At 67.1% G+C, this 57,111-nt stretch carries 53 protein-coding genes (2 of these 53 running past the window's edge); 31 read left to right on the top strand and 22 right to left on the bottom strand.

The window, feature by feature from the left end; translation table 11 throughout:
* The 10 genes from AC56LU_RS18895 to AC56LU_RS18850 all read left to right on the top strand — a co-directional run.
* Positions 1-1,178, top strand: partial view of a TonB-dependent receptor gene (locus tag AC56LU_RS18895; protein ID WP_497177154.1) — the 3' portion only. Its footprint begins 1,111 nt before the window's first position; only the last 1,178 of its 2,289 coding nucleotides appear in the window; the start codon falls outside the window, past its left edge; its stop codon occupies positions 1,176-1,178.
* Positions 1,179-1,295: 117 nt separating this feature from the next.
* Positions 1,296-2,180, top strand: coding sequence for an alpha/beta fold hydrolase (locus AC56LU_RS18890; protein WP_497177153.1), 885 nt, complete (start codon positions 1,296-1,298; stop codon positions 2,178-2,180).
* A 21-nt stretch (positions 2,181-2,201) separates the two neighbouring features.
* Complete coding sequence (locus AC56LU_RS18885) at positions 2,202-3,404, top strand: substrate-binding domain-containing protein (protein ID WP_497177152.1); 1,203 nt, start codon at positions 2,202-2,204, stop codon at positions 3,402-3,404.
* A 1-nt stretch (position 3,405) separates the two neighbouring features.
* Positions 3,406-4,215 (top strand): ABC transporter ATP-binding protein, encoded by an 810-nt coding sequence (locus AC56LU_RS18880; RefSeq protein ID WP_497177151.1) that lies wholly within the window; start codon positions 3,406-3,408, stop codon positions 4,213-4,215.
* Positions 4,208-4,933 carry an ABC transporter ATP-binding protein gene (locus AC56LU_RS18875; protein ID WP_497177150.1) on the top strand — a complete coding sequence of 242 codons (726 nt, stop codon included), beginning with the start codon at positions 4,208-4,210 and terminating at the stop codon, positions 4,931-4,933. Before AC56LU_RS18880 ends, AC56LU_RS18875 begins: the two co-directional genes overlap by 8 nt.
* A gap of 13 nt (positions 4,934-4,946) precedes the next feature.
* Positions 4,947-5,987: a branched-chain amino acid ABC transporter permease gene (locus AC56LU_RS18870; RefSeq protein ID WP_497177149.1), complete on the top strand. Its 1,041-nt coding sequence runs from the start codon at positions 4,947-4,949 to the stop codon at positions 5,985-5,987.
* A 6-nt stretch (positions 5,988-5,993) separates the two neighbouring features.
* Entirely contained in the window at positions 5,994-7,073 is a 1,080-nt protein-coding gene (locus AC56LU_RS18865) for a branched-chain amino acid ABC transporter permease (RefSeq protein WP_497177148.1), read from the top strand.
* Positions 7,074-7,309: 236 nt separating this feature from the next.
* Positions 7,310-7,993, top strand: coding sequence for a choice-of-anchor J domain-containing protein (locus AC56LU_RS18860; protein WP_497177147.1), 684 nt, complete (start codon positions 7,310-7,312; stop codon positions 7,991-7,993).
* Positions 7,994-8,009: 16 nt separating this feature from the next.
* Positions 8,010-8,468, top strand: a complete 459-nt coding sequence (locus AC56LU_RS18855) for a post-PEP-CTERM-1 domain-containing protein (protein ID WP_497177146.1) — start codon at positions 8,010-8,012, stop codon at positions 8,466-8,468.
* The gene (locus AC56LU_RS18850; protein ID WP_497177145.1) at positions 8,455-9,918 is read left to right on the top strand and encodes a PA domain-containing protein; all 1,464 of its coding nucleotides are present in this window, start codon (positions 8,455-8,457) and stop codon (positions 9,916-9,918) included. The genes AC56LU_RS18855 and AC56LU_RS18850 overlap by 14 nt, the downstream gene beginning before the upstream one ends.
* A 92-nt stretch (positions 9,919-10,010) precedes the next feature.
* Here the strand turns inward: AC56LU_RS18850 and ppa are convergent, their stop codons facing one another.
* From ppa to hemC, 5 genes are all read right to left on the bottom strand, one after another.
* On the bottom strand, positions 10,011-10,550 hold the full coding sequence (ppa, locus tag AC56LU_RS18845; RefSeq protein WP_497177144.1) for an inorganic diphosphatase: 540 nt from the start codon (positions 10,548-10,550) through the stop codon (positions 10,011-10,013).
* Between the two features lie 273 nt (positions 10,551-10,823).
* The gene (locus AC56LU_RS18840; RefSeq protein ID WP_497177143.1) at positions 10,824-12,020 is read right to left on the bottom strand and encodes a heme biosynthesis HemY N-terminal domain-containing protein; all 1,197 of its coding nucleotides are present in this window, start codon (positions 12,018-12,020) and stop codon (positions 10,824-10,826) included.
* A 1-nt stretch (position 12,021) separates the two neighbouring features.
* Positions 12,022-13,134, bottom strand: a complete 1,113-nt coding sequence (locus AC56LU_RS18835) for a uroporphyrinogen-III C-methyltransferase (protein ID WP_497177142.1) — start codon at positions 13,132-13,134, stop codon at positions 12,022-12,024.
* Positions 13,135-13,136: 2 nt separating this feature from the next.
* Positions 13,137-13,904, bottom strand: a complete 768-nt coding sequence (locus tag AC56LU_RS18830) for a uroporphyrinogen-III synthase (RefSeq protein WP_497177141.1) — start codon at positions 13,902-13,904, stop codon at positions 13,137-13,139.
* Positions 13,897-14,880 carry a hydroxymethylbilane synthase gene (gene hemC / locus AC56LU_RS18825; protein WP_497177217.1) on the bottom strand — a complete coding sequence of 328 codons (984 nt, stop codon included), beginning with the start codon at positions 14,878-14,880 and terminating at the stop codon, positions 13,897-13,899. Before hemC ends, AC56LU_RS18830 begins: the two co-directional genes overlap by 8 nt.
* 177 nt (positions 14,881-15,057) lie before the next feature.
* Here hemC and ppc point away from each other — a divergent pair, with 177 nt between their 5' ends.
* A complete protein-coding gene (ppc, locus tag AC56LU_RS18820) occupies positions 15,058-17,901 on the top strand; it encodes a phosphoenolpyruvate carboxylase (protein WP_497177140.1) in 2,844 nt (947 codons plus the stop codon).
* Between the two features lie 149 nt (positions 17,902-18,050).
* Here ppc and AC56LU_RS18815 read toward each other — a convergent pair whose 3' ends face one another.
* A complete protein-coding gene (locus AC56LU_RS18815) occupies positions 18,051-20,249 on the bottom strand; it encodes a glycoside hydrolase family 10-like protein (RefSeq protein ID WP_497177139.1) in 2,199 nt (732 codons plus the stop codon).
* 230 nt (positions 20,250-20,479) lie between these two features.
* Complete coding sequence (gene rpoD / locus AC56LU_RS18810; protein ID WP_497177138.1) at positions 20,480-23,206, bottom strand: RNA polymerase sigma factor RpoD; 2,727 nt, start codon at positions 23,204-23,206, stop codon at positions 20,480-20,482.
* Between the two features lie 578 nt (positions 23,207-23,784).
* On the opposite strand from rpoD, the gene AC56LU_RS18805 reads away from it, so the two are divergent.
* The 5 genes from AC56LU_RS18805 (at position 23,785) to AC56LU_RS18785 (ending at position 28,620) form a co-directional block, all read left to right on the top strand.
* Complete coding sequence (locus AC56LU_RS18805; RefSeq protein ID WP_497177137.1) at positions 23,785-24,387, top strand: ProQ/FINO family protein; 603 nt, start codon at positions 23,785-23,787, stop codon at positions 24,385-24,387.
* On the top strand, positions 24,387-25,031 hold the full coding sequence (locus AC56LU_RS18800; RefSeq protein ID WP_497177136.1) for a 3'-5' exonuclease: 645 nt from the start codon (positions 24,387-24,389) through the stop codon (positions 25,029-25,031). Before AC56LU_RS18805 ends, AC56LU_RS18800 begins: the two co-directional genes overlap by 1 nt.
* A gap of 93 nt (positions 25,032-25,124) precedes the next feature.
* Entirely contained in the window at positions 25,125-25,853 is a 729-nt protein-coding gene (locus tag AC56LU_RS18795) for a c-type cytochrome (RefSeq protein WP_497177135.1), read from the top strand.
* Positions 25,850-27,118 (top strand): c-type cytochrome, encoded by a 1,269-nt coding sequence (locus tag AC56LU_RS18790; RefSeq protein WP_497177134.1) that lies wholly within the window; start codon positions 25,850-25,852, stop codon positions 27,116-27,118. Before AC56LU_RS18795 ends, AC56LU_RS18790 begins: the two co-directional genes overlap by 4 nt.
* A gap of 137 nt (positions 27,119-27,255) precedes the next feature.
* Complete coding sequence (locus AC56LU_RS18785; RefSeq protein WP_497177133.1) at positions 27,256-28,620, top strand: serine hydrolase domain-containing protein; 1,365 nt, start codon at positions 27,256-27,258, stop codon at positions 28,618-28,620.
* 4 nt (positions 28,621-28,624) lie between these two features.
* Here the strand turns inward: AC56LU_RS18785 and AC56LU_RS18780 are convergent, their stop codons facing one another.
* Together AC56LU_RS18780 and AC56LU_RS18775 are read right to left on the bottom strand one after the other, a co-directional pair.
* On the bottom strand, positions 28,625-29,746 hold the full coding sequence (locus tag AC56LU_RS18780; protein WP_497177132.1) for a type IV pilus twitching motility protein PilT: 1,122 nt from the start codon (positions 29,744-29,746) through the stop codon (positions 28,625-28,627).
* 86 nt (positions 29,747-29,832) lie between these two features.
* Positions 29,833-30,306, bottom strand: coding sequence for a DMT family transporter (locus AC56LU_RS18775; RefSeq protein WP_497177131.1), 474 nt, complete (start codon positions 30,304-30,306; stop codon positions 29,833-29,835).
* A 193-nt stretch (positions 30,307-30,499) separates the two neighbouring features.
* Between AC56LU_RS18775 and AC56LU_RS18770 the strand changes: the two genes are divergently transcribed.
* Entirely contained in the window at positions 30,500-31,279 is a 780-nt protein-coding gene (locus tag AC56LU_RS18770) for a head GIN domain-containing protein (RefSeq protein WP_497177130.1), read from the top strand.
* A 153-nt stretch (positions 31,280-31,432) separates the two neighbouring features.
* Here the strand turns inward: AC56LU_RS18770 and AC56LU_RS18765 are convergent, their stop codons facing one another.
* Positions 31,433-31,888, bottom strand: a complete 456-nt coding sequence (locus tag AC56LU_RS18765) for a copper chaperone PCu(A)C (protein WP_497177129.1) — start codon at positions 31,886-31,888, stop codon at positions 31,433-31,435.
* Between the two features lie 38 nt (positions 31,889-31,926).
* On the bottom strand, positions 31,927-32,469 hold the full coding sequence (locus AC56LU_RS18760; RefSeq protein ID WP_497177128.1) for a YaeQ family protein: 543 nt from the start codon (positions 32,467-32,469) through the stop codon (positions 31,927-31,929).
* Positions 32,470-32,592: 123 nt separating this feature from the next.
* On the opposite strand from AC56LU_RS18760, the gene AC56LU_RS18755 reads away from it, so the two are divergent.
* A complete protein-coding gene (locus AC56LU_RS18755) occupies positions 32,593-33,624 on the top strand; it encodes an NADP-dependent oxidoreductase (protein WP_497177127.1) in 1,032 nt (343 codons plus the stop codon).
* 50 nt (positions 33,625-33,674) lie between these two features.
* Here AC56LU_RS18755 and AC56LU_RS18750 read toward each other — a convergent pair whose 3' ends face one another.
* Positions 33,675-34,643, bottom strand: a complete 969-nt coding sequence (locus tag AC56LU_RS18750) for an IS1595 family transposase (protein WP_497177126.1) — start codon at positions 34,641-34,643, stop codon at positions 33,675-33,677.
* A gap of 158 nt (positions 34,644-34,801) precedes the next feature.
* Between AC56LU_RS18750 and AC56LU_RS18745 the strand changes: the two genes are divergently transcribed.
* The 6 genes from AC56LU_RS18745 (at position 34,802) to AC56LU_RS18720 (ending at position 42,472) form a co-directional block, all read left to right on the top strand.
* Positions 34,802-35,371, top strand: a complete 570-nt coding sequence (locus AC56LU_RS18745) for a hemerythrin domain-containing protein (RefSeq protein ID WP_497177125.1) — start codon at positions 34,802-34,804, stop codon at positions 35,369-35,371.
* 117 nt (positions 35,372-35,488) lie between these two features.
* Positions 35,489-35,827 carry a KGG domain-containing protein gene (locus AC56LU_RS18740; RefSeq protein WP_497177124.1) on the top strand — a complete coding sequence of 113 codons (339 nt, stop codon included), beginning with the start codon at positions 35,489-35,491 and terminating at the stop codon, positions 35,825-35,827.
* Between the two features lie 92 nt (positions 35,828-35,919).
* Complete coding sequence (locus AC56LU_RS18735) at positions 35,920-36,477, top strand: YgjP-like metallopeptidase domain-containing protein (RefSeq protein WP_497177123.1); 558 nt, start codon at positions 35,920-35,922, stop codon at positions 36,475-36,477.
* A 197-nt stretch (positions 36,478-36,674) separates the two neighbouring features.
* Positions 36,675-39,386 carry a bifunctional diguanylate cyclase/phosphodiesterase gene (locus AC56LU_RS18730; protein WP_497177122.1) on the top strand — a complete coding sequence of 904 codons (2,712 nt, stop codon included), beginning with the start codon at positions 36,675-36,677 and terminating at the stop codon, positions 39,384-39,386.
* Positions 39,383-40,492, top strand: coding sequence for a GGDEF domain-containing protein (locus AC56LU_RS18725; RefSeq protein WP_497177121.1), 1,110 nt, complete (start codon positions 39,383-39,385; stop codon positions 40,490-40,492). The genes AC56LU_RS18730 and AC56LU_RS18725 overlap by 4 nt, the downstream gene beginning before the upstream one ends.
* A 108-nt stretch (positions 40,493-40,600) precedes the next feature.
* Positions 40,601-42,472, top strand: coding sequence for a glycoside hydrolase family 13 protein (locus AC56LU_RS18720; RefSeq protein WP_497177120.1), 1,872 nt, complete (start codon positions 40,601-40,603; stop codon positions 42,470-42,472).
* A gap of 15 nt (positions 42,473-42,487) precedes the next feature.
* On the opposite strand, the gene AC56LU_RS18715 is transcribed toward AC56LU_RS18720, so the two are convergent.
* From AC56LU_RS18715 to AC56LU_RS18675, 9 genes are all read right to left on the bottom strand, one after another.
* Positions 42,488-43,642 carry a DUF1501 domain-containing protein gene (locus tag AC56LU_RS18715; RefSeq protein ID WP_497177119.1) on the bottom strand — a complete coding sequence of 385 codons (1,155 nt, stop codon included), beginning with the start codon at positions 43,640-43,642 and terminating at the stop codon, positions 42,488-42,490.
* Between the two features lie 2 nt (positions 43,643-43,644).
* A complete protein-coding gene (locus AC56LU_RS18710; protein WP_497177118.1) occupies positions 43,645-45,018 on the bottom strand; it encodes a DUF1800 domain-containing protein in 1,374 nt (457 codons plus the stop codon).
* A gap of 126 nt (positions 45,019-45,144) precedes the next feature.
* Positions 45,145-45,699 carry an LOG family protein gene (locus AC56LU_RS18705; RefSeq protein ID WP_497177117.1) on the bottom strand — a complete coding sequence of 185 codons (555 nt, stop codon included), beginning with the start codon at positions 45,697-45,699 and terminating at the stop codon, positions 45,145-45,147.
* Between the two features lie 21 nt (positions 45,700-45,720).
* Positions 45,721-46,416 (bottom strand): TetR/AcrR family transcriptional regulator, encoded by a 696-nt coding sequence (locus tag AC56LU_RS18700; protein WP_436106743.1) that lies wholly within the window; start codon positions 46,414-46,416, stop codon positions 45,721-45,723.
* A gap of 75 nt (positions 46,417-46,491) precedes the next feature.
* Positions 46,492-46,965 (bottom strand): phasin family protein, encoded by a 474-nt coding sequence (locus AC56LU_RS18695; RefSeq protein ID WP_497177116.1) that lies wholly within the window; start codon positions 46,963-46,965, stop codon positions 46,492-46,494.
* A gap of 59 nt (positions 46,966-47,024) precedes the next feature.
* Entirely contained in the window at positions 47,025-47,792 is a 768-nt protein-coding gene (locus AC56LU_RS18690) for a response regulator (RefSeq protein WP_497177115.1), read from the bottom strand.
* 66 nt (positions 47,793-47,858) lie between these two features.
* Positions 47,859-48,818 (bottom strand): alpha/beta hydrolase, encoded by a 960-nt coding sequence (locus AC56LU_RS18685; protein WP_497177114.1) that lies wholly within the window; start codon positions 48,816-48,818, stop codon positions 47,859-47,861.
* A gap of 113 nt (positions 48,819-48,931) precedes the next feature.
* Positions 48,932-49,483: a class I SAM-dependent methyltransferase gene (locus AC56LU_RS18680; RefSeq protein ID WP_497177113.1), complete on the bottom strand. Its 552-nt coding sequence runs from the start codon at positions 49,481-49,483 to the stop codon at positions 48,932-48,934.
* 342 nt (positions 49,484-49,825) lie between these two features.
* Positions 49,826-50,587: an RNA methyltransferase gene (locus AC56LU_RS18675; protein WP_497177112.1), complete on the bottom strand. Its 762-nt coding sequence runs from the start codon at positions 50,585-50,587 to the stop codon at positions 49,826-49,828.
* Positions 50,588-50,762: 175 nt separating this feature from the next.
* Here AC56LU_RS18675 and AC56LU_RS18670 point away from each other — a divergent pair, with 175 nt between their 5' ends.
* The 7 genes from AC56LU_RS18670 (at position 50,763) to AC56LU_RS18640 (ending at position 56,802) form a co-directional block, all read left to right on the top strand.
* Positions 50,763-51,542, top strand: a complete 780-nt coding sequence (locus tag AC56LU_RS18670) for an inositol monophosphatase family protein (protein ID WP_497177216.1) — start codon at positions 50,763-50,765, stop codon at positions 51,540-51,542.
* A gap of 269 nt (positions 51,543-51,811) precedes the next feature.
* Positions 51,812-53,230 carry a DEAD/DEAH box helicase gene (locus AC56LU_RS18665; protein WP_497177111.1) on the top strand — a complete coding sequence of 473 codons (1,419 nt, stop codon included), beginning with the start codon at positions 51,812-51,814 and terminating at the stop codon, positions 53,228-53,230.
* Positions 53,231-53,435: 205 nt separating this feature from the next.
* Complete coding sequence (locus tag AC56LU_RS18660) at positions 53,436-53,906, top strand: MarR family winged helix-turn-helix transcriptional regulator (protein ID WP_497177110.1); 471 nt, start codon at positions 53,436-53,438, stop codon at positions 53,904-53,906.
* A 65-nt stretch (positions 53,907-53,971) separates the two neighbouring features.
* Positions 53,972-54,778, top strand: coding sequence for a hydroxypyruvate isomerase (gene hyi, locus AC56LU_RS18655; RefSeq protein WP_497177109.1), 807 nt, complete (start codon positions 53,972-53,974; stop codon positions 54,776-54,778).
* A 42-nt stretch (positions 54,779-54,820) separates the two neighbouring features.
* The gene (locus tag AC56LU_RS18650) at positions 54,821-55,186 is read left to right on the top strand and encodes a VOC family protein (protein ID WP_497177108.1); all 366 of its coding nucleotides are present in this window, start codon (positions 54,821-54,823) and stop codon (positions 55,184-55,186) included.
* A gap of 114 nt (positions 55,187-55,300) precedes the next feature.
* Positions 55,301-56,170, top strand: a complete 870-nt coding sequence (locus tag AC56LU_RS18645; RefSeq protein ID WP_497177107.1) for a hypothetical protein — start codon at positions 55,301-55,303, stop codon at positions 56,168-56,170.
* 11 nt (positions 56,171-56,181) lie between these two features.
* Positions 56,182-56,802 (top strand): hypothetical protein, encoded by a 621-nt coding sequence (locus AC56LU_RS18640; protein WP_497177106.1) that lies wholly within the window; start codon positions 56,182-56,184, stop codon positions 56,800-56,802.
* Positions 56,803-56,828: 26 nt separating this feature from the next.
* On the opposite strand, the gene phbB is transcribed toward AC56LU_RS18640, so the two are convergent.
* Positions 56,829-57,111, bottom strand: partial view of an acetoacetyl-CoA reductase gene (gene phbB, locus AC56LU_RS18635; RefSeq protein ID WP_497177105.1) — the end only. It continues 461 nt past the right edge of the window; only the last 283 of its 744 coding nucleotides appear in the window; its start codon lies beyond the right edge, outside the window; its stop codon occupies positions 56,829-56,831.

Here is a 57,111-nt window from a genome sequence, read left to right as displayed (position 1 = left end):
CCGGCGAGAAGCTGGCGGGCGTGGCCGGCATCTACTACATCGACGCCAACGCCTTCAATCACTTCGACACCATCCTGGCCGGCGCCGTCCCGACCTCGACCTACACGATGGGCGACATCGACACCAAGGCCTGGGCGATCTATGCCGACGGCAGCTACAACGTCACCGACGCCTTCAGCATCTCGCTGGGCGGCCGCTACACCGTCGACAAGCGTGAAGCCGAAGTGCTGCGCCAGATTTATTTCGGCGCGAACGGCACCCCTGCCCTGGGCAATAGCAGCGCCATCCTGTTCCGCACGGACACCGACCTGCGTGGCGGCGTGCTCAAGCGCGAAGACAAGAAGTTCACCCCGCGCGTGGCCGTGAACTACAAGCTCAGCCAGGACCACAACGTCTACGCGTCCTACTCCGAGGGCTTCAAGGGCGGCGGCTTCGAACCGCGCCTGAACGTGGTCGGCACCCGCATCCCGATCGCGGTGGCGCAACGCGGCTACGAGCCGGAAACCATCGAGACCTACGAGCTGGGCCTGAAGTCGGCCTTCAACGGCGGCCGCATCACCACCAATGCCGCGCTGTTCTACAGCGACTACCAGGACGTGCAGATTCCCGGTTCGGTGGCGATCGACACCAACGGCGACGGCAAGGACGACAGCTTCGCCGGCGTGACCACCAACGCCGGCAAGGCCAAGATCAAGGGCGCCGAACTGGAAGCCATCGCCAACATCACCCCGAACTTCATGGTCGCGGGCATGTACAGCTACATCGACGCCGAGTACAAGGAATACATCGCGGCGGGCGTCAACGTGGCAAGCCAGCGTACCTTCCAGAACACCCCGAGGAACTCGGCCAACCTGCGCGTGAACTACGACATCCCGATGCCGATCATGGGCCATGGCGGCAAGCTGTCGCTGATCGGCAGCGCCTCCTACAAGGGCGACACCGCCCAGTTCGAGACCGCTTCGCTGCTGGACCAGGAATCGTACAAGCTGTACGACGCGAGCATCGTCTGGACCCGCCTTGACGGCAAGGTTCGCGTCGGGCTGCACGGCAAGAACCTGAGCGACAAGCACTACAAGACCGGCGGCTACCTGTTCCCGACCCTGGGCAACGAGGGCACCCTGACCGCGTTCTACGGCAACCCGCGCCAGGTCTCGGCAACGCTCGAGTACCGCTTCTAAGCTTCTCAGTACCCCGGCAGCATCTCCAGGCTGGCGCCCTCCCGGCGTCGGCCGGGAGGGGTGTTGCCAACGACCCGGCTCCGGCTGGCCAGAACGACTCACAGGATACAAGCCAGCGTGTCTATCTTCACACCAATCAGCTACACCAGCAGCGACGGGCTGGCGCTGTACGCGCGCGATTATCCCGCCAGCAGCGCGCATGCCGACGTGAGCGCGCGGCTGCCGGTTATCTGCATCCACGGCCTGACACGCAACTCCGCCGACTTCGACGAACTCGCGCCCGAGCTGGCCGCCATGGGCCGGCGCGTGATCGCGGTCGACGTGCGTGGACGCGGCCACTCTGCGCGTGACCCGAATCCGGACAACTACAACCCCACCGTCTACGCCGATGACATCGTCAGGCTGATGGACCATCTTGGCCTGACCCGCGCCATCTTCGTGGGCACCTCGATGGGCGGCCTGATTACCATGACGCTCGCGGCGCGCCGGCTCGACCTGATCGCCGCCGCCGTCCTCAACGACGTCGGGCCGGTGCTGTCGATACGCGGCCTGCAGCGCATCGCCGGTTACGCGGGCCGCTGCAACGCGGTCGGCTCCTGGAACGAGGCCGCAGCCTACCTGCGCGACATCAACACCTGCGCCTTCCCCGCCAATTCGAGCGAAGACTGGGACAAATGGGCGCGGCGCGCCTTTGAACAGAAGGATGACGGACAGCTGGCACTGCGTTACGATCCAAACATCGCCAACGCGCTCCAGACTGGTAAGCTGCGTCCCACCTCGCTGGCCGCACGCATGGCCTTCCGCAGGCTGGCGCGGCGCCGTCCTACCCTGTTGGTGCGCGGTGCGCTGTCCGATCTGGTCGAGGCCAGGCAGGCCGACTGGATGCGCAAGGCGGCCCCCGAATTGCAGTACGCGGAAGTGCCGGATATCGGCCATGCGCCCATGCTCACCGAGCCGGTAGCGCTGGACGCGATCGGCGCTTTCCTCGCCAAGCTACCGTAAGAGAATCACAAGGAGACTGACATGAACCACCTGATCAAACCCCTTTCCATCGCCATCGTGGCCGCCTTCGCGGCGAGCGCCGCACCTGCGGTATACGCCCAGGGCAAGGATCTCAAGATCGCCCTCATCGCCGGCAAGACCGGCCCGCTCGAGGCCTACGCCAAGGAGACCGAGACCGGCTTCATGATGGGCCTCGAGTACCTTACCAAGGGCACCATGCAGATCAATGGCCGCAAGATCAAGGTCATCGTCAAGGACGACCAGTCCAATCCGTCGCTCGGCCGCACCCTGCTGGCCGAGGCCTACGGCGACGACAAGGTCGACATCGCGGTCGGCACCACCTCCTCCGGCTCGGCGATCGCCATGCTGCCGGTCGCGAAGGAATACAAGAAGGTGCTGATCGTCGAGCCGGCCGTGGCCGACGCCATCACCCAGGAAAAGTGGAACAAGTACATCTTCCGCACCGCCCGCAGCTCGATGCAGGACGCGCTTGCCGCAGCCAGCACCTTCAGGAGTGGCAGCGTCGGTTTCCTGGCGCAGGACTACGCATTCGGGCGCGACGCCATCGAGGCGGCCAAGGAAGCCCTGAAAACCAGCGGCAGCAAGGGGGTGGTGGTGCACGAGGAATACGCGCCTGCCACCGCCACCGACTTCACCGCGCCGGCCCAGCGCCTGTTCGACAAGCTGAAGGACAAACCGCAGCCGCGCGTGCTGCAGATCGTCTGGGCCGGCCCCAATCCGATGAACAAACTCGCCGACATGAAGCCGGAGCGCTTCGGCATCACACTGGCCCCGGGCGGCAACATCCTGCCGGTGATGAAGACCTGGAAGAGTTTCGCCGGCACCCAGGGCACCATCTACTACTACTACGATTTCCCGAAGAACAAGATGAACGACTGGCTGGTGGCGGAGCACACCAAGCGCTACAAGATGCCGCCCGATATGTTCACCGCCGGCGGCATGGCGGCGGCCGGCGCGGTGCATGCGGCCCTGTCGAAGGCGCCCAATGCGAAGAACGGCGACGACATGGTGGCGGCGATGGAAGGCCTCAGCTTCCAGACCCCAAAAGGTCAAATGAGCTTCCGCAAGGAAGACCACCAGGCGATCCAGCCGATGTACCATTTCCGCATCAAGAAGGACCAGAAACACGAGTGGGACCTGCTGGAACTGGTGCGCGAGATTCCTGCCTCCGAATTGCCGCTGCCGGTGCGGAACAAGCGCTGACATGAGCCCGCAAGCATCCCAGCCTGCAGTCCAGCCATCGCTCTCGACCCGCGACCTGACCATCCGCTTCGGCGGCCATGTCGCGGTGAACGCGGTGACGGCAGACTTCTATCCCGGCACCCTGACCGTCATCGTCGGGCCAAACGGGGCCGGCAAGACCACCTACTTCAACCTGGTGTCGGGCCAGTTGCCTGCCACCTCGGGCAGCGTGTTGGTCAAGGGCCAGGACATCACCCGTGCCGGCGCCGCGAAACGCACCCGCCTGGGTATCGGCCGGGCGTTCCAGCTGACCAACCTGTTCCCGAATCTCACCGTGGCGGAGAACGTGCGCCTGGCGGTGCAGAGCCGCGCCGGCCTGGGCCTGAACTTCCTGTCGATCTGGTCGAGCCACCGCGAACTGATCGCGCGCGCCGAGCATTACCTGGAGCGCGTGGGCCTGGTCAAGCGCCGCGACGCTTATGTCGCGACGCTGTCGCACGGCGACCAGCGCAAACTGGAAGTGGCGATCATGCTGGCGCTGGAACCGGACATCATGATGTTCGACGAGCCGACCGCCGGCATGAGCGTGGACGAAGTGCCGGTGGTGCTCGACCTGATCCATGCGGTCAAGTCGGAGCGCAACAAGACCGTGCTGCTGGTCGAGCACAAGATGGACGTGGTGCGCGCGCTGGCCGACCGCATCGTCGTGCTGCACAACGGCACCCTGGTCGCGGACGGCAAGCCCGCGGAAGTCATGCAATCGAAGATCGTACAGGAAGCCTATCTTGGAACACCCGAACCAGCCCACGCAGCCGACGCCGCCCATGTCTGAGCCTCTGCTGACGCTCAAGGGCGTGCACACCCACATCGGCCAGTACCACATCCTGCAGGGCGTGGACCTGAGCGTGCCGCGCGGCGGACTGTCGGTCCTGCTGGGCCGTAACGGCGCCGGCAAGACCACCACGCTGCGCACCATCATGGGCCTGTGGAAGGCCAGCGCCGGCAGCATCGTATTCGACGGGCGCGACATCACCAGGATGGCCACGCCGGACATCGCCCGCCTGGGCATCGCCTATGTCCCGGAAAGCATGGCTGTTTTCTCTGACCTGACCGTGCGCGAGAACCTCTACCTCGCCGCCCGCAACGGTCCGCTGGACCAGGCCCGGGTCGACTGGATCTGCGGCTTCTTCCCGGCCCTGAAAAAATTCTGGAATTACCCGGCCGGGAATCTGTCGGGCGGCCAGAAGCAGATGGTGGCGATCGCCCGCGCGATCGTCGAGCCGCGCAAGCTGCTGCTGGTGGACGAGCCGACCAAGGGCCTGGCCCCGGCCATCATCCAGAGCCTGATGGCGGCCTTCCGCGAGCTGAAGGACACCAGCACCAGCATCCTGCTGGTCGAGCAGAATTTCAACTTCGTCCGCTCGCTGGGCGACACGGTGGGCGTGATGGACGACGGACGCGTCGTCCACGCCGGGTCGATGGCGCAACTGGCGAACGACGACGAACTGCAGCAGCGCCTGCTCGGCCTGTCGCTGGACTCTCACCAATAAGAACGGGATCGATATGAGCGCAACACTCCCCCTCCCGGCCAAGGACACGCCGCTGCCGGACAACACGCCCTTGCCGAAGGCACCGCGCGACATCGCGCCGCTGCTGCTGGTGCCGGTGCTGATGCTGGCCATGCTGCCCCTGGTCGGCAGCTTCCCTACCTGGGTCACCTTGACCGTCGCCGGCCTGGCGATGGGCATGATGATCTTCATCATGGCCAGCGGGCTGACCCTCGTGTTCGGCCTGATGAGCGTACTGAACTTCGGCCACGGCGCCTTCGTTTCGGTCGGCGCCTTTTCCGCGACCATGGTGCTGCTGCCGATGCAGGGCTGGCTCGAGATGGACTCGCTGCTGATCAACCTGGGCGTGCTGGCCCTCGCCATCACGGTGGCGATGCTGGTCACTGCCCTGATGGGCTGGGCTTTCGAGCGCGTGATCATCATGCCGGTCTACGGACAGCACCTGAAGCAGATCCTGATCACGATGGGCGGCATGATCGTGGCCGAGCAGCTGATCCACGTTATCTGGGGCGCCGAGACCATCGCGCTGCCGCTGCCGACCGCGCTGCGCGGCGCGATATTCCTGGGTGACGCGGCGGTGGAAAAGTATCGCCTGGTGGCGGTGGTGGTCGGGCTGGCGGTCTTCGTGGGCATGTTCCTGACGCTGAACCGCACCAAGATCGGCCTGCTGATCCGCGCAGGCGTCGAGAACGGCGAGATGGTGGAAAGCCTCGGCTACCGCATCAAGCGCCTGTTCGTGACCGTGTTCGCGGCCGGCTCGGCGCTGGCCGGCCTGGGCGGCGTGCTGTGGGGCCTGTACAAGGAGACGCTCAACGCAGCCATGGGCGGCGAGATCATGGTCATGATCTTCATCGTCATCATCATCGGCGGCCTCGGTTCCGTGGGCGGCTGCTTCATCGGCGCGCTCCTGATGGCGCTGGTGACCAATTACGCCGGTTACCTGGCGCCGAAGGTCGCACTGGTCTCGAACATCATCCTGATGATCGCGATCCTGCTGTGGCGCCCGGCCGGCCTGTATTCGAAAATGCGGGGTTGAACCAAGATGCTGCACCGACTTCTATCAAGCGACATGCCGCGCAGCCGCCTGCTGTCCGCAGTGCTGCTGTTGATCCTGCTGGGACTGGCCTTCGCGCCCTTCCTGACCTCGGGCGCGCGTCCGCTCAATACCGCGGCCACGATCTGCGTCTACATCGTGCTGGTGGCCTCCTACGACCTGCTGCTGGGCTATACCGGCATCGTTTCCTTCGCCCACACCATGTTCTACGGCATCGGCGCCTATGGCATCGGCCTCGGCCTGGCGCGCGTCGATGAGCCGACCTGGGGCGCGGCCCTGGGCGGCCTCGGCATCGCCCTGGTGCTGGCGCTGGCGCTGGCCCTGGTGGTCGGCCTGTTCGCCCTGCGCGTGCGCGCCATCTTCTACGCCATGATCACGCTGGCCGTGGCCTCGTCGTTTGCCGTGCTGGCCTCGCAGCTGTCCGACTTCACCGGCGGCGAAGACGGGGTCACCTTCAGCGTGCCCGAGGTGCTGACCCCGGGCTTCACGGTGATGGAAAGCGAGGTCTTCGGGCGCGCGATCGACGGTAAGCTGCTCACCTATTACCTCGTGTTCTTCGGCTGCCTGGTTCTGTTCCTGTTCCTGCTGCGGCTGGTGAATTCGCCCTTCGGCCGGGTGCTGCAGGCGATCCGCGAGAACGAGTTCCGCGCCGAGGCGCTGGGCTACCGCACGATGACCTACCGCATCTGGGCCAACTGCCTGGCGGCCCTGGTGGCGGCGCTGGCCGGCGCGCTGATGGCGCTGTGGCTGCGCTACGTGGGCCCGGACACCTCGCTCGGCTTCAAGGTGATGACCGACATCCTCCTGATCGTCGTCATCGGCGGCATGGGCACGATGTACGGCGCGGTGGTCGGCGCGGCGCTGTTCATCATCGCCCAGAACTACCTGCAGGGGTTGATGGGCGCGGGCTCGGAAGCCCTGGCGGGCGTGCCGCTGCTGGCGGCGCTGCTGCATCCGGACCGCTGGATGCTGTGGCTGGGGGTGCTGTTCATCCTGTCCATCTACTTCTTCCCGATCGGGATCGTGGGCAAGCTGCGCTTGCGCAGTTTCATGGCGCGGCAGAAATAACGCATAGCCTCAGCAACTATCCGCAGTACACGACGGCCTCCATCGCGGAGGCCGTTTTGTTTTTCCGCGTTTGGTTCCCTTCCCGCCATTGAGCCGGGCCCGTCCCTGGCTCGCCCGCGTTGAATGAACATCAATGTTCGTTATCTCCTTGCTCATACCATAAAAGCAATATGGCCTCGTCGTCAGCCAGCGCGAGCGGTCCACCATTCACTTATGGCTCAACCTTGGAGGGCAAAATGAAACGACTCAACTCACTTGCCGGCGCGGCCCTGGTCGCAGCGGCCACGTGGGCGCCACTCTCCAGCCACGCGGCCGGTGTCGTCGTGCTCGACGAAGGCTTCGACAGCGTGGCCGGCCTGTCCGACTGGGCGCAGGTCAATCGCAGCTCGGCGCCCGGAGGCGGCTGGTTCCAGGGCAATACCGGCATCTTCCCGGCGCAGTCGGGCGCAGCCAATTCGTATGCCGGCGTCAACTACCTCAGCGCCACCGGCGGGATGGGCATGGTGGACAACTGGCTGATCACCCCCACCCTTGCACTGAACGGACTCACCAGCCTGTCCTTCTACACCAACCGCGCCCCCGACCCCGGTTTCTTCGACCAGCTCGAAGTGCGCTTCAGCTACGGCAGCAACACCAGCGCCGACGGCTTCGACACCCTGCTGCTGACCATCGGCGGCGATGGCACTTTTCCCGCGCAGTGGGCGCAATGGACGACGAGTCTCGATGTCCAAGGAGAAGGACGCTTCGCTTTCCGCTACCTGGGCAATGCCGCCATGCTCGACTACGTCGGGCTCGACACCGTCAAAGTGGTCACTGCGGTGCCGGAACCGGCGACCTACCTGATGCTGCTGGCCGGCCTCGGTGCGGTCGGTGCGCGCGCCCGGCGCCTGCGCAACCGTGCCGGCAGGCCCGCCCTTTGACCTTCTGGAGATTGCCATGTTCAGCAATAAATTGATGTTCTTCCTCCCGGTGGCGGCGCTGGCCGCGCTGGCGTCACCCACCGCCGCCGCCCAGGAAGCCCAGCGCGAATCCGCTCCCTCCCCCTCCCCCTCCCAGCAGGGAATGGTGGTCGTGCGCGATGCCGAGACCGGCCAACTGCGCGCGCCCACCTCGGCCGAGGCGCGCGCCCTCCATCCGCGCACCAACGCCTCGGCGGCACGCGAGGCCGCTCCCGCGCCCAGGATCATCATCGGCCCCGGCGGCCGCCGTTCGGTCCAGCTCGGCGAGCGCCAGATGGTGTATTCGGTCGTGACCCGCGATGCCGAGGGCAAGCTTGCGGAGCAATGTGTCCACGGCGAACATGCGGCCGAACGCGCGGTCCACGGCGCGCCGCAACCAGGCCACACCCATCCCGCTTCCACCAAGCCAGAGGAGCATCCGCATGATAAGCGCTAAGCTCACCGCCAAGCTCACCGGCTCGCTTCGCCGCACCGCCGCCACCCTGGCATGCGCGCTGGCTGCCGCATTGGGCGGCGCCGGCGGCGCCCAGGCCGCCGCCAACATCGTCATCGTCAACCAGAACGCACCCGGCGAAGGCTTCAACGACCCGACGCCGGCGGCGCCGGTGGGCGGCAACACCGGCGCCACGCTGGGCGAGCAGCGCCTGATTGCATTCCAGCGCGCCGCCAATATCTGGGGCGCCACGCTCGACAGCAGCGTGACGATCCGCATCGGCGCCTCCTTCGTGCCGCTGTCCTGCACCGCCAGCGGCGCGGTGCTGGGCGCTGCCGGCGCCTACGAGATCTGGACCGATTTCGAGAACGCCCCGCGCGCCAACACCTGGTACCCGGCGGCGCTGGCAAGCAAACTGGCCGGCGCCGACCTCACGGCGCCGGAAGATCCGCACATCATCGCGGTCTTCAATTCGCGCCTCGGCCTGTTCCCCGACTGCCTGCCCGGCTCGCCCTTCTACCTGGGCCTGGACAGGCGCGCCAACGGTCAGATCGACCTGGTCACGGTGCTGCTGCACGAAATGGCGCACGGCCTCGGCTTCCAGACCTTCACCGACGACGAAACCGGCGAGCAATTCTTCGGTGTACCCTCGATCTGGGACCACTTCCTGGTGAACAACCGCACCAATCTGCCCTGGGTAGCCATGACCGACGACCAGCGCCGCATCTCGGCCACCACCTGGCGCGGCCTGTCCTGGAACGGCCCGAACGTGACCGCCGCAGTACCGAAGGTACTGGGTCCACGCAGCAATTTGAACATCGACGGGGCCAATGCCGGCGCCGCCAGGGGCAACTATTATGTCGGCGACGCCAGCTTCGGTCCGCCAATCGGCAAGGCGCCCGTGAGCGGCCAGTTGATGCCGGTCGTCGACCAGCCGAACGGCACCGGGCTGGCCTGCACCTCGCTTACCGTCGACAACGCACTGGCGGTGCGCAACAACATCGCGCTGGTAGACCGCGGCAGCTGCGATTTCGTCACCAAGGCGCGCAATGTACAGGCAGCCGGCGCCATCGGCATGCTGGTGGTGGACAACGTGGCCGGCGACGTCGTCGGCCTGAGCGGCAGCGATCCGGGCATCAGGATTCCGGCGCTGCGCATCACGCAGTCGGACGGCGTCGCCATCAAGGCCGCGCTGCAGCAGCGCTCGCGCACCCGGTCGGGCGTCATCGCCAGCTTCGGCCTCGACACCACCCAGCTGGCGGGCACCGACCGGCAACGGCGCATCCTGATGTACACGCCCAGCATCCATTCGCCGGGGTCCTCGGTGTCGCACTACACCACCGAGGCCAAGCCGAACCAGCTGATGGAGCCGTCCATCAACGCCGACCTGCAACACAAGGTGAAGCCGCCGCGCGACCTCACCTTCCCCTTATTGCGCGATATCGGATGGTAATGCGCGGCTGGTGAAGACCGGCAGCCGATAAAAAAACCGGCGTCCCCATGAGGGACGCCGGTTTTTTTCACCTGCAAGGCAAGCCGTGCAGCTTATTCCTGGCCCTTGCGCTTGAACGCTTCGACGCCGCTGGTGATCTCGGCCTGGGCGGCAGCCTTGTCGGCCCAGCCTTCGATCTTGACCCACTTGCCCGGCTCGAGGTCCTTGTAGTGCTCGAAGAAGTGCTGGATCTGCTGCAGGCGCAGCTCTTCCACGTCTTCCAGCGACTGGATTTTCTTGTACATCGGCAGGACCTTCTCGACCGGCACGGCGATGACCTTGGCATCGCCGCCGCCATCGTCGGTCATCTTCAGCACGCCCAGCGCGCGGCAGCGCACCACCACGCCCGGCGGCAGCGGGAACGGGGTGATGACCAGCACGTCGCACGGATCGCCGTCATCGGCGATGGTCTGCGGCACGTAGCCGTAGTTGCACGGATAGTGCATGGCGGTACCCATGAAACGGTCGACGAAGATCGCGCCGCTGTCCTTGTCGACCTCGTACTTGACCGGGTCGGCGTTCATCGGGATTTCGATGATGACGTTGAAGTCGTTCGGCACGTCTTTGCCGGCTGGGACGTTATTCAGGCTCATGGAATTCCTTGGTTGCTGAAGTTTCAATAAAGTGCGTCATTATAGCGAAACCGGCAAGCGCATGGCGCGTAAGAACCACGCGGCCGTAGGGGGGGCGGCTTCACCGGGAAGGTGCGAATTCGTCACCTTCGTGCCGCCCACGCGGTGATAGTTAGCCGCATGATCATCGTGCGCACGATCGGAGCCGCCAACGATCACCGCGTGGGCGGCATCGGCAGCGCGGTATGGCACCGTCTCAGGTCGAGCCGCCCACCCTACGAAAACATCGCCAGTTCACAGAATGCTGGCCAGCGCGCACTGACGATAATGATTCGCCGCTTCCTGCTCCTGCCCTAGCGCCTCGTGCATCTGGGCCAGCTTCAGGTGCGCCTCGCGCACCATCGGCGCCTCGGTGGCGTCCGACAGTGCCTGCTCCAGGTAGCGCTGGGCCTTTCCCCACAGCTTTTGCTTGAGGCACAGCGAGCCCAGGGTCAGCGCCAGCTCGGCGTCCAGCGGACGTTCCTTGAGCCAGGCTTCGCAATGCTCGATCTGGGCCAGCAGCGAAGCGGAACCGGCGGGACCGGCCGCCTCGCGGTAGGCGCGCACCACGCGCTCGTCCCAGTTCGCCTTGAGCGCTTCCTCGGCGATGGCGCGCGCCTCGTCGTGCAGGCCGCGCGCATTGAAGGCGCTGGCGGCGTGCGCCGCGATATAGGGCACCTGGCGATCGGCCGCCGGGACGCCGGACCAGACGCGGCGGATCGATTCGGCGTCGTGGCCCTCCTCGCCCAGCAGCGCCTCGTAGGACAGCTCGCGCAGGCGCGTCGACAGGGCCGGATGCAGGGCCTTGCGCTTGTCCAGGATGCGCACCAGGCGCAGCACCTCCGGCCAGTTGCGCGCCTGCTGGTGCGCCTTCATCGACCATTGCAGCGCGTGGATGTGGCGCTGGCCGCTGGCGTTGAGCTCGGCGACAGCCTCGAGCGCGGCTTCCGGCTGGTGGTCGTCGACCAGCAGCTCGGTCACCGTCATCAGGCGCGCGGTCTTCAGCGAATTGTCGTGCGCAATGCCGGCCAGCCAGGCGTCGCGCCGGCTCGGCTCGCGCATGCGGTGCGCGGCCCGGGCGCCGATCAGCGCGGCCAGGCCGGCGTTCTCGGGCAGCTCGGCGGCGCGCATGGCGGCCTTTTCGGCATGGCCGAAGCGGCCTTCGAACAGGGCCTTGAGCGCGTCGCGCAAGCCCTTGTTGCCTTCGCGCTCGCGCTTGCGCTGGCGGTAGGCGGCCACGCGCTGGGGCATCCTGAGGGTCGATTTCAGTGTCCGCACCAGCACGTAGACCAGCGCGAACAACAGCACCAGCAACACCACGAACAGGTTGAGCGACATGTCGAGCCGGTGCGGCGGGTAGAACAGCACCACGTTGCCCGGATTGAAGCGCGCCGTCACGGCGATGCCGATGGCTGCGGCCATCAGGGCGACTAACCAGAGGAGGAGCCGCATCTTATTGCTTCGCCTTGAAGTTGCGCACCGCGTTCAGGCTCTCGGACAGCGTCGGCATTTCGATCGTCAGGTCGTTGGCCTGTACCTGGCGCAGCCCGCCTTGCGCCGACTGGGTGGCGCGGGCGCGCGTGTCGAAATACTTGAGCAGGATGTCCTGCGCACTGTTGATGTCGTCGCGGAAGGCGGTTTCGTTACGCGACAGCAGCGCCAGGCGCGCGTTCAGCAGGCGCAGCTTGAGGTTTTCGCGCACGAAGAAGGATTCGGTCGGCGACAGCATCAGCGCTTCCGGCGTCTCCACACTGCGCACCCGCACCAGCTGGCGCACGTCGTCCCACATCTCCTGGCTCCAGTTGCGCCAGGTCTGGATCATGCGCTGGCCGAGGCTCAGGTTTTCGGGCGGCGGTGCAGCGCCGCCCGCCTTCCGGGTGCTGCGCACCGGCGCGGCCGGCAGCAGCGGTTTTTCGTCGGACAACATCGGCAGCGCATCCACCTGGGCGATGACGTTGTCCAGGCGCAGTGCGACGCCGGCCAGGTCGACCGCCGGCATGGCCTTCAGGCGCTCGATGTCGGCGCCGATGGCGCGGCGGATGTTCAGGAACTGCGGCTTGTCCGAGCGGCCCAGCGAACGGTCGGCATTCTGCAGCGCGATCAGGGCGCCCTGCACGTTGCCGGCCAGCTGCAGCTGCTGGCTGGCGGTGCTGAGCACCTGCTCGACCTCGCTCAGCGCCCATTCGTCGCGGTTCTTCGACAAGTCCTGGTAGAGCTGTTCCAGGGCCAGCTGCTGGGTCTGGGCCTCGGACTGGCGGCTTTCCAGCACGCCGACCTTGATCTGCAGCTCCTTGGCCGTGTCCGACACTTCGCGCGCCAGCGCTGCGGTCTCGGCATTGACGGCATTGCCCTTCTGCAGGCTTTGCGCCATGTCGCGACGCAGCGTATTGATGCGGCTATGCGAGGTCCAGGTCTGCACCGCCAGCAGTAGGGCGAGGACGGCAACTGCCACCGGCAGCGGGCGCTGCAGCGCCTGGAACAGGCCGTTCGATGGCCGCAGCGGCGCCTTTTGCACGGCCACGCTGGACGACGGGATCTGGTCTGGATGATTGGGCTGTTCGTTCATTCTTATGATTGTAACGCGGCAAGTAGGCGTGCGTCGCCAGAACCGGCCAGGGTAATACTGTTGCATCCCAACGCGCGCGCCGTCTCGGCAATGCGCGCATGAGGGACGACCAGGTGTTGCTGGCGCAGGCGATCCATCCCGGCATCCGGATCGAGCTTCCGCACCAGATCCGCAAGCCCGCGCAGCGCTTCCGAACTCGTGATTATCCAGTCGTTTGGTCCTGCCAGCAAGGCGGACAGCTCGGCAGCCAGTGGCGCGCTCAAGGCCGGCACGCTGCGGCGGTAGGCCGCCACCGTGTCGACCAGCGCCCCGGCCGCGCGCAGCGTATCGGCCATCAGTTCGCGCCCGCTTTCGCCGCGCACGATCAGGACTCGCCGTCCGGCGAAGGCGCCGAGGTCGAGGCTGGCCAGCAGGTGTTCCGAGTCGCTATTGGCCGCATCGGGCGGGCAATGGATAGTGGCGTTCCCGGCGGTGAGGCCATGGCGGGCCAGCGCGGCCCGGCTGCCCTCCCCGACCACGGCGGCAGGCACCCCGGCCGGCCAGCCGTCCAGGTGGGCGAACGCGGCATCGACCGCGTTCGGCGACACGAAGGCCACCAGGGCATACGACGGCAAGTCGGCCAGCGCGGCGCGTAGTAGCGAGCAATCGTCGAGCGGCGCGATCTCGAGCAGCGGCAGCACCACCGCGCGCCGCCCCTGCGCACGCACGGCCTGCGCCAGCGCGTCGGCCTGGGCGCGCGGCCGGGTGATGACGACTGCCCGCTCAGGCATCCTGGCCTGGAACGGCGGAAGCGTCGGCAGCGGCGGCTTCCTGCTTGCACGCCTCCAGGATCGCGTGAGCGTCCTGGTCTTCCAGCAGGATAGCCACCTGCTCGCCGAGGAACTCCGGATGCTCCCACGAGCCCGCCACCTCGGCCTGCGCCTTGCGCAGGCCGTCGGGGGTAGCGACCATCGCGCGCAGGCGCATGGTGGACCCGTCCACCGTGGCGAAGGCCGCCAGCGGGATCTGGCAGCTGCCGCCGAAGATCTTCGAGACCTTGCGCTCGGCCGCCACGGCGCGCGCGGTGGCGTCGTGGTTCAGCGGGCCCAGGAGCGCGCGCAGATCGACGCCGTCGCTGCGGGGGGCGCCCAGGATCTCGATCGCCATCGCGCCCTGCCCGGCTGCGGGCAGGCTGTCTTCCGGTTCGAGCAAGGCGCGGATGCGCTCGGGCAGGCCCAATCGCTTGAGGCCGGCCGCGGCCAGGATGATGGCGGCATACTCGCCGCGGTCCAGCTTGCCCAGGCGGGTATCGAGGTTGCCGCGCAGCGGCTTGATCACCAGGTGCGGGTAGCGCGCCGCGATCAGGGCCTGGCGGCGCAGGCTGCTGGTGCCGACGACCGCGCCCGGCGGCAATGCGTCAAGGCTGGCATGGTCGTTCGAGACAAAGGCGTCGCGCGGGTCCTCGCGCTCGAGCACGGCCGCCAGCTCGAAGCCTTCGGGCAGCTCCATCGGCACGTCCTTGAGCGAGTGCACCGCCAGGTCGGCGCGGCCTTCGGCCATCGCCACCTCGAGCTCCTTGACGAACAGGCCCTTGCCGCCGACCTTCGACAGGGTACGGTCGAGGATCTGGTCGCCACGCGTGGTCATTCCAAGAATTTCGACGCTGCACTGCGGATATAATGCAGCGAGACGGGCGCGCACATGTTCCGCCTGCCACATGGCGAGGCGACTTTCGCGGGATGCGATAATGAGCTTTGCAGGCGTCAGCTTCGCGGGCGCTTCCTGCGCCGATTCAGGTACATTCAACACGGATTCTTTCACTGTCATCGGGCCCACCAGGACGATGCCGGTTTCCGGCCCTTGCTTAAGATCACAAATTTTAGCATGGGGCCTCTTGCAGACGATGGCCAACCGCCATGCACTAACAATTCATTTGTGGTCGATATGGAAAATCAAGCTGCATCAGACAAGCCTGTAGTTCAGCCCTCCCTTGTTCAGCCCGCCCCAGACAAGGACGCGCCATTGAAAGAAGACATCCGCCTGCTCGGCCGCCTGCTCGGCGACGTGCTGCGCGAACAAGAAGGCGAAGCCGTGTTCGAGGTCGTCGAGACCGTCCGCCAGACCGCCGTGCGCTTCCGCCGCGACGCCGACCCGGTGGCCGGCGAAGAGCTCACCACCCTGCTGCACCGGCTGACGCGCGACCAGACCATCTCGGTGGTGCGCGCCTTCTCGTATTTCTCGCACCTGGCCAACATCGCCGAGGACCAGCACCACATCCGCCGCCGCCGCGCCCACCTGATGCGCGGCGCCGCCCCGCGCCAGGGCAGCGTCGGCCATGCGCTCGGCAAGCTGCGTGACGCCGGCGTGCCGCGCGCGCTGGTCGACGATTTCTTCCGCGACGCCCTGATCGCGCCGGTGCTGACCGCCCACCCGACCGAGGTCCAGCGCAAGAGCATCCTCGACGCCGAGCACGACATCGCGCGCCTGCTGGCCGAACGCGACCGCGGCCTGACGCCGAAGGAGCTCAAGCGCAACACCCAGCTGCTGCAGGCGCGCGTCGCCACGCTGTGGCAGACCCGCATGCTGCGCTACTCCAAGCTGACCGTGGCCGACGAGATCGACAACGCCCTGTCCTACTACCGCATCACCTTCCTGCGTGAAGTGCCGGGCCTGTACGACGACATCGAGGCCGAGATCGCGGAATACTATGGGACCGATGCCACCGCGGGCGAGTCCCGGGTCGATTCCCAGTACCTGCAGATGGGCAGCTGGATCGGCGGCGACCGCGACGGCAATCCGAACGTCAACGCCGACACCATGCGCCACGCGCTGGTGCGCCAGTCGACCACCATCCTCGACTTCTACCTGGAAGAAGTACACGCGCTCGGCGCCGAGCTGTCCACCTCGACCCTGATGGTGTCGGTGACGCCCGAGATGCAGGCGCTGGCCGACGCCTCGGTCGACACCTCGCCGCACCGCAGCGACGAGCCCTACCGCCGCGCCCTGATCGGCATCTACGCGCGCCTGGCGGCCACCGCGCGCGAACTGGGCGTCGATCACATCCTGCGCAAGGAAGTCGGCGAAGCCCCGCCCTACCTCGACGCCGGCCTGTTCGCGGCCGACCTCGAAGTGCTGGCCGATTCGCTGCGCGCCAACCACGGCGCCATGCTGATCGAACCGCGCCTGGCCGGCCTCAAGCGCGCCGCGCGCATCTTCGGCTTCCACCTGGCCTCGCTCGACATGCGCCAGAGCTCGGACGTGCACGAGCGCGTGCTGGGCGAGCTGTTCGCGCGCGCCGGGGCGCACGCCGACTACGCCGCGATGGACGAAGCGGCCAAGGTCGAACTGCTCTTGGGGGAGCTGGCGCAGCCGCGCCCGCTGTACTCGCCCTACGTCGATTATTCCGACGAGACCAATTCCGAGCTGGCGATCCTGCGCGCCGCGCGCGACATCCGCCAGCGCTACGGCAGCCGCGCGATCCGCAATTACATCATCTCGCACACCGAGACGGTATCCGACCTGCTGGAAGTGCTGCTGCTGCAGAAGGAAACGGGGCTGATGCGGGTCGGCGCGGAAGGCGCGGGAACTTCGTGCGACGTGATGGTGATTCCGCTGTTCGAAACCATCCCCGACCTGCAGCGCGCCAGCGGCATCATGGACGAGTGGATGTCGATCCCGCTGGTGGCCGGCGTCATCGAGAAGCAGGGCCGGCTGCAGGAAGTCATGCTCGGCTATTCCGACTCGAACAAGGACGGCGGTTTCCTGACATCGAACTGGGAGCTGTACCAGGCCGAGCTGAAGCTGGTCGACGTCTTCGCCGCCAAGGGCGTCAAGCTGCGCCTGTTCCACGGCCGCGGCGGCACGGTCGGACGCGGGGGCGGCCCCAGCTACGACGCGATCCGCGCCCAGCCGCCGGGCACCGTCAACGGCCAGATCCGCCTGACCGAACAGGGCGAGATCATCGCCTCGAAGTTCTCGAACCCGGAAATCGGCCGGCGCAACCTGGAGCTGCTGGTGGCGGCCACGCTGGAAGCCAGCCTGAGCCCGCGCCCGGCGGACGACATCAGCAACGGCAAGCTGGCGCGCTATGAAGGCGTGATGGCCGAACTGTCCGAGCGCGCCTACCGCGCCTACCGCAACCTGGTGTACGAAACCCCGGGCTTCACCGACTACTTCTTCAGCGCCACGCCGATCGCCGAGATCGCCGAACTGAACCTCGGTTCGCGTCCGGCCTCGCGCAAGTCGACCCGCCGCATCGAAGACCTGCGCGCGATTCCCTGGGGCTTCTCCTGGGGCCAGTGCCGCCTGCTGCTGCCGGGCTGGTACGGCTTCGGCGCCGCCGTCAGCGGCTGGCTGGACGATGGCGATCGCGAGGAACGCCTGGCGCTGCTGCGCGAGATGTACGGCGCCTGGCCCTTCTTCGCGACGCTGTTGTCGAACATGGACATGGTGCTCGCCAAGACCGACCTGGCGATCGCCTCGCGCTATGCCGAGCTGGTGGCGGACGTGGCGCTGCGCGAGCGGATCTTCCGCCGCATCACGGCCGAGCACGGGGAATCGCTGCGCTGCCTGGAGGCGGTGACCGGCGTGAGCGAGCGCCTGGCGGGCAATCCGCTGCTGGCCCGCTCGATCCAGAACCGCTTCGCCTACCTCGACCCGCTGAACCACCTGCAGGTGGAGCTGATCCACCGCCGCCGCAAGCTGGGGGACAATGCGGATCCGCGGGTGCACCGGGGGATTCACCTGTCGATCAACGGGGTGGCGGCGGGCTTGCGCAATACCGGCTGAGCCCCGACGCATCTCGTAGCGTGGGCGGCTCGTAATCCGGGCCAATGGCCCGGATTACCCCACGCGTTCAAACCACGGCAATGCTGCCCGTGCGGCTATTCCTGCGCCAACTATCACCGCGTGGGCGGGAAACCCGCCCACCCTACACATTATCCGGCACAGGCGCCCAGCACACTCCCCTTCCTCAGGAACGCCGGCACCGCATTCGGCGACACGCACACCTGCGCCGACGGATTGGCGGCGCTGCCCGTCCCGTTACATACCATCACCTTGCCCTCGCCGCAGCGCGCGTCGATCACGTTCACCGTGGCGCTGGCCTGCGCAAAGCAGCTCTCCGGACTGGCCGCCTGCGCCGTGAAACTGAAGCTGCCGGCAGCGAGCGGCGTGAAGGTGGTGGTCGCACCAAGCGCCGTGGACAGTCCACCCGTCGGGCTCCAGGTAAAGGTCGACGCGCCTGCGGCGTCGCTTGCGGCAAGCGTGACGCTCTGCGGCCCGTAGCCCAGCGCGATGGTGTTGGCCGGCAGCCCGGTCGGCTCGCCCGCGCCAGGGGTGATGCTGACCGAGGGCTGCGGCACATGGCCCAGCACCTGCACCAATGCTTCGCCGCTGGCGCTGTTGCCGCCCTTGTCGACCGCAGTGAGCACGACCTTCTGCGCACCCACGTCAAGGCACGAGAAACTGGTGCGCGAGGCGCTCAGCGATTCCACGCCCCAGTTATCAAGCGTGCCGCCATCGAGCTCGCTCGCGGCGATCGCCGCGCTGCCATTGGCCAGCGTCACCGAGACCGCGCGGGTGCGCACCGTCGGCGCCTCGAAGTCGTTGCTGACGGTGTTCGCGCGCGCGCTCTCCACGCTCAGGCGGTTCAGCGCCGTCACGGTGTAGTAGTAATACTGGCCCGGCGCGACGCCGGCGTCCACGAACGCATTGGTGGCGGTATCGGTCACGCCGCGCAGGTTGGCCGGGTCGTCCAGGTCCATTTCGCGCTGTGCCGAGCGGTAGATGGCGTACTTGCGGGTCTTCTCGAATTCGTCGGCGGTATCGGGCGCCGCGGCCCAGCCAAGTACCACGGCGTTGTCGTCGCCGGCGCTGGCCGCCAGTCCTGCCGGCGCGCCAGGTGTCTGCACGCCCTTCCACGCCATCACCGGCAGCAGCGCCGGACGCGCGTAGGTGCTGTTCTTCAGCGAAGTACGGTAGCCCAGCGGATCGTTCTGCAGGAACTGGTGGCGGAAGTGGATCTGGCCCGAGATGTTGGCCTGCGAACGATTCAGCGCGATCTGGTTGTTGATCTCGTTCGGGTTGCTCCAGCCGGCCGTGTCGCGCATCTTGTAGTCCGCCAGGCCGATGTACATGTGGCGTTCATAGGCATTGTCGTTCCACCACGGCACCAAGAGCTTGTAGTCCGAGCCGGTCTGCCCGATGTACCAGTAGACCTGCGGCGTCAGGTAATCGACCCAGCCCTCGCGGATCCACTTGCGGGAGTCGGCGAACATCGCGCTGTAATGCTGCAGGGCGCCGCTCGAGGTCGGCGAGCCGACCGCCGGATCGCTGCTGCTGCGGTAGATGCCGGACGGCGAAATGCCGAACTTCACCCAGGGCTTGACCGCGCGGATGCTGTCGTTGACGCGCGCGATCAGCAGGTCGATGTTGTCGCGGCGCCAGTCGGCGCGGCCCGCCGTCGTGTTCGGGAAGCCGCGCGGGTCGGCGTTGTAGGCGGCGTCGTCGCCGGTCGTACCGTTCGGGTAGAAGTAGTCGTCGAAGTGGATGCCGTCGACGTCGTAGCGCGTCACGATGTCCATGATGACGTTCACGACGTGGTCGCGCACCGCCGGCAGGCCCGGGTTCAGGATCTTGACGGTGCCGACCTGCAGCAGCCACTCCGGATGCGCATTCGCCACGTGCTCGGGCGCATACATGGCCGGGTTGGTCTGGTTGGCGGCGGTGGCCACGGCGCGGTAGGGGTTGATCCAGGCATGGAATTCCATGCCGCGCTTGCGCGTCTCGTCGATGGCGAACTGCAGCGGGTCCCAGGCCGGGCTGGGCGCCCGGCCCTGCTGGTTGGTCAGGTAGTAAGACCAGGGCTCGAGGCTGCTCGGGTACATGGCGTCGGCCTGGCTGCGCACCTGCAGGAAGGCGGCGTTCATGCCGGTCGCCTTGTTGTGGTCCAGGATCGACCTCAACGCCGCCTGCTGCTGGGCTGGGGTCTGGGTACGGTTCGGCCAGTCGAGGCTGATGTGGGTACTGATCCACACGCCGCGCATTTCGCGCTTGGGCGACACCGTCTGGGCATCGGCTTGGGAATAGGAAGCGACGAGCATGGCGGCCGCCGCTGCGAGCAAAAGTTTTTTCATATTGTCTTTTTTTGCAGATTGGGGGAAACGCACCGGAGGAGCGCTGGTGGCGGTCCCCGGCGCCTCTCCAAGCGCCGATGTGTTGCCATCCGCGAAAGAGAGTACGCCCGAGCAATTTTGACAACCAATGAAATTCGCGGGGAGCGACATAACCCGCGTGCATGCGTTTCAGCACAAAAAAATGCCGTCCAGCGAAGAACTGGACGGCATTTTTTACCAGACGGTAAAAATTACTGGTTGTGCAGGAAAGTCTTGAGCTTGTCCGAACGCGACGGTTGGCGCAGCTTGCTCATCGCCTTGGCTTCGATCTGGCGGATACGCTCGCGGGTGACGTCGAACTGCTTGCCCACTTCTTCCAGCGTGTGGTCGTTCGACATCTCGACGCCGTAGCGCATGCGCAGCACCTTGGCTTCGCGCGGGGTCAGCGAGTCCAGCACTTCCTTGATCACGTTGCGCATCGACGCGTGCAGTGCCGCGTCCAGCGGGGCCAGGGTGGTGTTGTCCTCGATGAAGTCGCCCAGCTGCGAATCGCCGTCCTCGCCCATCGGGGTTTCCATCGAAATCGGCTCTTTCGCGATCTTCATGATCTCGCGAACCTTGTTCTCTGGCATTTCCATCTTGGCGGCCAGGGTCGGCAGGTCCGGCTCGCTGCCGGTTTCCTGCATGATCTGGCGCGAGATGCGGTTCATCTTGTTGATGGTCTCGATCATGTGCACCGGCACGCGGATGGTACGGGCCATGTCCGCGATCGAGCGCGTGATCGCCTGGCGGATCCACCAGGTCGCGTAGGTCGAGAATTTATAACCGCGACGGTATTCGAACTTGTCGACCGCCTTCAGCAGGCCGATGTTGCCTTCCTGGATCAGGTCGAGGAATTGCAGGCCGCGGTTGATGTATTTCTTTGCGATCGAGATCACCAGGCGCAGGTTGGCCACAGTCATTTCGCGCTTGGCCTGGCGTGCGCGCTTCTCGCCCGCCGCCATCTGCTTGTTGATGCGGCGCAGGTCGGCCAGCGGCAGCGCCACGCGCGCCTGCAGGTCGATCATGCGCTGCTGCAGCTCTTTAATAGCAGGCAGATTCCGGCTCAGGACGGCGCTGTACGGATAGGCGCAGTCGACTTCGCGGTCGCCCCAGGCCAGGTCGGTCTCGTTGCCCGGGAAGACCTTGATGAAGTGGGCGCGCGGCATGCCGCAGCGGTTGACGCAGATGTCCAGCACGGCGCGTTCGATGGAGCGCACTTCGTCCATCTGGCCGCGCAGGGTATCGCACAGCTTTTCCACGATCTTGGCGGTGAAGCGGATGCCCAGCAGCTCGTTCGAGATGATGGCTTGCGCCGCTTCGTACTCGTCAGACCCGTAGCCGACCGTCTTGAAGGCGTGGCCCATGCGGTCGAACTGCTTTTCGATCAGGGCGAACTTCTCGAGCGCGCTCTTGCGCAGCTGCACCAGCTGCTCGGTCGAGTAGCCGGCCGCGCCGCCGCCGACGGCGCCGTCTTCTTCCTCTTCCTCGACTTCCTCTTCTTCCTCGTCCTCGTCGTCGGCGGAACGCGCCGGGGCGGCGGCCGGGGCCGGCGCGGCGTCGTTGTGGTCGACGAAGCCGTCCACCACGTCGTCGATCTTCATCTCGTCGGCGGCGATCTTGTGCGACAGCGCGATGATTTCCGAGATCGTGGTCGGGCATGCCGAGATCGCCTGCACCATGTCCTTCAGGCCGTCTTCGATGCGCTTGGCGATCTCGATCTCGCCTTCGCGGGTCAGCAGCGATACCGCGCCCATTTCACGCATGTACATGCGGACCGGGTCGGTGGTGCGGCCGAAATCGGAATCGACGGTCGACAGCGCGGTCGCGGCAGCCGCTTCCACTTCGTCGTCGCTGGTGGCGGTCGGCACGTTGTCCGACAGCAGCATCATTTCGGCTTCCGGGGCGCGCTCGTAGATGGCGATGCCCATGTCGTTGAAGGTCGCGATGATGCCTTCGATCGCTTCCGGATCGACGATGTTTTCCGGCAGCTGGTCGTTGATCTGGGCGTGGGTCAGGTAGCCGCGCTCCTTGCCCATGTTGATCAGGTTCTTGATCTGCTGGCGGCGCTTTTCCAGTTCCGCTTCCGAGAAGCCGTTATCGGCAGCCAGGATGGTCGAGAGGCCCTTGGCCTTGCGCTCGCGCAGCTTGGAGGCCGCCTTCATTTCGGCGCGCTCGATGGTGTTCAGCGCCGCGACCTCGTCGTTTTCCGGCACGAATTCGCTCGGCTTGCGGCCGCGGCGGCCCGGGACCTTCACCTGCGGCAGCAGGTAGCCCGAGGTGTCGATCGCGGCCAGCGTGGCGGCGTCGGTGGTCGCGCTGACGGCGCCCACGCCGCTGGCCGGCACTGACGGCGCCGGGGAGCCGGCGGCTGCCGCGGCGGCGTCGGTGCGGCGGGCGCGGGTACGCACGACCTTCGGCGCCGCGTCTTCCTCGGCAATGGATGCGGCCGCAGGCACGGCCTCGGCGGTCTCGGCGGCCGGCGCGGCGGATGCCGCCTCGGCCTGTGGCGCATCGGCGGCGGCGCTCTTCAGTGCGGCCAGCTTCGAGCCACGCTTGCGCACGACGACAGTCGCCGCGGCGTTCGGCACAGCGGCGGTGTAGTCTTCGAACGGGGCCGGCTCGGCGGCAGGCGCTGCGGCCTCGGCCGGCGCGCCGACAGGGTCAGCCGCATCGGCAACGAGCGCGGCAGCCGCTTCGACAGGCAGGTCGGCCAGCGCTTCGTTCGCGGCGACTTCCATCTCGGCCGGGGACTGGCCGGCTTCCAGCGCGGCCTTGGCCGACGCCAGGCGCGAGCGGGTCTTCACCACCGTCACCTTGGCCGCCGCTTCCGTTTCGAGGAAGTAGGAGGTCGCGGTTTTCGGCACTGCCAGCTGTGCCGTAGCCTTGGCGGGCGCTTTCTTGGCGGTCAGTGTCAGTGTCTTGGCGGTGTTTTTCATAGTAAAACTCTCTCCAGTCGAGGCTTGCGGCAGCCTGCGATTCAATGTCAACGGGACCCGCATGCGGGTCCGGTGGGGTTTCGGGGCGCGGAAGTAGCCCTAGCTGAGGGCGGACAGGCGGGCTTCAAGCACGGTTTCCCCGGAGCGGCCAGCAATTCTGGTGACCTTGCGGCAGGCTAAGGAGAAACGAAGGGTGTCTGAAATCACGGTGGTCATGTCGAAACGAAAAAAAGCCCGTCGGATCAAACGGGCTTGCATCTCATGTTCATGGTAGAACAGAAGGAAGGCGATATTATGCCGCATTGCAAGAATTGGTGATAATTGAAATATCCCATATGGGATATCACCGACTTGAATATGCTACCTGCTGTTTCGCCAATCTCCCGGCGGGTCTGCGGCGGCGCAAGCCGTGCGCAAGGCAAGAGGCGGATCATACACGATTTCGCGCCCGCACGCCTGCCGGCCCGGCCTCCAGTTTCAATCAATTTCTCAAGATTAATGGAACAAGTACAATACGCCCCGCACTGGCGTACGGGCGCCGTGCTATCCTTCGTTTTCCCGTTCTTACAATGAAGTCAATGAATACCACTACCGCTGCCGAGACCGTCGACACCACCGCTTCCACCACGCCTGGCACGCCGGACACGCCCGCCCTGGCGCCGGCACAGGCCAGCGCGGCGGACGAATCGGCCGACAATGCACCTGATAGCGCAGCCGCTCATGCAAGCGATGCAGCCGATGCTCCCGCCACGCAGGCGCCCGCCGCTGCCACCCAGTCCGCGCCCGCCCAGTCGGCACGCGCCCTGCTCAAGCAGCTCCAGCAGGAGTTCCCGGCCTTCCGCGATTGCCTGCCGCTGGCCATCGGCATCGACAAGCAGCTGCTGGCGCGCATGCCCGGCCTCGACCGCAAGACCATGCGCGCCGCGCTCGGCATCCACACCGGCTCGATGCGCTACCTGCGCGCCATGGAGAAAGCCAAGGTTCGTTACGATCTCGACGGCACTGCGGGCGCCGAGGTGACCGACACCCATCGCCTGCACGCCAAGGAACTGCTGCAGCAGCGCTTCAAGAAAGAAGCCGAGCGCAAGAAGGCCGAGCGCGACGCCGCCGCGGCCGAAGAGGCGGATCGCCAGCGCCAGGAAAAGCTGAAGGCCCTCGCCTCCAAGTTCTCGCGCAACTGATGGTCCAAGCGAGCGTCGTCGACCAGGACGAGCCTGCCGATCTGCCTCCGTATGAAGGGATCCGGCTGACCGAGGTGCGCATCGTGCGCACGCCCGTGGAGGCCGCCGCCGCGCTGGCGGCGCTGTCGCTGGCCGACGTCATCGGTTTCGACACCGAATCCAAGCCGACCTTCGCCAAGGGCGAGGTCTCGACCGGCCCGCACCTGGTGCAGCTGGCCACCGACGGCCTGGCCTACCTGTTCCAGATCGGCAGCGCAGCCAGCGCCCAGACGGCGCTGGAAGTGCTCAAGCCGGTGCTCGAATCCGACAGCATCCTGAAGGTCGGGTTCGGACTGGGCGACGACCTGAAACGCCTGCGCGGCAAGCTCGGCATCGAGGCGCGCAACGTGCTCGACCTGGCGACGGCCATGCGCCGCCGCGGCGAGCGCAACACGCTCGGCGCCAAGACCGCGGTGGCGCGCTTCTTCGGACAGCGTCTGCAGAAGTCGCGCCGCATCACCACCACCAACTGGGCGCTGCCGCAGCTGAGCGAGAAGCAGGTGCTGTACGCGGCCGACGACGCCCACGTGGCGCTGCGCCTGTACCGCTACTGGCGCGCGAATCCGCCGGCGGACGAGGCTGGCCCGCCGCGCCGGGCTTCCTAGGGTAGTGATCGGCTTCGGCGACATGCGTGATCTGCCCCCCCGACCAGATCACTCCGCGTTATCATTCCGGCATGGTTACTACCGGGTTCGTCCATGAGTCATCGCCGCAAGCCCTTCGCTGTGTTCCTGCTCCCGGTGCTGCTGTGGGCCGCGACGGTACACGCCGCGCCGCAGTCCGTTCCGGACACCCTGGCCCAGCGCCTGCTCGCCTGCACCTCCTGCCATGCGCGCGTCGATGCGCGCGGCAATCCGGTCAACGACAGCTACTTCCCGCGCCTCCAGGGCAAGCCGGTTGGCTACCTTTACAACCAGCTGCTCAACTTCCGCGAAGGTCGGCGCCAGTACCCCCTGATGACCTACCTGGTGCAGCACCTGCCCGACCCCTACCTGCGCGAGATCGCCGGCCATTTCGCCGCCCTTCCGCCGGCGGCGCATGCCCTCGAGAACCCGGCCGTCGCGCCGCAGCTGCTGGAACGCGGGCGCCAGCTGGCGATGAACGGCGACAGCGCGCGCAAGGTCCCGGCCTGCGTGGCTTGCCACGGCCAGCGCCTGACCGGCGTGCAGCCCACGATACCCGGCCTGCTCGGCCTGCCGCGCGACTACGTCAACGCCCAGTTCGGCGCCTGGCGCAACCGCGCGCGCAGCGCCCATGCGCCCGACTGCATGGCCGCGATCACGACCCGCTTGTCGCTGGACGACGTGAATGCCGTGTCCAGCTGGCTGGCGGCCCAGCCGGTGCCCGCAGATCCTCGTCCGGCAGCGGCCGCATCGATCGCGCGTCCCCTGCCCCTCGCCTGCGGCAGCGCCCCTGAGCAGCCATGAAGAAAATCGCCCTGCTGATCGCCGCGCTTGCCGCGATTGCCACAATCGCAGTCGCCATCGCCTGGCCGCGCGAAGAATTCGTCGCGTCGACTTCCCCGGCTGCCTGGGCCCCGACGCCCGCCAACATCGCGCGCGGCGCCTACCTGGCGCGCGCCGGCGACTGCGTGGCCTGCCACACCGTGCGCGGCGGCGCCGAGTATGCGGGCGGACGCGCCCTCGACACGCCCTTCGGCCGCCTCTACGGCCCCAACCTGACGCCTGACCGCGAAAGCGGCATCGGCCTGTGGTCCGCCGACGACTTCTGGAACGCCCTGCACAACGGGAAGTCGCGCGACGGCCGCCTGCTGTACCCGGCCTTCCCCTACACGAATTACACCCGGGTTTCGCGCACGGATTCGGACGCCTTGTACGCCTATTTCCGCAGCCTGGCGCCGCAGCGCCGGCCGAACCAGCCGCACCAGCTCGACTTCCCCTACAACCAGCAGGCGCTGCTGGCGGGCTGGCGCCTGCTGTACTTCAAGCCGTCCGTGTTCGCGCCGCAGCCGGCGCGCGGCCTCGAGTGGAACCGCGGCGCCTACCTGGTCGAAGGCCTGGGTCACTGCAGCGCCTGCCACAGCACCCGGAATCGACTCGGAGCGACCGGCGACACCCTGTCCGGCGGCCTGATTCCGACCATCGGCTGGTACGCGCCCTCGCTCACCGCCAGCGGCGAAGCGGGCATGAAAGACTGGGACAAGGAACACATCGTGGCGCTGCTCGGCACCGGCATCTCGCCGCGCGGCTCGGCCACCGGGCCAATGGCGGAAGTGGTGGCGCGCAGCCTGCAGCACCTGACGGCGAACGACCTGGGTGCGATGGCGACCTACCTGAAGTCGCTGCCGGCGACGGACGCCCCCGCACCGGACGGCGGCGAGCGCCCCGGCGAGCCGCTGCTGGCCGAAGGGCGGCGCCTGTACGGCACCCATTGCGTGGACTGCCACGGCGCCGACGGCAAGGGCAAAGCCCCGGCTTACCCGCCGCTGGCCGGCAACCGGGCGGTGACCCTGACCCCGGCCGTGAACGCGATCCGCCTCGTGCTCAACGGCGGCTTCCCGCCCGGGACCGCCGGCAACCCGCGTCCGTACGGCATGCCGCCCTACAGCCACGAGCTGAATGACGCCCAGGTGGCCGCCGTGCTGACCTACGTGCGCGCCAGCTGGGGCAATGCGGCGCCGCCGGTGGCGGCGCCGGACGTCAACCGCTATCGCAGCGTGCCGCTGGACTGACTTGTGGGACGGCCGGACCGCTTCCCCCCTGCGTGGGGGAAGCGGCGCCGGCGCCTTTCGCAGGGCCTGGTTTGCCCCTAAGATCGGGGACTATCTATCCGGTCGCCATGATGATGTCCCTGCGCACGCACACCCGCATGTATCTGTTTATCGCCGCCCTCCTCTTTGCGAGCACGGCGCCGTCCCGCGCCGACCAGGTCGACGACTACATGCACAGGCAGATGGCGCTCAACCACGTGCCGGGCGCCGCGGTCGCGATCGTCCGCGACGGGAAGATCGTCAAGCTCAAGGGCTATGGCCTCGCCAACCTCGAATGGCGACAAGGGGCCGGCCCGGACACCGCCTTCCAGCTGGCCTCGTCCACCAAGCCCTTCACCGGCCTGTTGCTGATGCGCCTGCAGGAGGCGGGCCGGCTGTCGCTCGGCGACAGCATCCTCAAGTACCTGCCGGATGCGCCGCCGGCATGGCGCGCCATCACCGTGCGCCACCTGGCGGACCATTCCGCCGGCATTCCCGAGAAGGTCCAGGCCGGGCCGGACACCACGCTCGACGCGTATGTCGCCGCCGCGGCGGCCCTGCCGCTCGATCACGCACCGGGCGCGTCGGCCAGCTACGGCATCGCGGGCTACATCGTCCTGGCCAAGGTGATCGAAGCCGCCGCCGGCATGCCCTACCCCCAGGCCCTGAAACACTGGGTCACCGGCCCGCTCGGCTTGCGCGCCGATTTCGAGTACAGCAGCGGCGATCCAAACATGCGCAGCGTCGATGTGCTGCCCAAGCGTGCCAGCGTCTACGACTGGAACGCGGGCCGCCACCGCGAGTTCCGCTTCCATTTCAGTCCGCTCAGCTACAGCGCCGGCGGACTGCTCGCATCGGTGCAGGACCTGGCGAAAGTGGCGGTCGCCCTCGACGGGGGCAGCCTGCTGCGCCGGCAGAGCCTCGACGCCATGTGGACGCCGTCCCGGCTGGGCAATGGCGAGGCAAACGGCTTCGCCCTGGGCTGGACGATGCGCGACATCAACGGCAGGACGGCGGTCGGGCATTCCGGCGGCCCGGCCCTGTCGGACATCCTGCACTTTCCCAAGGAGCGCGCCACCTTCGTCGTGCTGACCAACGGGAAGAAGCTCTACCCCTACCTGGCACAGGGCGTGTCCGAACTGTTCTATCCGCCGCCACCGGCGACCATGCCAAAGGGGATCGACGACAAGCGCCCCGAACTCACGGCCGTGCTGCGCAAGACCCTCGCCGAGGCCGCAGCCGGCCGGGTCAGCGAGGACCCATTCAGCGAAGGGGCGCGCAAGGATTTCGTCCCCGCGTTCAAGGATTTCCTGCTGCCTTTCGTGCTGTCCCTGCCTCCGGTGGGCGACTTCGTGCTGCTGGCCGAGACCCCGAAGGACGGCGGTATCCGCCGCACCTATCGGGCGCGCCACGGCAGGCGCGTTCAGACCTGGGGCTTCGATGTCGACCCGGACGGCAAGCTGCGCGGCTTCCGCCCCTTGTGAAAACTCAGACCATGTCCGCGAACCCGACCCGGTCGGTGGTCGCATTGCGCGCATCCTCCACCCGCACCTTGTGCGCCGCCAGCAGCCCTTCGAGCGAGGCGTTCATGGTGTGGCAGCCCGGGTCGCGCCCGGCATTCATGTGGGCGCGGATGGCGCCGACGTCGCCGGCTTCCAGCATGCGCATGATGGCGCTGCTCGGCGTCAGGCATTCGGTGGCGAGGTGGTAGCGGTTGCCCTCGACCGAGGGCAGCAGCGCCTGGCACAGCACGCCGCGCAGGGCGTGCGCCAGGGCCTGCGACTGGGCTTCGGAATTCCCGAGCAGGCGCAGCATCTTCTGCAGGCCCAGCTCGGTGGAGCGCGCATGTAGTGTAGCCAGCACCAGCGGGCCGGATTCGGCCAGGGCCAGGGCTTCCTGCGCGGTTTCGGCGTCGCGGATCTCGCCGATCACGATCACGTCCGGGCGCTCGCGCAGTGCGTCCAGCGCGCCCAGGTAGTAGCTGGCCACGTCGGCGTCCTCGCCCACTTCGCGCTGGGTGATGATGCACTTGCGCTGCGGGATCAGGGTTTCGACCGGGTCTTCGATGGTGATGATGTGGCCCGAGCGCTGCTTGTTGATCTCGTCGATCATCGACGCGATCGTGGTCGACTTGCCCTGGCAGGTGTCGCCGATGATCAAGACCAGGCCGCTATTCAGGCGGGCGAATTCCTGCTCGTCCTTCCACAGGCCCAGTTCGGACAACGCCAGCGGCTCCTTGGGGAAGCGGCGGATCACGCAGCCCAGGCGCTTCTTGCCCTGGAAGCTGAAGCAGTTGGCGCGGATGCGCGCCGTGTGCAGGTCGATCGAGCGATCAAAGGCGCGCAGCGCGATCCGTTCCGACCAGTTCGGCTCGATGACGTCGAAGAATTCTTCCAGTTCTTCCTTGGTGATCGGCGAATCGGTCACCGCCACCAGGCCCTTCGGCTGGCGCAGCATGAGCGGGCTGTTCTGGTGAATGATGATGTCCGAGAACACCAGCCGCGAATTCAGCAGGTGCAGGATCTGCTCGACCAGGGTACCGAATACCGGGTGGTCTTCGTTCTCGATGTACGACAGGGTAGGGATCTGCGAGGACTGGTGATGTTCCATGTGGCCGGCACGTGAAAGTGATAAATAGTGCCGAACATTATAGAACCATGCCTCGCCGAAAGATTGCAGAATTGAAAGAAAATTAGCTAGCGTGACAGACTTGCAACGATGCGCTCACCGAACAGGGTAATGGCGACGCCCAGCGCCACCACGCAGGCGCCGGCGATCCGGACGTTCGACACCTTCCTGGCCGCCATGTTGATCAGGCCGAAATGGTCGATCGCCATCGAGGTCAGCAGCTGGCCGGCGATCACCAGCACGATCAGGCTCAGCAGGCCGATGCGCGGCGCCAGGAATACGGTGCCGAAGACAAACGCGGCGCCCAGGAAGCCGCCCGCGAACTTCCAGGGCGGCTGGACGGCCAGGGCCGCGAAGGTCGGGCCCAGCCCGCCGCGCGAGAGCGCGACCCCGGCCAGCACGATGGTGCCGCAGCCGAACGAGACCAGGGCGGCGACCACCGAATTGGCGCCGATCGAGGCAGCCAGCTGGGTGTTGACGGCCGCCTGGATCGACATGGCCATGCCGACGCAGAAGGCCATCAGTAAGAGAATCAGGTTCATGGGGCAAAAAGCGCACCATTCTAGGGCAATCGATGCGTTCGGGCCAGGCATTCATGCCGCACGAGGCGCGACAGTCCATCCCCCCAGCGTGCATTCTGGACGGGGGACTGTGCCGTTCGTCGCATCCGGGATGCCCCGGGCCCGGCCTTTGCCTAGGATGAGCCCATCGACAACGCATTTTTATGGAGACAACATGAACAAGAGCTTCCGTCCGGCCCTGCGCGGCCTCGCCCTGTCCGCCCTCGTCGCCGCCGCCCTGGGCTGCGCCAGCGCCCCGTCGCTGGCGGCCAACTGGTCCTTCGGCGGCGAACGGGTCGAAGGCAACGGCAGCATCAAGCGCCAGGCGCGCCAGGTAGCGCACTTCACCGGCCTGGCCCTCGAAGTGCCGGGCAAGCTCGAGCTGCGCATGGGCGACAGCGAAGGCGTGACGATCGAGACCGACGACAACGTGCTGCCGCTGATCGAGACCGTGGTGGAGAACGGCACCCTGAAGATCCGCCCGTCCAAACGCAACCTGAACCTGCGCACCAAGCACCTGAAGATCGTCGTCAATGCGCGCCAGATCGAGCGCCTGGCGCTGGGCGGTTCGGGTTCGGTGGATGCGGAGTCGCTGCGCGCGCCGCGCCTGAACATCGACCTGGGCGGCTCGGGTGAAATCAACGTGCGCAACCTGGACAGCGATTCGCTGGCCGTCACCCTGGGCGGCAGCGGCGACTTCAAGGCCGGGTCCGGCCACGCGCGCAAGCTGTCGGTGTCGATCGGCGGCTCGGGCACGGTCGACATGGGCCGGGTGCAGTCGGACAATGCCAGCATCAGCGTGGCCGGGTCGGGCGAAGCGACCGTATGGGCGCGCCATGAGCTGAGCATGACCATCGCCGGCTCGGGCGACGTCAATTACTACGGCGATCCGCGCATCAGCAAGTCGATCGTGGGGTCGGGCGATGCGCGCCGGATCGCGGCTGCGCCCAAATAAGCAGGTTTTCGTAGGGTGGGCGGCTATGCCGCCCACGCGGTGATAGTTGTCGACAAGATCACCGAGCACGAAATCGGAGCTGGTAGCGATCACCGCGTGGGCGGGAGACCCGCCCACGCTACGGTAGCGTGGCCAATTACGGAGCCAAGACAGTCAATGCCCCGCATGCGCGCTGTGCGTCAGCGGCTTCACCGGCACATTCACCTTCACATCCTGGCGCTTGCCCGCCGCGTCCTCTACCAGCAGGGTCAGCTCGACGCGCTCCCCTTCCTTCACCTGGCGCTTCAGGTCCATCAGCATGATGTGATAGCCGCCGCTGGCCAGGTTCACCGGCTTACCTGCGGGCAACTCGATACCGTCCACGCGGCGCATGCGCATGGTCTGGCCCTGCATCGCCATCTCGTGCAGCTCGGCCCGGCCCGCCACCTCGCTCTGCACGCCGACCAGGCGCGCCGGCGCGGCCGACTGCACGCGCATGAAGGCGCCGGTCACCTTCTGGGCCGCGACGGTGGCGCGGATCCAGGCTTCCGACACGGTCATTTGTGCATGCGCGGAGAGCGACAACAGGCTGCCGGCGGCGAAGGCAAAGGCGAAAAGCGTGCGTTTCATGGCGAAGAAGGTGAAATGAAGTAAAAGGGAATTATAGATTACTGCCCGCCGCGCAGGTATTCGCGCTCGACCAGCACCGTATCGACGCCGTCGGTCAGCCACACCTGCCCGTCCTGGATCGTGCACTGCAGCTGCATGTTCCGCTTTGCCATCTTCGCGAGCTGGACGCTGGCCTCGTTCGGGATGTTTACCACCGAGACGTTGCGCGCGCGGTCGATCTTGTTGGCGATGCCCTTGAACCAGATGTCGCTGGTGGCGCTGTAGCTGTACACGATCACCTTGTCCGAACGGCCGGCGCCCTTCAGCACGCGCTTCTCGTCGGGCTGGCCGACCTCGATCCAGGTCTGGATCGCGCCGGTCAGGTCCTTCTGCCACAGCGCCGGCTCGTCGACGTCGAACAGGTCCTTGGTGAAGGCGAGCGCCGGGTCCGCGTGCAGCGCGAAGGCCAGCACCCGGATCATCACGCGCTCGTCGGTCTCGGACGGATGGCGCGCGATGGTCAGGGTGTGGTCGCCGTAGTAGTTGCGGTCCATGTCGGCGATCGACAGGTCGGCCTTGTAGATGGTTGCCTTGAGAGCCATAGCTTGATGTTGGTATGCGTGGGAGGGGGATAGCCCGCTATTGTCGCATGCGGCGCACCTGGCCGGGAAAGAGACGGTATAGTCACGGTGCCAAGATTGTCATATCACCAAGCGGAGACCCCCATGACCAATGCCTTCCCCCCGAACCAGCAATTCCGCCTTGCCGCCCGCCCGCTCGGCCTGCCCCGCAACGAAGACTGGCAGTTCCACGAAGAAGCCGTGCCCGAGGCGCTGGATGGCGGCATCGTGGTCAAGGTGCTGTACCTGTCGCTCGACCCGGCCATGCGCGGCTGGATGAACGAGGGCAAATCCTATATCCGCCCGGTGGCGATCGGCGAAGTGATGCGTGCCGGTGGACTGGGCGTCGTGGTGGCGTCGCGCTCGCCGCGCTTCGCGGTCGGCGACCATGTGGCGGGCGGCACCGGCGTGCAGCGCTACTGGTCCGGCCAGGCCGACGACAAGACCGCCGCCTTCACGAAAATCGACCCACGGGTGGCGGCGCCGACCGCCTGGCTCAACACCCTCGGCATGCCGGGCATGACCGCCTTCTTCGGCCTGCGCGAGGTCGGCCAGCCCAGGGCGGGCGAGACCGTGGTGGTCTCGGGCGCGGCCGGCGCGGTCGGCATGACGGTCGGCCAGGTGGCGAAGAAGATGGGCTGCCGCGTGGTCGGCATCGCCGGCGGCGAGGACAAGTGCCGCTTCGTGGTCGAGCGGCTCGGTTTCGATGCATGCATCGACTACAAGGCCGGGAAGGTAAGCGCGGGCCTGAAGGAACACTGCCCGCAGGGCGTCGACGTCTATTTCGACAATGTCGGCGGCGACATCCTGGACGCGGTCCTCACCCGCATCAACATGAAGGCGCGCATCGTCATCTGCGGCGCGATCTCGCAGTACAACGCCACCAGCCAGGTGAAGGGTCCGGCCAACTACCTGGCGCTGCTGGTGAACCGCGCGCGCATGGAAGGCATGGTCGTGTTCGACTACGCGCCGCGCTACGCGGAAGGGGTGGCCACCCTGGCCGGATGGCTGCAGGAGGGCAGCGTCAAGAGCGTCGAGTACGTGGTCGAGGGTTTCGAGCGCTTCCCCGAGGCGCTCCTGATGCTGTTCGAAGGCAGGAACCTGGGCAAGCTTGTGCTCAAGGTGGCGGACGCCTGAGCGCAACTTATTGACGCAGACAGCAAGCATTACCTATGGCGCTGTCACCATTACGTATTGATGACTCCGACTGCGATACGCAGCAATTGTTCGACAGTAGTAACTCGTTCGCAATCAAGTGCCCGATGCCAGCCCAGGTAATTCGGCAGGTAGCGCGAGGCCACGCCATGAAACCGCGCCAGCCACTGGCGCAAGCGCTGGTGGTAGGCGTTCACGGACTGGACATGGATGGCACCGGCAGTACTATGGCGCACCCGTCGTCCCGCTCGCAGGTTGACCGCCTGGTGAGCAATGCCATGCTTGCGTGCGAACGCCCGGTAAGCGGCGTTCGAATCGCTGACCAGGAGCACTTGCTTATCTAACTTGGGCAATAGGTGGCGCTCCAGTTGCGCCATTTTGAGGGCGCCGCGGCCGACCAGTGCACCGATCGTCTGCCTGCTACGGTCGCGTGCGACCAGAATGCAGTCGAGCTCGTTCGAGATGCCGCGTTTTCTTGCCCTGCCGCCCCGTTTGCGCGGCGCCCGGTCCAGCTTGCGTGAGCCCTTTTGCGATTCCAGGATGAACATTTCGTCGGCCTCGACAATGCCGTGCAGGCTCTGCGGCTGGTCGTACTTGACCCGGTCGAGGAAGCGGTGGCGCCAGCGAAAGGCGGTGTTGCGGTGTACGCCGGTGTCAACGGCGGCGGTGCGCACCGGCTTCGATTCGCGCAGCGCACTGAGATAATCGAGCCATTTCTCGCGCAGGCGCAGCCGCGCCAGCGGTGTGCCGCTCAGATCGTTGAAGGTGCGCCCGCAGTCACGGCAGCGGTAGCGCTGCAGCTTATTGGCCTGGCCATGGCGGTAATGGCGGGCGCTAGTGCAACGCGGGCAGCGGCGCGCCACTGCGCCGATTTGCCCGATGAGCGCGATTACCTGGTCGAGACCGGCGGCCGGATGCAGGGCGGCCAGTGTTTGCAGGCGCTGCGGCTGGTTGAGCGCAGGCAGTCGTGCGAACCATTTCTTGAAACTGGGTGCTTTCACGGCCGGCTCCCGTCGATGCAGACGGGTGTTCGACCGTTAAGGAGCTCAGCAGTTCAATCCTCATCCATAGCCAAAGGTGACAGCGCCTTACCTATTGAGTGAACTTATCCCCTCGCAGCGCGTCTACGTGGATTCAAGCGTGCGTTGCGAGGGTGAACATGGTCCCGTCTACACGAATTTCCGCGGCCGAGCAGCCCGGCGGCATCCTGGCCCTGCTGCGCGCCGACCATGCGCACGTGCGCGCCCTGTTCCATGCCTTCGCGATGCTCGACCGCGACGAAGAAGCGCAGCGCGAGCGCGTGGTCGACGAGCTGTGCGAGGCGCTGATCATGCACGCCCTGCTCGAGGACGAACTCTTCTACCCGGCGCTGCGCGGCGCGGTCGACGACAGCCTGCTCGACGACGCCGCGCTGGAACACGACAGCACGCGCGAACTCGTCGAGCAGCTCGGCGCCATGTTCCCGGACGACGATTATTTCGACGTCGGCGTGGCGGTGCTGGCCGAGGAAGTGGAACGCCACGTGGCGTTCGAAGAAAACCTGTTGTTCCCGGCGCTCGCGCGCGCCGGCGTCGACCAGCTGGCCCTCGGCCTGCGCCTGCGCACCCGCCGCGCCGAGCTCGAAACGGACCTCGCCGCGGCCCCGCCCGCCATCGACGGCTGCGAACCGCGCGGCCTGCTGCACGGCGCCACCAGGCGGGTGCGCGAACGGCGCTCGCGTCCGCGCTAGCGCGCGCCGGACCCGGCGTGAAGGAACTAACGCTTCAGCCTCCCCTCTAAACGGCACGAGCGCATCCATACGCGCTCGCGGGTTCCCACTTCCCTCAGGGTACACAAGGAGAGCGACATGGCGACAAGCAAAGAGAACGGCAAGGGCAGCGCGCAGAAGAGCGGCAGCGGCAGCGGCCAGGCGCCGGCCAAGCGCGGTTTCGCGGCAATGGACCAGAACCAGCAGCGTGAAATCGCCAGCAAGGGAGGACAGGCTGCGCACCAGAAAGGCACCGCACACGAATTCGATTCCGAGGAAGCACGCCGCGCCGGCCAGAAAGGCGGCGAGGCCGTCAGCCGCAACCGCGCCCACATGGCCGACATCGGGCGCAAGGGCGGCGAGAGCCGCCAGTCGGCCCAGCGCGCCGCCGCCGCGGCCAAGAACGCCGGGAACCGGCAGGGAGAAAAGGAAGGTTGATCCAGCCTGACGATGCATTCGCACCACGGCGCCCCGGCGCCGTGCTGTCCGCCAGACCCGAACGCCCGCAGCCGTGTTACATTGCGGGCCCTATGCACAAGCTCCCCTACCTCAGCGCCTATCCCGACGCCCTCCGCACCCAGGTTGGCCAGCTGATCGATGCCGGCCAGCTCGGCGAGGTGCTCCTGAAGCGCTACCCCGATGCCCATGGCATCCGCACCGACAAGGCCCTCTACGCCTATGTGCAGGACTTGAAGGACGACTGCCTGCGCCAGGCCGAACCTGTGACCAAGGTCGCTTTCGACAGCAAGATCCATGTGGTGCAACACGCGCTCGGACTGCACACCGCGATCTCGCGCGTGCAGGGCAGCCGCCTGAAGGCCAAGCGCGAGATCCGCATCGCGAGCGTGTTCCGCGACGCCCCGCTGTCCTTCCTGCGCATGATCGTGGTGCACGAGCTGGCGCACCTGAAGGAAAAAGAACACGACAAGGCGTTCTACAAGCTGTGCTGCTGGATGGAGCCGCACTACCACCAGCTCGAGTTCGACTTGCGGCTCTACCTGACCTGGCTCGACGTGGACGGCCGGCGCCTGTGGGGCGGCACGGCCGAGCCCGTTGCCAGTTCACAACAAGGCATGGCGGCGCGATAGGTTGCATTAAGTAAATATATCGACTTTCAGTGTTGCGTTCGGTAAAGTCTGACTGCAAGCCCTTGCGGGCAATCGCCATTCCGAGCCGTTCCAGCCGCAACCTGACCATCATGACGTCCCCCCTTTCCTTCCCTGGCACATCTTTCCCGGCTGGCTTGCGTGGCACCGTGTTTGCCTGCGGTGTGCTGGGCTGATCCATGGACACCGTCATCCCGCCCGCCGCCACCCGACAGCCGCAGCCGCAAGTGCAGCGGCAACACCACCCGCGCCGCACGGCGCTGGTGCGCTGGCTCGGGCGCGGGCTGGAAACCCATATCTCGCTGCCGCTGTTCGCGCTGCTGCTGGTGGCGGCCCTGTGGACCGCCGCCTTCCACATGATCGGGGCCGCAGAGCGCAGCGCGCACGAGGCGGCCCGCGACGCCACCCGTGAACTGGCCGGCACCTACGAAGCCCAGCTGGCGCGCAGCCTGAGCAGCATCGACCAGACCCTGCGCGTGCTCCAGTATGCGGTCGAGACCAATGGCCCCAACGCCGCTCTCGACGCGATGGCAGCCAAGGGACTGCTGCCGCCGGGACTGGTGTTCCAGGTGGCCGTGGTCGGCGCCGATGGCCGCGTCTTGGCCAACAACGCGCACACGCGCCCTGGCCGCGACGTCTCGAGCGCGCCCTGGTTCGCCTGGCACAGGGCCAACGCCACCGATGCGCCGTTCGTCAGCACGACGGTCGGCCGGCGCGAGCCGCATGTGGTGTTCTCGCGACGCATCGACAGCAAGGACCGCCTGTTCGCCGGCGTCGCCAGCGTCGCGGTGGACCCCGCCTTCTTCACCAGCGCCTACCAGCACTCGCGCCTGGGCGACCGCGGCCTGCTCGGCGTCGCCGGCAATGACGGCGTGATGCGCGCAGTGCGCGTCGGCGCAGCGGTGTCGTGGGGCCAGCGCATCGCACCCGCCTCCGCCGACAGCGTGGTGCTGGGTGTGGACGGCATCGACCGCGAACTGCGCTACACCAGCATGCGTCCGCTGGCCGGCTTCCCGATCATGGCGGTGGTCGGCCTGTCCGAACCCGAGCAGATGGCCGCGTTCCGTGCCCAGCGCCGCGCCTGGCTGCTGGGCGCCAGCGCCGGCACCGCCCTGCTGCTGCTGGTCGTCGGCCTGGTCAGCGCCTGGTCGTGGCAGTTGGCCAAGGCGCGCCGGCGCGAACGGCTGGCGCAGCAAACCTACGCCGCCGCCTCCGAGGCCAGCCTGGATGCCTTCTTCGTGCTGCGCACCGTCTTGCAGCCCGGTGGCGGCGTGATGGACTTCGTGATCGAGACCACCAATACCCGCGCCGAACAGCTCACCGGCCTGTCGAAGGCGCGCATGCAGGGCAAGCGCATGTCGGCGCTGCTGCCGACCCACCTCGGCATCGGCATCTTCGATGATCTGGCGGCGGTCGCCACCGACGGCGTGGCGCGCGAGGCCGAATGGCTGGCGCACCTGATGCCGGTCGAGGACCTCTGGCTGCACCGCCAGGTGGTGCCGGTCGAAGGCGGCGTCGTGGCGATCGTGCGCGACATCACCGAACGCAAGCTCGCCGAGCAGCGCATCCGCCACCTCGCCCACCATGACGACCTGACCGGCCTGCCCAACCGCAGTCTGCTGCGCGACCGTCTCGGCCAGGCCATTCGGGACGCCGAGCGCAATGGCCATGCGGTCGGCCTGGCCTTCATCGACCTCGACAGTTTCAAGCTGGTCAACGACGGCCTCGGCCACAACGCGGGAGACGAACTGCTGAAGGTGGTGGGCGCGCGCATGGGCCGCTGCCTGCGCCGCAACGACACCCTGGCGCGCTTCGGCGGCGACGAATTCGTGATCCTGCTGCCCGACGTATCCAGCGACCCGGTGACGATCACGCCCTTGCTGGAAAAGGTGCGCCAGGCGATCACCCAGCCGGTCGAGGTCGGGGGCCAGGAGGTCCAGGTCACCTGCAGCATGGGAGTGGTGCTGTACCCGCGCGACGGCGAAGACGCCAACACCCTCTTGATGAACGCCGACGCCGCGATGTACCGCGCCAAGGAGAACAAGGACAGCTTCCAGTTCTATGCCAGCGAGATGAACGCCAGCGTGGAAGAAAAGCTGGTGCTGCTGGAGGGCATGCGCGCCGCGCTGGAGGACGGCGCCGGCCAGTTCCAGCTGCTGTACCAGCCGAAGGTCGACCTGCGCAGCGGCCGGCTGTTCGGCGTCGAGGCGCTGATCCGCTGGAACCACCCCGAGCAGGGATTGATCTCGCCGCTGCGCTTCATCGGCCTGGCCGAGGAAAGCGGCCTGATCGTGCCGCTGGGCGAATGGGTGTTGCGCACCGCCTGTGCCCAGGGCCAGGCCTGGCGCGCCGCCGGCCTGCCGCCATTGAGCATCTCGGTCAACGTGTCGGCCCGCCAGTTCGAGGAAAAGCGCCTGGTCGAGCGCATCGCCGGCGCCCTGCGCGACTCCGGCCTGCCGCCCGAGGCGCTGGAAGTCGAAGTGACCGAAAGCTCGATCATGCGCGACCTGGCGCGTGCGGTGGACAAGATGCGCGAACTGAAAAGCATGGGCGTGTCGCTGTCGATCGACGATTTCGGCACCGGCTACTCGAGCCTGTCGGCGCTCAAGTCCTTCCCGATCAGCCGCCTGAAGATCGACAAGAGTTTTGTCAGCGACCTGGCCGACAGCCCGGACGACCAGGCCATCGCGATGGCGGTGATTTCGCTGGGCCACAAGCTGAACCTGCGCGTCATCGCCGAAGGCGTCGAGACCGAGCAGCAGCGCGACTTCCTGCGCGCCAACGACTGCGACGAGATGCAGGGCTACCTGTTCAGCCGCCCGGTGCCGCCCGAGCGGATTGCGGAACTCCTCGCCGCGCTGCCGGCCGCCTGTGCGCAGGAGGCTGCGTGACACTCCTGCGGCCCCTGATCGTCCTGTTGTACGGCACCGACCCGAAGCTGCGCCGCACGCTGCAGTACTGGGCCGCCACCTGCGTCCTGTACCTGGCCTGCATCGCGCTGCTGCTGCTGCAGGTTAATGAGGGCATGACCGATCCGGTCGCTGCCAAGCGGCTCATCGTTGCCGGGGGCTGCGGCGCCCTCGCGTTTTACGTCCTGATCCGCATGAGCGGGCGCATCAAGCTGGCGCCCGACCAGCTGGCCGTATCGCAGGCGGTGTTTTCCCTGGTGTGCGGAATGTGTGCGTACGCGATTTCGGGCCCGCTGCGCGCCGCCATGCTCACCATGACCGTCGTGATCATCGTGTTCTGCATGTTTGCAGCACGGCCGCGCCAGACCCTGGTGCTCACCATCGCCGCCGTGGCCGGCATGGGCGCGACCATGTACTGGATGCAGGCGAGCGACCCGCTGCGCTACTCGCCGATGACGGAACTGATCACCTTCGGCTACCTGGCCGGCGCCCTGCTCTCCACCGCCGTGCTGAGCGGCGAGATGAGCAAGCTGCGCGCCCGCCTGAAGCGCCAGCGCCGCGAGCTGAGCGAAGCGCTGGACACGATCCGCGTACTGGCCACGGTGGACGATCTGACCTCGCTGGTCAACCGGCGCCGCATGCACGAGGTGCTGGAGGCCGAGGAGCGGCGCCAGCCCGATGCCCGCGGAGGCTCCGGAGGCAGCTGCATCGCCCTGCTCGACATCGACTTCTTCAAGCGGGTCAATGACCAGCACGGCCACGCTACCGGCGACGCCGTGCTGCGCAGCTTTTCGAATACGGCGCGCGCCGCGCTGCGCGCCGGCGACGTGCTGGCGCGCTGGGGCGGCGAGGAATTCCTGCTGCTGCTGCCGGACGCCGCGCCGAGCGAGGCGCGCATGGTCCTGGAGCGCATGGCCGAACGCGTGCACACCATGCCGGTCGAGGGCCTGCACGACCACCGCATCAGCTTCTCGGCCGGCCTGGCCATGCGCCGCGCCGGCGAGCCCTTCGCCGACGCCATCCACCGCGCCGACAAGGCCCTGTACCGCGCCAAGGAGGCCGGACGCGATCGGATCGAAGTGGCCTGAACGGCTATTCATCTGAAATAAAACTACAAGCAAGGGGATGTTGGCAGTTGCGACTGCCAACATCTTCTGTTACTTTACTACATCGACAACTTCTTGCTTGGGGGTTCGGTGGTCAAACCTGTTCTCGCAATCGCGGTACTGCTGCCCGCTGCAGTGGCCACTACGCTGGCCACCACGCTGGCCACGGCGGCCCCCTACCAGATCCAGCACGTGGAGCCGCCCAACTGGTGGGCCGGCATGAAACGGCCGGATCTCCAGCTCATGGTGCATGGCGAGAAGATCGCCGAACTCACGCCCGCGCTGGCCCAGGCGTATCCGGGCGTACGCATCGCCAAGGTCGAGCGCAGTGACAACCCGAACTACCTGTTCGTCAATCTCGCCATCGGCAAGGACGCCCGGCCGGGCGAACTCCAGCTGCAGTTCCGGCGCGGGAAGCAGACCCTGGCCAGCCACCGCTACCGGCTGGAAGCACGCGCGCCCGGCTCGGCGCAGCGGCGCAGCTTCGGCCCGGCCGATGCGATCTACCTCCTGATGCCGGACCGTTTCGCCAGCGCCAGCGCGGCCAACGACCAGGCCGGCATGCTCGAAGGCGCCGAGCGCGCCAATCCGGTCATGCGCCATGGCGGCGACCTGGCCGGCATGCGCGCCCATCTCGGCTACATCCGCGATCTCGGCTTCACCATGGTCTGGCCCACGCCGGTGCTGGAGAATAACCAGCCGAACTACTCCTACCACGGCTATGCGCTGACCGATTACTACAAGATCGACCCGCGCTTCGGCAGCAACGCCGAATTCCGCGACTACGTCGCCGCCGCCAGGACGCAAGGCCTGGGCGTGATCCACGACATCGTGCTGAACCACATCGGCACCAGCCACTGGTGGATGCGCGACCTGCCGGCGCGCGACTGGATCAACCACGGCACCACCTTCCGGCCCACCAACAACCAGCACACGGTGGCCCAGGACATCCACGTGGCCCCGGAAGAAAAGGCGCGCTTCTTCGACGGCTGGTTCGTCGAGACCATGCCCGACCTGAACCAGCGCAACCCGCTGGTGGCGCGCTACCTGATCCAGAATACGCTGTGGTGGATCGAGTATGCGGGCCTGTCCGGCATCCGCGAGGACACCTATTCGTATTCCGACCCGGCCTTCCTGAACGCGTGGAACCGCGCCGTGGCGGCCGAGTACCCGCACATGAACGTGGTCGGCGAAGAGATGGATGCTCGGCCGCACATGGTGGCCTACTGGCAGAAGGGGGTCGTCAACCGCGACGGCTACGCGTCCGAGCTGCCGACCGTGATGGACTTCCCGCTGTCCGATACCGCCGCCGAAGCACTGAGCGAACCGGAGTCGTACAACAAGGGCCTGATCCGGATCTACGAGATTCTTGCAGCCGACTACCTGTACGCGGACCCGATGCGGCTGATGGTCTTCCCGGACAACCACGACCGGCCGCGCATCCTGGCCCAGGTCGACAACAAGGTCGAGCTGGCGAAGGCCAACCTGATCCTGATGGCGACCACGCGCGGCATTCCGCAGGTGTTCTACGGCACCGAAGTCCTGATCGGCAGTCCCAAGCAGCGCGACGACGGCCGGCTGCGCGCCGACATGCCGGGCGGCTGGGAGGGCGACACCGTCAATGCCTTCAGCGGTGCCGGCCTGTCCCCGGCCCAGCGCGACATGCAGGCCTTCGTGCGCACCCTGTTCAACTGGCGCAAGACCAGCTCCGCCGTCACCGGGGGCAAGCTGACCCACTACCTGCCGCAAAACGGCAGCTACGTCTACTTCCGCCATGACGGCAAGCAGACCGTGATGGTGGTGCTGAACAAGAACGCCGCCGACAGCCGGCTCGACCTGGGGCGCTTCGCCGGCATGATCAAGGGCGCCCGCCGCGCCACCAACGTGCTGACCGGGGCGCCGGTCGACCTGGGCGCGCCGCTGGCGCTGCCGGCCATGACCTCGCTCGTGCTGGCCTGGTAGCCGGCGCCCGCCGCGTCAAGCCTTGAGCAGGCGCGGCAGCTCCCTGGCCTTGGGCGCGTCCGGGAACAGCGACCGCGCCATTTTCTGCGGATCGACCTTGAACGCCTCGGCGCAGACCTGGGCGATCAGGGTATCCAGGCCCATGGTCGGGCGCAGGTCGCGTCCGTCGAGCAGGTCCGCCTGCGCGAGGCCGGGCCAGTCGGCCAGCACGCGGCCGCCCTGCACCGCCCCGCCGAGCAGCATGGCGGCGGCGCCGGTGCCGTGGTCGGTGCCGCCAGTGCCGTTGGCGGCCGCGGTGCGCCCGAATTCGGTGGCGACCAGCACCACGGTCTGGTCCCAGGCCGGGCCCAGGCCCTGGCGCAAGCCGGCCACCAGGGTGTCGAGGTTGCGCAGCTGGCTCGCCAGGCGGCCGTTCTGGCCGGTATGGGTGTCCCAGCCGCCGGTCTCGATCATGGCGATGCGCGGGCCGTCGGCGCGTGCCAGGAAGCCTGCCGCCATGCGCGCCAGCTCGCCCGGCTCCTGGCGCCGCGCCCGGCCATCCATGCCGCCCGCCATGCCGCGCGCGTCGAGGGCGGCCGACCACAGGGCGTGCAGCTGGGCGTCGTTGGCGTACAGCTGCTGCACGCGCAGCATCAGGTCCTCGTTGGCGTCGGGCAGCGAGGAAGGCGCGTAGGATGGCACCGGCAGCGCGCCGCGCAGCGCCATCGGCACCGTCGGGGCGAAGGCGATCGCATCCTTGCCGCGCTGCGAGAGCATGCCGACCAGGCGGTTCATCCAGCCGTCCTTCAACGCGTAGGGAGCGCGCCCGCCGGTTTCCAGGATGTTCTGGCCATCGAAGTGGGAGCGTTCGCGGTAGGGCAAGGCCACCGCGTGGAAGAAGCTGGCCTGGCCGGCCCCGTACAGGCCATGCAGCGTCGCCAGCGACGGGTGCAGCGCGAAGCTGCCGTCCAGCTGGAGCGCCGTTTCCGGCTCGACCGCGAGCGCACCGCGCAGGCGCGCATAGCCCGGGTCGGCGGTCGGGATCACGGTGTGCAGGCCGTCGGCGGCGCCGCGCTGGATGATGAAGACGAAGCGGCGCTCGGTGGGCAGCGGCCCGCCGGCAAAGGCGATGCGGGGCGCTGCCAGAAGGGCGGCGGCGCCGGCCAGGAATGCGCGTCGGTCGAGGCTCACGTTTACCTCCTCAGGAAGTCGGGGGAAGCCAGCAACAGCGCGAGCGCCGTGGCTGGACTATCGGAACGGGCGATTGCCTGGCGCGTGTCCTCGCCGAGAGCGCCCGGCAGGATTCGGGGCGCCAGCGCGCGCGCATCGATGCCGGCGCCGCCCTGGCTGCCCAGGCGCTGCGCCACCTCGACGCGGCGCAGCAGGGCATCGGGCGCGGCCCAGCTGGCGGCCAGGTCGCCGTAGCCGGCCGGCGAACCGGGACGCCAGACCGGCTGGCCGAGCTGGTTCATCAGGTTGGCCGCCTGCTGGGCCGGCATCTCGCGCCGCCCCATGGCGCGCAGGCTGGAAATGCCCCAGTCCCAGGGCGACTTGAACTTGCCCGGGCCCGGCGCCCAGGTCTCCGGCGCCTGCACCAGTTCACGGTAGACACTGGGCAGGTCGCCGCCACTCTTGCGGAAGGTCTCTCGGAGCCGCAACACCAGGGCCGCGGGCGGCTCGTCGGCCACGAAGTGGCGCGCCAGTTTCAGCGCGATGTGGTCGGCGGTGGCCGGCGCCGCGGCCAGGTCGCGCAGGATGGCGCGCCCCTGGTCTTCGCCGCCCGGCGGGTAGCTGCGACCGAGCACGCGCCGGACGCCCGGCTCGTGCAGGAAGGGCGCGAAGCGGAAAGGCGCTGCCTGCTGCGCGGCGTCGGCATTGTCGGCGTCGTCGGGCAGGGTCCAGCCGGTGAGCGCGCGCGCGAACTCGGTGACGTCCTCCTGGGTATAGCCGCTGCGCACCCCGAGCGTGTGCAGCTCGAGGATCTCGCGCGCCAGGTTTTCGTTCAGGCCCCGGTTGTTCTGCTGGCGCCGGCGCGCCCGCATCCCGGCCGGGCTGTCCGGGCCGGTGGAGCGGGCCTGGTCGAGGAACACCAGCATGGCCGGATGACGCACCGCCGCCAGCAGCAGGTCGTCGAAACGTCCCAGGATGTGAGGACGGATGGCGTCCAGCTCGAAGCTGCCGGCCAGGCCGGTCACGGGATTCTTGTCGACCGAGACGGCGAAGTGATTCGACCAGAAGTGCACCAGGCGCTCGGCGAAGGGCGTGGGCGTCTGCAGGGAGGTGGCCACGCGCGCACCGATGGCGCTGCGGTAGGCCTCGCCCGCCTTGCGGCGCCAGGTTCCGCGCACGGCATTGCGCTCTTCCTTCGGTGCCTGGCGCACGGCGCGCTGCTCGGCGACCCAGTCGGCGACAACCTGCGGGCTGCGGGGAATCGCCTGCCAGGCCGGTGGCCGCGGGTCGTAGCGGTCGAACTGGGACAGCAGCCAGCGGCGCGGGTCGCCGGGCACTCCCTCGTCGGGGCGGGCGCCAAGCCCGAAGCGGTTGAGGGCGATCGATTCAGTCGTCATGGGGCGAAGTGTGGAATCGGTTGATCGGAAACATGCAGACCATATCTGTATTCCTTTCGACGCACAGAAAAGTTCCAACTATTTCTTGCCGAAATCACGCCCCGCCTCGGGCCCGTGCTTTTCCTGTCAGGCGGCGGCCGGGACGGCCGTGCGCAGGCGCCGGATCAGCGCATCCGGGTCGGCATCGACCTGCATCAGCCCGACGTGTTCGGGCCGCACGAAACCTTCCTCGCACTGGTGACGCACGAAGTCCACCAGGCCGTCCCAGAAACCGTTGGCGTTGAGCAGGCCGATCGGCTTGGCGTGGATGCCGAGCTGGGACCAGGTGAGCATTTCGAACAGCTCTTCCAGCGTGCCCATCCCGCCCGGCATGGCGATGAAGCCTTCGGACAGTTCGGCCATCATGGCCTTGCGTTCGTGCATGTCCTTCACCACGAACAGCCGGGTCAGGCCGGCGTGGCCGACTTCCCGCTCGACCAGGGCCTTCGGGATCACGCCGGTGGCTTCGCCGCCCAGGCGCAGCACCTCGTCGGCGATCACGCCCATCAGGCCGACCTTGCCGCCGCCATAGACCAGGCCGATGTTGTGCTCCACCAGCGCGCTGGCCAGGCCGCGCGCGGCATCGGTGTAGAGCGGATTGACGCCGTGCGAGGCGCCGCAGTAGACGGCCAGGGTTTTCATGGGTCGGGAGCCAGTAAAACGTTACAGGAAATCGGCGCCGGGCCTGGCCTCGGCGGACAGCTTCTTGAGGTATTCCTCGGACAGCTTCTCGAACAGCAGGCGGGTGTCGCCGCGCAGGTAGGGGCCGACCATCGACAGCACCTGGTAGCAGCCGCGCGCGAGCGCGTCGGCGATGGCCTGCTGCTCGCTGTACTTGCGCGGGTTGCGCACGTACTCGTAGGACAGCCAGTAGGTCGCCACCACTACCATGTTGGTGGCCATCGCACCGATCTGCTGGTCGCCCGCCTCGAGCGAGCCTTCGCTGCGCAGGTCTTCGCACAGCTGGCGCGCCACCTTGATCTTGTGGGCCAGGATCGCCTTGAAGTGCAATTCGAGCTTGCGGTTGCGCGACAAGAGGTCGTTCAGGTCGCGGTAGAAGAAGCGGTAGCGCCAGATCAGCTCGAACATCAGGTGCAGGTAGAGCCACACGTCTTCCATGTTCGAACGGCGTCCGGCCGGCACGGTGAGGATGCGTTCGATCTCCGCCTCGAACTGGACGAAGATCGAATTGACGATGTCGTCCTTGTTACGGAAGTGATAGTACAGGTTGCCGGGCGAGATGTTCATCTCCTCGGCGATGACCGTCGTCGTGATGTTCGGCTCGCCGAACTCGTTGAACAGCCTGAGCGAGAGCTCGAGGATGCGTTCGCGGGTCCGGCGCGGAGCTTTTTGTTGCATGAAGGGCGAAGTAGGTGACTCGAGCCGCGAGGATAACACCAAATGCTGTCAATGAGACAGCATTGGCGTGGGTGCTCAGGCGCCTTCGTCTTCCTCGGGCGCATCGAGCGTCGGCGGGCGGCGGGGCCGCTTCCTGGGTGCATCCGGCGGGGGCAGGCGCGCATTCAGCTCCCCCAGCATCATTTCGAGCTCGTCGACGCGGCGGCGCAGCGCCTCGACCTCGCTCGCGGCCGGCACGCCGATGGTGGCCAGGGCGCGCGCGACGCGCTCCTCGAACACCTGTTCCAGCTTGCCCCAGGAACCGCTGCCGCGCCGGCTTGCCCGTTCGGCGGCGCGCGCCACCGTGCCGGTGGCTTCCTCGACTTCGCGCGCCCGCCTGGCCAGCACGCTGCCGTCGCGCACCAGGCGCGTGAACGAGCGCCCGCCCTCGCCCGCTTCCTGCGCCCTGGCGAAGGCGCCCAGGCCGGCCTGCCAGATCTGCTGGGCCGATGCGCGCACGGCGCGGGCCAGCGCCTCGTCGTCGTCTGCCGCGGGGAGTTTCTTGCTCATGGCTGCTCCTGAAGGTCCCGGTGCAGACGATTCTAGGCGCGTACGGTAGAACGGAGATTCTAAAGCGCCGCGGAGCGCGAGCGCGACAATGCCAGCGCCTCACGCACACGCTCGCGCAGGGTCGCCGCCGCCACCGGCTTCGCATAGTGGGCGTCGGCGACGCCGGTGCGCAGCGCGGACTCGATCTCGGCCAGGTCCTGCTGCCCGGTGAGCATCAGGCGCACGGTGCGCGGATGGCGCGCGGCGACCTGCGCCAGCACCTCGGTGCCGCGCATGCCGGGCATGGCCTGGTCGCACAGGATCACCTCGACCGGTTCGCGCTCGAGCAGCGCCAGCGCCTCCGGTCCGGAAGGGGCGCTCAGCACGCGCACCGGTTCGTCGGACAGCATGTCGGCCAGCACGGCCAGCATGAAGGGATCGTCGTCCACCAGCAGGATGGCCGGCTGGGACGCCTTGGCTGCCGGAACGCGCAGGAAGGCTTCCAGCTCGGCCACGAAGCTGTCCGGCTCGATCGGCTTGCTGATGTAGCCGTCGAAGCCGGCGGCCAGCACCTTCTCGCGGTCCCCGGCCATGGCCAGCGCGGTCACGGCCAGCACCGGGACACCGGCCAGCGCCGGCTCGGCCTTGAGCGCGGCCAGCACACTGAAGCCGTTCATGTCCGGCAGGTTGACGTCGCAGGCCACCAGGTCGGGCGGCGTGGCGCGGGCGGCTGCAATGCCGCGCGCGCCGTCGGGGGCGCTGACGGCGGTGTGTCCGTAGGCGGTGAGCAGAAACGCCATCAGCTCAACGTTCGCGGGATTGTCTTCGATGATCAGGATGCGGGCCAAGTCGGCCTCCGGTGGCGGCGTTGCGCTTACTGTAACACGCGCGCATTGTAAATACAGCCCCTCAGGCTAAGGCATGGGCCGTGTCTGCTGCCCGGTGTGGCCGGCGCCGGCGATCTCGTGCATCACCGTATCGAGCACGCGCGGGTTGCGGCCCAGCGCCACGTGGCCGACGCCGCCGAAGGCCAGGTTGCGCGCGCCCGGCAGTTCGCTCGAGGTCTGCGGCGCAATGATGTTGTCGTGGTGCGAGAAGATCGAGGTGACCAGGGCGCGCGCCGCCGCGTCCTCGCCGCCCGCCAGTGCGCGCAGCCAGGCGCATTCGGGCGGCTCGTCGCGCACCATCCGCCGCATCTGCGCGGCGTTCAGGCCGAGCCCGAAGGCGGCCAGGCAGGTACCGTGGTGGGGCGTGCCGAGCGTGATCACGCGCGCCACCTTGGCGGTGCCGCAGGCACGCATCCAGGCGCGCGCCACCAGCCCGCCCATGCTGTGCGCGACGACGATCACCTTCTCCGCGCCGCTCGCCGCCAGCAGCGCCTGCACCGCCTGCTCGACCAGCGGCGCGTAGCCGTCGATGTCGCCGGTGAGCGGTTCGAGGTCGACCGAGGCATGGCTGATGCGCGCGGCGTCCAGGCGCGGCAGCAGGTGCGACCAGTAGCCGCTGTTGCAGCCGTAGCCATGCAGCAGCAGCACCGGCGGCACGCTGGAGCCCGGATGAATGCGGGTGCGGGCGCTGGCGCGCGGCATGGTCCAGGAGGACTGCAGCATGCTGGCGCTGAACTCCTCGAAGAACATGCGCAGGCGCGCGCCGAGGCCCAGCTGGTATTCGCCCGGCGTCGGGCTGGCGAAGCGCGCACTCATGACGAAGTTGTTGGCGTTGATGAGCAGGCGCACCAGCACCACGCTGCCCAGGCCCGCACCAAACGCCAGCCAGCGGCCGGCGCCGAAGATCTGCACCGCGGCCAGGCCGATGCCAAGTGCGGCGAGCGCCTGGACGACGAGCAGCAGCTGGAGCAGGCGGCGCGCGCTCATGTCGCCGCTTTCAGGAATGTGCGTCGTGATGGTCCCATCGTCCCTCTCTTGCGTTTTCCCTAGTGTACGTCAAAGGGAAACCTGTCCGGTGCGGGAGACCGGCGGGGAAAAGCCTAGCTGCATGACGGGAAGTCGTCCTTGCGGGCCATGAACACGAAATGCGAGCGCAGCGGCGGCAGCAGGGTCGCGAGCGTCTCCGACATCAGATGCGGCGCCCTGGCCAGCATGCGCGCCAGTGGCGGTGCGAGGAGCAGGGTCCGATAATGGCGCTCGCGCGCCGGCCACAGGCGCGTGAGCTCAGTCCTGGTCAGCCTGCGGACGTTGGCGTTGCCTGGATTGTTATAGCGGAAGTCGAAAATCATGCACCAGCCGCCAGGCCGCAGCGTACGCCACATGTGCGCGGCAAGCGCCTGCCGCGCGCTGTCGGCGAGGACCGAGGAGAACACCGTGTGCGCGGTGACCAGGTCGATGCTGCTGTCCGTCATGTGCTCGAGTCCGCCGAGATGCCAGTGCACGCCCTGCGCCGTGGTGCGCCGCGCCGCGTCCAGGCGTTCGGGCAACAGCTCGGTTCCCGTCAGGTTGGCCGGATCGGCGCCCCAGTCGATGAGCTGGCGCAGGAAACTACCGGTGCCGCAACCGACGTCCAGCACCTTCAGCGCTGCCATATTGCGCCCGACGGTTCTTCCGAACATGGCGCCGAAGATACGCATCCGGTCCGCACTCTGTCGCAGTACTTCAGGACGCAGCCGCTCGTAACGCGGCAGGGCCCGTCCCCCGCTCCATTGCTGATAGGTTCGTACAACGCGTTCGTGCTCCAGCTCGTTTTCCATCGCGGCTCCTTTGGCGTCAAGGCCTTCGTCCACGATTTTCTGCATTGATGCAGCATGTAACTTGAGCATTAGCAGTTTGACCGGCGTCTTAACAAATCTTTACACTGTGCGCCGCCCCCGGTGCTGCTACAAAGAATATTTGCCTCCTGGGCCCTGGAGGCAAATATTCCATGCACGCTATTTTTTCGGCGCGTGCTGCAGGATTTCGCGCGCGATCCCGCGCAGGATGTTGACTTCCTCGGTCTCGAGCCCGGTACGCGCAAACAGGCGCTTCAGACGCGGCATCAGCTTCTTCGGATTGTTCGCGTCGAGGAAGCCGATCGCCACCAGCGCTTCTTCCAGGTGCGCATACATGCCGTCGACCTGGGCCAGGCTGGCGGCGTCGCCGTGGAAGCCGACGCCGCGCTCTTCCACCGTGTCGCCGGTGGCCGCCAGCCGGCATTCGTAGGCCAGTACCTGGGCCGCCTGCGACAGGTTCAGGGACGAGTAATCCGGATTGGACGGGATGTTGATCAGGACGTTGCAGCCCTCGACGATCCCGTTCGGCAGGCCGACCCGCTCGTTGCCCAGAATGAGGGCCGGATGCACGTCCGCCTGCGCCGCCGCATGGGCGGCAAAGGCGCGCGGCGTCCACACCGGCGGCGAGAATTCGCGCAGGCGCGCCGACACGGCGGCGGCGAAGTTACAACCGTCCAGGGCTTCGCCAATGCTGCCGACGATGCGCGCATTGGCCAGCACGTCGCCCGCGCCGCTGGCGAAGGCCACCGCCTCCGGATCGTTCAAGGGATCGGCGCAGCGCGGCGCGACCAGCACCAGTTCGCTGAAACCCATGGTTTTCATCGCCCGCGCAACCGAGCCGACATTGCCCGCGCGGCTGGTCTCGACCAGTACGAAACGGAGCCTTTTGAACAGAGATGTGTTGATTTCGGTCGGGTTCATTTAAAATAGCGCCATCGCGCGGTGCGGGCGCTTGATTTCCTGGTGAAGTAAGTCCGGGATTTTAACGGGTTCGGCACCGCTTTGCTCTTTGTCATCCTCTATTCAGCAGACCGTTCACGGCGCATCACAGCGTGGTGGGCGTTCGCGTTTTTTCCACGGAAGCCCCATGCACCCAATGCTCAACACGGCCATCAAGGCCGCCCGCCGCGCCGCCACCGTCATCAACCGCGCGTCCTTCGACCTTGATCGCATCACCATTTCTGAAAAAAATCACAACGATTTCGTCACCGACATCGACCAGGCGGCCGAGGCGGCCATCGTGGAAACCCTGCTGAAGGCCTACCCTGACCACGCCATCCTGGCGGAAGAGTCGGGTGCGTCGAAGAACCTGAATGACGAGAGCGAAAACGTGTGGATCATCGACCCGATCGACGGCACCACCAACTTCCTGCACGGCTACCCCAATTACTGCATCTCGATCGCCCTGCAACAGAAAGGCGTGATCACCAACGCCCTGGTCTACGACCCGGTGCGCAATGACCTGTTCACCGCCACCAAGGGCGCCGGCGCCTACCTGAACGACAAGCGCATCCGCGTGCGCAACCACGACCGCATCGGCAAGGCCCTGCTGTCGTCGGGCCACGGCCCGGATCCGCGCGCGCTGGCCGAATACCTGCGCATGTACGAAGTCGTCGCCTCGCGCTGCCACGGCGTGCGCAGCGCCGGCTCGGCCGCACTGGAACTGGCCAACGTGGCCGCTGGCCGCATCGACGGCTTCTACGAGAAGGGCCTGAAGGTCTGGGACATCGCCGCCGGTTCGCTCTTGGTGACCGAAGCGGGCGGCATCGTCGGCGAATTCAATGGCGAATCGGACTACCTGCACAAGGGCGACGTCATCGCCGCCGGCCCGAAGGTATTCGGCGCAATGGTGCCGCTGCTGTCGGCTTTCGCATAATCGCGTAGAATACGCCTGTGCTTCCGGGTGCGCCGTTGTTCTACCCTGCGTGCCCGCGTCACCGGACTGGAAAGTCCCGGTCATAAACTTTCCATAGAGAAACAATTCCTCTATAATCCCGGCTGTCTTGCCTGTGTTCCGATCTTGTATCGGTTGCGGGCGGCAGCGTCCGGCGCTTCCGCGGCACGCACCGCGACCGCCAGCAATGACTAATCCGTTTTACCTGGACTGGCGCCATCCGGCGGCGGGCCAACCTTTATTGAGAATCTATGTCATTTTCTACTCTCGGTTTATCCGACGCAATCGTTCGCGCGGTAACTGAACAAGGCTACACCTCCCCGACGCCCATCCAGGCCCAGGCCATTCCCGCCGTCCTGAACGGCGGCGACCTGCTGGCCGGCGCCCAGACCGGCACCGGCAAGACCGCCGGCTTCACCCTGCCGATCCTGCAACGCCTGTCGACCGATGCGGTCGGCGCTGCGCTGAAGAGCAAGACCGCCCCGCGCGCCATTCGCGCGCTGGTGCTGACCCCGACCCGCGAACTCGCGGCCCAGGTCGAGGAAAGCGTGCGCCTGTACGGCAAGTACACCAACCTGAACTCGGCCGTGATCTTCGGCGGCGTCGGCATCAACCCGCAGATCAAGCTGCTCAAGCAGGGTATCGACGTGCTGGTCGCCACCCCGGGCCGCCTGCTCGACCACGTCGGCCAGCGCACCGTCGACCTGTCCAAAATCGAGATCCTGATCCTGGACGAAGCCGACCGCATGCTCGACATGGGCTTCATCCACGACATCAAGAAGGTGCTGGCGGTGCTGCCGCCGAAACGCCAGAACCTGCTGTTCTCGGCTACCTTCTCGGACGAGATCAAGGCCCTCGCCGACAAGCTGCTGAACAACCCGGCATCGATCGAAGTGGCGCGCCGCAACTCGACCGTGGAAGTGATCGCGCAAAAGATCCACCCGGTGGACCGCGACAAGAAGCATCCGATGCTGTCGCACCTGATCAAGGAAAACAGCTGGAACCAGGTGCTGGTGTTCACCCGCACCAAGCACGGCGCCAACAAGCTGGTGGAACAGCTGGGCAAGGATGGCATCGGCGCGATGGCGATCCACGGCAACAAGAGCCAGACCGCGCGCACCAAGGCGCTGGCCGAGTTCAAGGACGGCAGCCTGCAGGTGCTGGTGGCCACCGACATCGCGGCGCGCGGCATCGACATCGACCAGCTGCCGCACGTGGTGAACTACGACCTGCCGAACGTGCCGGAAGACTATGTGCACCGGATCGGCCGTACCGGCCGCGCCGGCGCGACGGGTGAAGCGGTGTCGCTGGTCTGCGTCGACGAGCACCAGATGCTGAAAGACATCGAAAAGCTCATCAAGCAGACCCTGCCGCGTCACGTGATCCCGGGCTTCGAGCCGGACCTGAACGCCAAAGCCCAACCGATCCAGTTGCGCAGCGGCGCACCGGGCCACAATAACCGTGGCGGCGGCCGTCCAGGCGGGAACCGCAGCGGCCAGGGCCAGCCCCGCAGTGCCGGCGCTGGCGCCGGCAGCAATGGTGGCGGCGGCAACACCGGCCGCACTGCGCCGAGCGGCAATCGCCCTGCCGGCGCCAACGGCGGCAACCGCAACGGCAACAGCGCCAGCCGCGGCCCGCGCACGGGTTCCGCCCCGCGCCGCGACCGCTAAGCAAACAGGGCAGCCACCGCTGCCCTCCCTTCAAGAGGGTCAGCCTCGACTGGTCGGAAACCTTAAAATTTCCGCCTGATTCGACGCTGACCCTTGTTGCGTTCAGAGGGAAGGTATTTATATTTGATCACTCAAGTAGTTGCAAAGTTTAGGCCGCCACTATATATTTGAGCAATCAACTATTCCTCAAAGACTGGATCCTGACATGACCGACCACAACGACACCACCCCTGAGTCGAATGCACCACTCGACAGCCCCACCAGTGAGTTCTGCCTGCGCATGTCGCGTGCATGGGCAGCCCTGTCGCGGCGCCTCGACAGTTCCCTCGGCAGCTTGCACGGCATTAGCTTTGCCGATTACCAATTGCTGCTGAACTTGCAGCGCGCGCCGGGTGGACGCCTGCGCCGCGTTGACCTGGCCGAGAAGCTCGGCCTGACCGCCTCCGGCGTCACCCGCTCGCTGCTGCCGCTGGAGAAGATCGGCCTGGTCGGCCGCCAGAGCGATCCGCGCGACGCCCGGGTGGGTTACGCCATCATCACCCCGACCGGCAGCGAGCTGGTCATGAACGCCAGCGTGGTGGTGGACAACGTCAGCCGCATGCTGCTGGGGGCGCCTTCGCGCGCGCAGATCGATGCGACTTCAAACCTGCTGGCCCAGCTGGGAGGCGGCCAATAGTCTTTTGTTGGTTGTGGCACTGAAGAATCGGCTACGATGACGAGTCGCCATCACGAAATTTCCGCATGCCGAAATTCGCTGCCAACCTGAGCCTGATGTTCAACGAGCTGCCCTTCCTCGAGCGCTTCGCCGCCGCACGGACGGCCGGCTTCGATGCGGTCGAGTTCCTGTTCCCGTATGCCTTCGAACCGGAGCGTATCACCGCGCGCCTGCAGCGTTACGGGCTCGAACTGGTGCTGCACAACCTGCCGGCCGGCGACTGGGCCGCGGGCGAGCGCGGACTCGCCTGCGATCCGCGCCGCAGCGCGCAATTCCAGGACAGCGTCGGCCTGGCGATCGACTATGCGCTCGAGCTTGGCGTGCGCCGCCTGCACTGCCTGGCCGGCCGGCTGCCGCCCAACGTGACGCTCGAGCGCGCCCACGCCGCCTATGTCGCCAACCTGCGCCATGCCGCCCTGCGCTGCCGCGAGCACGGCATCACGCTCCTGATCGAACCGATCAACGACCGCGACATGCCCGGCTATTTCCTCACCGGGACGGCGCAGGCGGCCGCAGTCATCGCGGAGGTCGGCGCGCCGAATTTGCGCCTGCAGTACGACATCTACCACATGCAGCGGATGGAGGGCGAGCTGGCGGACACGATCCGCCGCCACCTTCCCCTGATCGGCCACATCCAGCTGGCCGACGTGCCGGGCCGCCACCAGCCCGGCACCGGCGAGATCGACTTCCCCACCCTGTTCAGGCTGCTGGACGAGCTCGGCTACGAGGGCTGGGTCGGTTGCGAATACCTGCCGCAGGGTGCGACCGTCGCTTCGCTCGGCTGGCTGAATGAAGAGCGCAAACGCCATGCAGGCCGGTTGGACAATGTCTGACCATTCGGGCAACATCAAGTTTTATTCTACCGAGGAACCGCGATGATCCAGGGACTGCGCACCGTCATCTACCCCGTCACCGACCTGACGCAGGCGAGCGCCTGGTACGCGCAGGTGCTCGGCCGGGCGCCCTATTTCAGCGAAGTGTTTTACGTCGGCTTCGAGGTCGGCGGCTTCGAGCTGGGGCTGATCCCCGACGGCCAGCCCGGCAGCGCCGGCGCCACCGCCTACTGGGGCACCCAGGACATCGACGCCGAAGTGGCGCGCTTGACGGCGCTGGGCGCGGAAGTCGAGTCGCCGGTGGCGGACGTCGGCGGCGGCATCCGGGTCGCCACCGTGCGCGATCCCTACGGCAACCTGTTCGGCGTGATCGAGAATCCGCATTTCGACCGCAACAAGGTGGCGTAAATCGGAAGGATGCGGCCGTCTAATCTCAAGCAATTGACGGCCAGCAAAACTTCACTAGACGGAGTTTGAAACAATGGGGACTTTCGGGCCGGCCGCCGGCAAGAAAGGACCCACATGCTGCGCTTTCTCTCGATCCGCCCCCTTGTCCTGATTCCGCTCCTGTGGGCCCTGCTGCTGGGCGGCTGCGGCACGACCACCGGCGGGCCGGTCAGCCTGCAGGAAGTGCGCGAATTCGCCGACGCCTCGGCGCGCCTGGGCGGCTACGCCGAACTGGCGCGCCGCTACCGCGACACCTACGAGCGCGAGCAGCCCTACCTGTCCCCCGCCGCCGACAAGCTGGCGCGCGAGAACGACGCCAAGCGCAAGGCAGTCTTCGACGACTTCATCGCCATCCAGAAGACGCTGGTGCTGTATATGCAGACCCTGGGCCTGCTGGCCGGCGACGCGCGCTACGACTTGTCCGAACGCATCGACGATCTCGGCAATGGACTAAAAGCGAATACGGAATCGGGGCTGCACCAGCGCCACATCACTGCCTACACCGGCATGACCCGGCTGCTGACGCGAGTGATCGCCTCCGGCTACCAGAACCGCAGCGTGGAAACCATGGTGCGCGACGGCGATGCCGATGTGCAGACGCTATTGGAGGCCATGATCTCGCTCACCCGCCTTTACTACAAGACCAACGAGAATGAAAAGAAAACGATCCTCGGCATCTTCGACGTCGAGATCCCCTTTTCGGCGCGCAACTCGGACCGCATGCTGGTCACGCTGGCAAAGGTGCATTACCTGAACAAGGCCACCGAATACAAGCTTGTCGACCGCCGCTACGAACTAGCCCTGCAGGGTCTGACCAAGGTGGCGCTGGGGCACCAGAAGATGCGCGAGAACCTCGGCAAGCTGTCGGAAGCTGAAATCCGGCGCCTGCTGGCCAACTACGGACGCGACCTGCGCACCATCCGCGACGGGCTGTCCGGCGACTGACAGGAGAGCACATGGCTACCACCCCGACCCGACCCGGCAGCGCCGCTTCCTCAGCCGCTTCCTCAGCCGACTCCTCCGCCGACTCCTCCGCCGCGCTGGCCCCCTCTGACGCGGGCGACGCCGGCGCCGCCGTGCTGCCGGACGGCGCCGCGAAAGCGGCGGCGCCCGCACCCGCCAGCGCCCTGTCGAGCCTCGAGAAGATCGTCGAGCTGGCCGACCACCTGTCGGCCTGCGCCGACCAGCTCCACGAGCGCGTACTGCAGGAAATCCGCAGCTATGGCGGCAAACCGGTGCCGGCCAAGGTGCAGGACCGCGCCCGCGCCCTGTTCGACGACGAGGTCTTGCTGCGCCAGCGCGCCAACGGCCTGCACGCCGACGCCGCGGCCCTGGTCGTCAAGGGCCTGGGCAAGCAGCAGGCCCAGCTGATCAAGCTCACCGCCGATGCGGCCGAGAAAATCCGCAGGATCGGCGTCATCGGCGAAGTTACGGGCCTGGTCGGCGGCCTGCTGGCGCTCGCAGGGGCGGCCGCCACCGGCCAGCCGGTCGCGATTCTCGCTGCCATCGAAAAGATCGAGAAGCACGGCAAGACGCTCAATGCCCTCAAGCCAAAACCGCCGGCAAAAGCGAGCTGAACACACCCCGCACCGGCCTGGCGGGCTCAGCTCATATGCTGTCCGCCATTGATCGCCAGGTTGGCTCCGGTGACGAAACCGGCCGCGTCCGACACCAGCCAGGACACCATGCCCGCCACTTCGTCGGGCCGTCCCAGCCGCCCGACCGGGATCTGAGGCAGGATGCGTTCGTGCAGCACCTGCGGCGGCACCTCGTGCATCATGCGCGTGTCGAGCTGGCCCGGCGAGACCGTGTTGACGGTGACCCCATGGCGCGCCGACTCCAGCGCCAGCGACTTGGTCAGCCCGTGCAGGCCGGCCTTGGCGGCC

The organism is Telluria sp. PB2R4, assembly GCF_059685695.1.
Note: the sequence above shows the minus strand (reverse complement) of the source record. Positions and strands in the feature narration are given on the sequence as shown.

Coding starts and splice junctions, on each gene's coding strand:
- AC56LU_RS18885 (WP_497177152.1), top strand. CDS start 2,202: ATGAACCACCTGATCAAACCCCTTTCCATCGCCATCGTGGCCGCCTTC.
- AC56LU_RS18880 (WP_497177151.1), top strand. CDS start 3,406: ATGAGCCCGCAAGCATCCCAGCCTGCAGTCCAGCCATCGCTCTCGACC.
- AC56LU_RS18875 (WP_497177150.1), top strand. CDS start 4,208: ATGTCTGAGCCTCTGCTGACGCTCAAGGGCGTGCACACCCACATCGGC.
- AC56LU_RS18870 (WP_497177149.1), top strand. CDS start 4,947: ATGAGCGCAACACTCCCCCTCCCGGCCAAGGACACGCCGCTGCCGGAC.
- AC56LU_RS18865 (WP_497177148.1), top strand. CDS start 5,994: ATGCTGCACCGACTTCTATCAAGCGACATGCCGCGCAGCCGCCTGCTG.
- AC56LU_RS18860 (WP_497177147.1), top strand. CDS start 7,310: ATGAAACGACTCAACTCACTTGCCGGCGCGGCCCTGGTCGCAGCGGCC.
- AC56LU_RS18855 (WP_497177146.1), top strand. CDS start 8,010: ATGTTCAGCAATAAATTGATGTTCTTCCTCCCGGTGGCGGCGCTGGCC.
- AC56LU_RS18850 (WP_497177145.1), top strand. CDS start 8,455: ATGATAAGCGCTAAGCTCACCGCCAAGCTCACCGGCTCGCTTCGCCGC.
- ppa (WP_497177144.1), bottom strand. CDS start 10,550: ATGAGCCTGAATAACGTCCCAGCCGGCAAAGACGTGCCGAACGACTTC.
- AC56LU_RS18840 (WP_497177143.1), bottom strand. CDS start 12,020: ATGCGGCTCCTCCTCTGGTTAGTCGCCCTGATGGCCGCAGCCATCGGC.
- AC56LU_RS18835 (WP_497177142.1), bottom strand. CDS start 13,134: ATGAACGAACAGCCCAATCATCCAGACCAGATCCCGTCGTCCAGCGTG.
- AC56LU_RS18830 (WP_497177141.1), bottom strand. CDS start 13,904: ATGCCTGAGCGGGCAGTCGTCATCACCCGGCCGCGCGCCCAGGCCGAC.
- ppc (WP_497177140.1), top strand. CDS start 15,058: ATGGAAAATCAAGCTGCATCAGACAAGCCTGTAGTTCAGCCCTCCCTT.
- AC56LU_RS18815 (WP_497177139.1), bottom strand. CDS start 20,249: ATGAAAAAACTTTTGCTCGCAGCGGCGGCCGCCATGCTCGTCGCTTCC.
- rpoD (WP_497177138.1), bottom strand. CDS start 23,206: ATGAAAAACACCGCCAAGACACTGACACTGACCGCCAAGAAAGCGCCC.
- AC56LU_RS18805 (WP_497177137.1), top strand. CDS start 23,785: ATGAATACCACTACCGCTGCCGAGACCGTCGACACCACCGCTTCCACC.
- AC56LU_RS18800 (WP_497177136.1), top strand. CDS start 24,387: ATGGTCCAAGCGAGCGTCGTCGACCAGGACGAGCCTGCCGATCTGCCT.
- AC56LU_RS18795 (WP_497177135.1), top strand. CDS start 25,125: ATGAGTCATCGCCGCAAGCCCTTCGCTGTGTTCCTGCTCCCGGTGCTG.
- AC56LU_RS18790 (WP_497177134.1), top strand. CDS start 25,850: ATGAAGAAAATCGCCCTGCTGATCGCCGCGCTTGCCGCGATTGCCACA.
- AC56LU_RS18785 (WP_497177133.1), top strand. CDS start 27,256: ATGTATCTGTTTATCGCCGCCCTCCTCTTTGCGAGCACGGCGCCGTCC.
- AC56LU_RS18780 (WP_497177132.1), bottom strand. CDS start 29,746: ATGGAACATCACCAGTCCTCGCAGATCCCTACCCTGTCGTACATCGAG.
- AC56LU_RS18775 (WP_497177131.1), bottom strand. CDS start 30,306: ATGAACCTGATTCTCTTACTGATGGCCTTCTGCGTCGGCATGGCCATG.
- AC56LU_RS18770 (WP_497177130.1), top strand. CDS start 30,500: ATGAACAAGAGCTTCCGTCCGGCCCTGCGCGGCCTCGCCCTGTCCGCC.
- AC56LU_RS18765 (WP_497177129.1), bottom strand. CDS start 31,888: ATGAAACGCACGCTTTTCGCCTTTGCCTTCGCCGCCGGCAGCCTGTTG.
- AC56LU_RS18760 (WP_497177128.1), bottom strand. CDS start 32,469: ATGGCTCTCAAGGCAACCATCTACAAGGCCGACCTGTCGATCGCCGAC.
- AC56LU_RS18755 (WP_497177127.1), top strand. CDS start 32,593: ATGACCAATGCCTTCCCCCCGAACCAGCAATTCCGCCTTGCCGCCCGC.
- AC56LU_RS18745 (WP_497177125.1), top strand. CDS start 34,802: ATGGTCCCGTCTACACGAATTTCCGCGGCCGAGCAGCCCGGCGGCATC.
- AC56LU_RS18740 (WP_497177124.1), top strand. CDS start 35,489: ATGGCGACAAGCAAAGAGAACGGCAAGGGCAGCGCGCAGAAGAGCGGC.
- AC56LU_RS18735 (WP_497177123.1), top strand. CDS start 35,920: ATGCACAAGCTCCCCTACCTCAGCGCCTATCCCGACGCCCTCCGCACC.
- AC56LU_RS18730 (WP_497177122.1), top strand. CDS start 36,675: ATGGACACCGTCATCCCGCCCGCCGCCACCCGACAGCCGCAGCCGCAA.
- AC56LU_RS18710 (WP_497177118.1), bottom strand. CDS start 45,018: ATGACGACTGAATCGATCGCCCTCAACCGCTTCGGGCTTGGCGCCCGC.
- AC56LU_RS18705 (WP_497177117.1), bottom strand. CDS start 45,699: ATGAAAACCCTGGCCGTCTACTGCGGCGCCTCGCACGGCGTCAATCCG.
- AC56LU_RS18700 (WP_436106743.1), bottom strand. CDS start 46,416: ATGCAACAAAAAGCTCCGCGCCGGACCCGCGAACGCATCCTCGAGCTC.
- AC56LU_RS18695 (WP_497177116.1), bottom strand. CDS start 46,965: ATGAGCAAGAAACTCCCCGCGGCAGACGACGACGAGGCGCTGGCCCGC.
- AC56LU_RS18685 (WP_497177114.1), bottom strand. CDS start 48,818: ATGAGCGCGCGCCGCCTGCTCCAGCTGCTGCTCGTCGTCCAGGCGCTC.
- AC56LU_RS18680 (WP_497177113.1), bottom strand. CDS start 49,483: ATGGCAGCGCTGAAGGTGCTGGACGTCGGTTGCGGCACCGGTAGTTTC.
- AC56LU_RS18675 (WP_497177112.1), bottom strand. CDS start 50,587: ATGAACCCGACCGAAATCAACACATCTCTGTTCAAAAGGCTCCGTTTC.
- AC56LU_RS18670 (WP_497177216.1), top strand. CDS start 50,763: ATGCTCAACACGGCCATCAAGGCCGCCCGCCGCGCCGCCACCGTCATC.
- AC56LU_RS18665 (WP_497177111.1), top strand. CDS start 51,812: ATGTCATTTTCTACTCTCGGTTTATCCGACGCAATCGTTCGCGCGGTA.
- AC56LU_RS18660 (WP_497177110.1), top strand. CDS start 53,436: ATGACCGACCACAACGACACCACCCCTGAGTCGAATGCACCACTCGAC.
- hyi (WP_497177109.1), top strand. CDS start 53,972: ATGCCGAAATTCGCTGCCAACCTGAGCCTGATGTTCAACGAGCTGCCC.
- AC56LU_RS18650 (WP_497177108.1), top strand. CDS start 54,821: ATGATCCAGGGACTGCGCACCGTCATCTACCCCGTCACCGACCTGACG.
- AC56LU_RS18645 (WP_497177107.1), top strand. CDS start 55,301: ATGCTGCGCTTTCTCTCGATCCGCCCCCTTGTCCTGATTCCGCTCCTG.
- AC56LU_RS18640 (WP_497177106.1), top strand. CDS start 56,182: ATGGCTACCACCCCGACCCGACCCGGCAGCGCCGCTTCCTCAGCCGCT.